This window comes from Pseudomonadota bacterium, assembly GCA_039028155.1.
Taxonomy (GTDB): Bacteria; Pseudomonadota; Alphaproteobacteria; order SP197; family SP197; genus JANQGO01.
Window position 1 is genome coordinate 1 of sequence record JBCCIS010000044.1, and the last position, 42,021, is coordinate 42,021.

At 63.2% G+C, this 42,021-nt stretch carries 40 protein-coding genes and 2 tRNA genes; 30 read left to right on the plus strand and 12 right to left on the minus strand.

What is annotated here, in order from left to right; translation table 11 throughout:
- A partial coding sequence (locus AAF563_19195; GenBank protein MEM7123412.1) for an S-(hydroxymethyl)glutathione dehydrogenase occupies positions 1-255 on the plus strand: 255 nt, incomplete at its 5' end.
- A gap of 55 nt (positions 256-310) precedes the next feature.
- Here AAF563_19195 and AAF563_19200 read toward each other — a convergent pair.
- Complete coding sequence (locus AAF563_19200; protein ID MEM7123413.1) at positions 311-1,687, minus strand: sodium:solute symporter family protein; 1,377 nt, start codon at positions 1,685-1,687, stop codon at positions 311-313.
- Positions 1,688-1,822: 135 nt separating this feature from the next.
- On the opposite strand from AAF563_19200, the gene fghA reads away from it, so the two are divergent.
- From fghA to AAF563_19240, 8 genes are all read left to right on the plus strand, one after another.
- Entirely contained in the window at positions 1,823-2,665 is an 843-nt protein-coding gene (gene fghA, locus AAF563_19205; GenBank protein MEM7123414.1) for an S-formylglutathione hydrolase, read from the plus strand.
- Positions 2,662-3,618, plus strand: coding sequence for a dienelactone hydrolase family protein (locus AAF563_19210; GenBank protein ID MEM7123415.1), 957 nt, complete (start codon positions 2,662-2,664; stop codon positions 3,616-3,618). Before fghA ends, AAF563_19210 begins: the two co-directional genes overlap by 4 nt.
- A gap of 156 nt (positions 3,619-3,774) precedes the next feature.
- Complete coding sequence (locus AAF563_19215; protein ID MEM7123416.1) at positions 3,775-4,236, plus strand: Hsp20 family protein; 462 nt, start codon at positions 3,775-3,777, stop codon at positions 4,234-4,236.
- Between the two features lie 41 nt (positions 4,237-4,277).
- Positions 4,278-4,508 (plus strand): DUF1150 family protein, encoded by a 231-nt coding sequence (locus AAF563_19220; GenBank protein MEM7123417.1) that lies wholly within the window; start codon positions 4,278-4,280, stop codon positions 4,506-4,508.
- A gap of 320 nt (positions 4,509-4,828) precedes the next feature.
- The gene (locus AAF563_19225; protein MEM7123418.1) at positions 4,829-5,746 is read left to right on the plus strand and encodes a DMT family transporter; all 918 of its coding nucleotides are present in this window, start codon (positions 4,829-4,831) and stop codon (positions 5,744-5,746) included.
- The gene (locus tag AAF563_19230; GenBank protein MEM7123419.1) at positions 5,746-6,639 is read left to right on the plus strand and encodes a DMT family transporter; all 894 of its coding nucleotides are present in this window, start codon (positions 5,746-5,748) and stop codon (positions 6,637-6,639) included. Before AAF563_19225 ends, AAF563_19230 begins: the two co-directional genes overlap by 1 nt.
- Positions 6,636-7,496, plus strand: a complete 861-nt coding sequence (locus tag AAF563_19235; protein ID MEM7123420.1) for a DMT family transporter — start codon at positions 6,636-6,638, stop codon at positions 7,494-7,496. Before AAF563_19230 ends, AAF563_19235 begins: the two co-directional genes overlap by 4 nt.
- An 80-nt stretch (positions 7,497-7,576) precedes the next feature.
- On the plus strand, positions 7,577-8,506 hold the full coding sequence (locus tag AAF563_19240; GenBank protein MEM7123421.1) for a DMT family transporter: 930 nt from the start codon (positions 7,577-7,579) through the stop codon (positions 8,504-8,506).
- A 7-nt stretch (positions 8,507-8,513) separates the two neighbouring features.
- Here AAF563_19240 and AAF563_19245 read toward each other — a convergent pair whose 3' ends face one another.
- From AAF563_19245 to AAF563_19255, 3 genes are read right to left on the minus strand one after another with little or no spacing between them, the layout of a single operon-like run.
- On the minus strand, positions 8,514-9,488 hold the full coding sequence (locus AAF563_19245) for a M23 family metallopeptidase (GenBank protein MEM7123422.1): 975 nt from the start codon (positions 9,486-9,488) through the stop codon (positions 8,514-8,516).
- Between the two features lie 3 nt (positions 9,489-9,491).
- Positions 9,492-11,240 (minus strand): stimulus-sensing domain-containing protein, encoded by a 1,749-nt coding sequence (locus AAF563_19250; protein ID MEM7123423.1) that lies wholly within the window; start codon positions 11,238-11,240, stop codon positions 9,492-9,494.
- Positions 11,209-11,961 carry a response regulator transcription factor gene (locus AAF563_19255; protein MEM7123424.1) on the minus strand — a complete coding sequence of 251 codons (753 nt, stop codon included), beginning with the start codon at positions 11,959-11,961 and terminating at the stop codon, positions 11,209-11,211. Before AAF563_19255 ends, AAF563_19250 begins: the two co-directional genes overlap by 32 nt.
- A gap of 82 nt (positions 11,962-12,043) precedes the next feature.
- Between AAF563_19255 and AAF563_19260 the strand changes: the two genes are divergently transcribed.
- Together AAF563_19260 and AAF563_19265 are read left to right on the plus strand one after the other, a co-directional pair.
- A complete protein-coding gene (locus AAF563_19260; GenBank protein MEM7123425.1) occupies positions 12,044-12,751 on the plus strand; it encodes a pyridoxamine 5'-phosphate oxidase family protein in 708 nt (235 codons plus the stop codon).
- A gap of 127 nt (positions 12,752-12,878) precedes the next feature.
- The gene (locus AAF563_19265; GenBank protein ID MEM7123426.1) at positions 12,879-14,489 is read left to right on the plus strand and encodes a phosphoenolpyruvate carboxykinase; all 1,611 of its coding nucleotides are present in this window, start codon (positions 12,879-12,881) and stop codon (positions 14,487-14,489) included.
- A gap of 131 nt (positions 14,490-14,620) precedes the next feature.
- Here the strand turns inward: AAF563_19265 and AAF563_19270 are convergent, their stop codons facing one another.
- The gene (locus AAF563_19270; GenBank protein ID MEM7123427.1) at positions 14,621-14,827 is read right to left on the minus strand and encodes a cold-shock protein; all 207 of its coding nucleotides are present in this window, start codon (positions 14,825-14,827) and stop codon (positions 14,621-14,623) included.
- Positions 14,828-15,130: 303 nt separating this feature from the next.
- A complete protein-coding gene (polA, locus tag AAF563_19275) occupies positions 15,131-17,869 on the minus strand; it encodes a DNA polymerase I (GenBank protein ID MEM7123428.1) in 2,739 nt (912 codons plus the stop codon).
- 114 nt (positions 17,870-17,983) lie between these two features.
- On the opposite strand from polA, the gene AAF563_19280 reads away from it, so the two are divergent.
- Complete coding sequence (locus tag AAF563_19280; GenBank protein ID MEM7123429.1) at positions 17,984-19,825, plus strand: potassium transporter Kup; 1,842 nt, start codon at positions 17,984-17,986, stop codon at positions 19,823-19,825.
- Between the two features lie 7 nt (positions 19,826-19,832).
- Here AAF563_19280 and AAF563_19285 read toward each other — a convergent pair whose 3' ends face one another.
- Both AAF563_19285 and AAF563_19290 read right to left on the minus strand, forming a co-directional pair.
- Positions 19,833-20,468, minus strand: a complete 636-nt coding sequence (locus AAF563_19285; GenBank protein ID MEM7123430.1) for a MarC family protein — start codon at positions 20,466-20,468, stop codon at positions 19,833-19,835.
- A gap of 21 nt (positions 20,469-20,489) precedes the next feature.
- A complete protein-coding gene (locus tag AAF563_19290; protein ID MEM7123431.1) occupies positions 20,490-20,684 on the minus strand; it encodes a zinc-finger domain-containing protein in 195 nt (64 codons plus the stop codon).
- A 109-nt stretch (positions 20,685-20,793) separates the two neighbouring features.
- On the opposite strand from AAF563_19290, the gene AAF563_19295 reads away from it, so the two are divergent.
- A complete protein-coding gene (locus AAF563_19295; GenBank protein ID MEM7123432.1) occupies positions 20,794-21,744 on the plus strand; it encodes an ABC transporter ATP-binding protein in 951 nt (316 codons plus the stop codon).
- A 3-nt stretch (positions 21,745-21,747) separates the two neighbouring features.
- On the opposite strand, the gene AAF563_19300 is transcribed toward AAF563_19295, so the two are convergent.
- Complete coding sequence (locus tag AAF563_19300) at positions 21,748-22,620, minus strand: LysR substrate-binding domain-containing protein (protein ID MEM7123433.1); 873 nt, start codon at positions 22,618-22,620, stop codon at positions 21,748-21,750.
- A gap of 138 nt (positions 22,621-22,758) precedes the next feature.
- On the opposite strand from AAF563_19300, the gene AAF563_19305 reads away from it, so the two are divergent.
- The 6 genes from AAF563_19305 to AAF563_19330 all read left to right on the plus strand — a co-directional run bounded on the left by AAF563_19305 (position 22,759) and on the right by AAF563_19330 (position 28,143).
- Positions 22,759-24,015 (plus strand): MFS transporter, encoded by a 1,257-nt coding sequence (locus tag AAF563_19305; protein ID MEM7123434.1) that lies wholly within the window; start codon positions 22,759-22,761, stop codon positions 24,013-24,015.
- Positions 24,016-24,046: 31 nt separating this feature from the next.
- Complete coding sequence (locus tag AAF563_19310) at positions 24,047-24,553, plus strand: methylated-DNA--[protein]-cysteine S-methyltransferase (GenBank protein MEM7123435.1); 507 nt, start codon at positions 24,047-24,049, stop codon at positions 24,551-24,553.
- 80 nt (positions 24,554-24,633) lie between these two features.
- Positions 24,634-24,710, plus strand: a tRNA-Arg gene (locus AAF563_19315).
- Positions 24,711-24,758: 48 nt separating this feature from the next.
- The gene (locus AAF563_19320) at positions 24,759-25,337 is read left to right on the plus strand and encodes a nuclear transport factor 2 family protein (GenBank protein ID MEM7123436.1); all 579 of its coding nucleotides are present in this window, start codon (positions 24,759-24,761) and stop codon (positions 25,335-25,337) included.
- Positions 25,338-25,739: 402 nt separating this feature from the next.
- Entirely contained in the window at positions 25,740-26,945 is a 1,206-nt protein-coding gene (locus tag AAF563_19325; protein MEM7123437.1) for an amidohydrolase family protein, read from the plus strand.
- A gap of 739 nt (positions 26,946-27,684) precedes the next feature.
- The gene (locus tag AAF563_19330; GenBank protein ID MEM7123438.1) at positions 27,685-28,143 is read left to right on the plus strand and encodes a hypothetical protein; all 459 of its coding nucleotides are present in this window, start codon (positions 27,685-27,687) and stop codon (positions 28,141-28,143) included.
- Between the two features lie 7 nt (positions 28,144-28,150).
- Here AAF563_19330 and AAF563_19335 read toward each other — a convergent pair whose 3' ends face one another.
- Positions 28,151-29,194 (minus strand): helix-turn-helix domain-containing protein, encoded by a 1,044-nt coding sequence (locus AAF563_19335; protein ID MEM7123439.1) that lies wholly within the window; start codon positions 29,192-29,194, stop codon positions 28,151-28,153.
- A gap of 148 nt (positions 29,195-29,342) precedes the next feature.
- Here AAF563_19335 and AAF563_19340 point away from each other — a divergent pair, with 148 nt between their 5' ends.
- From AAF563_19340 to AAF563_19350, 3 genes are read left to right on the plus strand one after another with little or no spacing between them, the layout of a single operon-like run.
- Positions 29,343-30,602 carry an MFS transporter gene (locus AAF563_19340; GenBank protein MEM7123440.1) on the plus strand — a complete coding sequence of 420 codons (1,260 nt, stop codon included), beginning with the start codon at positions 29,343-29,345 and terminating at the stop codon, positions 30,600-30,602.
- A 28-nt stretch (positions 30,603-30,630) separates the two neighbouring features.
- Positions 30,631-32,634 carry a TonB-dependent receptor gene (locus AAF563_19345; GenBank protein MEM7123441.1) on the plus strand — a complete coding sequence of 668 codons (2,004 nt, stop codon included), beginning with the start codon at positions 30,631-30,633 and terminating at the stop codon, positions 32,632-32,634.
- 25 nt (positions 32,635-32,659) lie between these two features.
- A complete protein-coding gene (locus AAF563_19350) occupies positions 32,660-33,841 on the plus strand; it encodes an FAD-dependent monooxygenase (protein MEM7123442.1) in 1,182 nt (393 codons plus the stop codon).
- Positions 33,842-33,953: 112 nt separating this feature from the next.
- On the opposite strand, the gene AAF563_19355 is transcribed toward AAF563_19350, so the two are convergent.
- Positions 33,954-34,029 (minus strand) — tRNA-Ala (locus AAF563_19355).
- A 96-nt stretch (positions 34,030-34,125) separates the two neighbouring features.
- Positions 34,126-34,491, minus strand: a complete 366-nt coding sequence (locus tag AAF563_19360; protein MEM7123443.1) for a TIGR02300 family protein — start codon at positions 34,489-34,491, stop codon at positions 34,126-34,128.
- Positions 34,492-34,627: 136 nt separating this feature from the next.
- Between AAF563_19360 and aroA the strand changes: the two genes are divergently transcribed.
- The 8 genes from aroA to pyrF form a co-directional block, all read left to right on the plus strand.
- Positions 34,628-35,980, plus strand: coding sequence for a 3-phosphoshikimate 1-carboxyvinyltransferase (gene aroA, locus AAF563_19365; GenBank protein ID MEM7123444.1), 1,353 nt, complete (start codon positions 34,628-34,630; stop codon positions 35,978-35,980).
- A complete protein-coding gene (cmk, locus tag AAF563_19370) occupies positions 35,977-36,615 on the plus strand; it encodes a (d)CMP kinase (protein ID MEM7123445.1) in 639 nt (212 codons plus the stop codon). The genes aroA and cmk overlap by 4 nt, the downstream gene beginning before the upstream one ends.
- Positions 36,616-36,763: 148 nt before the next feature.
- Entirely contained in the window at positions 36,764-38,644 is a 1,881-nt protein-coding gene (gene rpsA / locus AAF563_19375; GenBank protein ID MEM7123446.1) for a 30S ribosomal protein S1, read from the plus strand.
- A gap of 20 nt (positions 38,645-38,664) precedes the next feature.
- Complete coding sequence (gene sppA / locus AAF563_19380) at positions 38,665-39,579, plus strand: signal peptide peptidase SppA (protein MEM7123447.1); 915 nt, start codon at positions 38,665-38,667, stop codon at positions 39,577-39,579.
- Between the two features lie 77 nt (positions 39,580-39,656).
- Complete coding sequence (locus AAF563_19385) at positions 39,657-39,950, plus strand: integration host factor subunit beta (protein MEM7123448.1); 294 nt, start codon at positions 39,657-39,659, stop codon at positions 39,948-39,950.
- 7 nt (positions 39,951-39,957) lie between these two features.
- Entirely contained in the window at positions 39,958-40,329 is a 372-nt protein-coding gene (locus tag AAF563_19390; GenBank protein ID MEM7123449.1) for a lipopolysaccharide assembly protein LapA domain-containing protein, read from the plus strand.
- Positions 40,330-40,341: 12 nt separating this feature from the next.
- Positions 40,342-41,301 carry an ornithine cyclodeaminase family protein gene (locus AAF563_19395; GenBank protein ID MEM7123450.1) on the plus strand — a complete coding sequence of 320 codons (960 nt, stop codon included), beginning with the start codon at positions 40,342-40,344 and terminating at the stop codon, positions 41,299-41,301.
- Positions 41,302-41,412: 111 nt separating this feature from the next.
- On the plus strand, positions 41,413-42,021 hold a 609-nt coding region (pyrF, locus tag AAF563_19400), incomplete at its 3' end, for an orotidine-5'-phosphate decarboxylase (protein ID MEM7123451.1).

Below are 42,021 nucleotides of genomic sequence, written 5' to 3' on the forward strand. Positions count from 1 at the left end.
ATCCTCGGCGTCGCGCCGGCTGGCGCGGAGATGTCGACCCGCCCGTTCCCGCTCGTCACCGGCCGCGTGGGGCGCGGCACCGCCTTCGGCGGCGCCAAGGGCCGCACGGACGTGCCGAAGATCGTCGACTGGTACATGGACGGCAAGATCAACATCGACGACATGATCACCCACACCATGCCGCTCGATAAGATCAACGAGGCCTTCCACCTGATGCACGAAGGCGAGTCGATCCGCAGCGTCATTACGTACTGATCAGAGAGTATCTTTGAGGCAGACGGCGTCCGGGAAACCGGGCGCCGTTTTGTTATCAGCTTTCCGACCGTGGCCGTGCGGTGGGAATGGCGACGAACAGCGCGACGTTGACCAAGGCGCCGATGACGAAACCTTCTATCAACAAAGGCTTGCCCAGGAGTTGGTTCCACAGGAGCGCGGTGATGAAACCGCCGATGGCGCCGGCGACGAAACAGCGCGTGCTCTTGGGATAACCCAAGATCGTCGCAGCCAGCGGCACGACGATGACCGGCGCCCAATAGGTGTAAGCGAAGATCAGGATGTCCAGCAGGCTCTCGATCGTCAGCGCGAAGCCGACGGAGAGCAGGCCGACGATGAGGGTCACCGCCTTCGCCAAACGCAGGTAGCCGAGCTCGCCCAGCCGCGATCCCGCGACTGGCTTGACCAGATCGTTGACGAAGGCGATCGCCGCGGAGTTCAGGAACGAGTCGCCCGACGACATGACGATCGCGATGATGCCCGCAATCACCAAGCCCTTGAGCACCGGCGGCAGGACATTGACGACCACGTGCGGCAGGGCGAGGTTGGAGGCGATTGCCGGGTCCATGGCGAGCGCGACGAGCCCGATCAAGCCGGATATCGCGAAGAAGGGGATGGAGAAGAGGCCGGACATCAGGACGCCGCGCGCGGCCTTGTTGGCGTCCTTGCTGATCAAGAGGCGCTGCAGATAGGGCGGCACCAGGGTCTCGCCCAACAGAAAGGTCAGGAACAGCGCGCCGACCCCGATCCAGGTGTAGTGGATCCCGGGAACCTCGAACCGGTCCTTCGGCACCGCCGCGACCAGCGCGTCGAACCCGCCGACATAAATGATGCCGAAGACGAGCACCAGCGGGATGCCGATCGCCAGCATGACGAACTGAAAGAGGTCGGTCACCACCACGGCCCGCATGCCGCCGGCTGTCGTATAGGCGATCACGATGCCGCAGCCGATCAGGATGCCGACCTCGATCTGCATGCCAAGAAAGACGTTGAAGATCGCACCGATTGCGCCGACCTGCGCGCCGACGATGCCGGTGCACAGCAGAAGGGCGAAGACCCCGCTGACCATGCGCCCGGTGCGTCCGTAGCTGGTCGCCAGGATGTCACCGGCCGAGATGGCACCGGGAAAGTGCACCATGCGCGGCGCGATATAGCGGGCGACCAGGATCTCCTTTAGGCTGAAGCCCCACAGGCCGACCACGTTGACGATGCCGAACAGGAACACCTTCTCGGCGTTGCCGATGGAAAACCCGCCGCCGATGAACGACGCCGACATGGTGGCGAAGACCACAATCGATCCGTAGGAGCGCCCGGCGACGGCATATTCGTCGACCGACTTGATAGCGCGGCTGGTCCAGAGCCCTATCGCCAGAACGATGCACAGGTAACCGGCGACGACGATATAGTCGATCATGTCGTGGCGAGCCGCATGGACACGGAGATCCCGATGGATGATGGAGCGCTTTTGCGCAACGGCACACGATTCCATATCCGCGACATTGTCAACCTGTCGACGGGCTGTTAGAGCGAACCGACCACGGAGGAACTCATGACAGCCATCGAAACCATTTCCGAAAACCGCTGCTTCGGTGGCGTGCAGGGGATCTATCGCCACCAGTCCGACGAGATCGGGCTGCCCATGCGGTTCGCACTCTATCGCCCGCCGCAGGCCGAGAACGGGCCCGTGCCGGTGCTCTATTACCTTTCAGGCCTCACCTGTACCGAAGAGAATTTCACCATTAAGGCGGGCGCCCAGCGGCTGGCGGCCGAACACGGTTTTGTCGTTGTCGCGCCCGACACCAGCCCGCGCGAGACCGGCATTCCGGGCGAGGACGACGACTGGGCTTTCGGCACCGGCGCCGGCTTCTATCTGGATGCGACGGCCGAGCCATGGTCGCGCCACTACCGCATGGAAAGCTATATCGTCAAAGAGCTGCCGGGCGTGGTGGAAGGCAACTTCCCGGCTGACGGCGCGCGGCGCAGTGTCTTCGGCCATTCCATGGGCGGTCACGGCGCGCTGTCGCTGGCGTTGAAGAACCCCGGCATGTTTCAGTCCGTCTCGGCTTTCGCACCGATGGTGTCGCTGATGAACTGCGAGCCCGGTATCAACGCGCTCAAAGGTTATCTGGGCGACGACCAGGAGTCATGGCGGCGCTACGACGTCTGCGACCTCATTGCCTCGGGCCATACATGCCCGCCGATCCTGGCCGACCAGGGTACCGTCGACGAGTTCCTGCCCAACCTGCTGCCCGATCGTCTGGAAGCGGTCTGCGCGGAGAAGGGCCAGGCGCTGACGCTCAACATGCGCGACGGTTACGACCACAGCTATTGGTTCGTACAGTCCTTCATGGCCGACCACTTCGCCCACCACGCGGCCGCGCTTAACCCGTGAAGTCGCGCGCGGCGCTGCTGGCTGTTCTGTTGCTGGCAACAGGTTGTGCCACGGCGCCGTCATCAAGCGAACGGATTGATTTCGATAGCGCCAACTATGGTTTCCTGAACGAGGTCATGACGGGGGACGCCGGGCAGCCTCAAGGCGTTTGGGGCTACCTGATGACGCCCGACAGTCCGCCACCGTGGCCCGCCGTCATTCTGCTGCACAGCGCATCGGGACCGGGCAGCCAGGATTGGTTCTACGCCGAACTCTTGCGCGACGCCGGCTACGCCGCCTTTGTCGTCGACAGCTTTGGCGCACGTGGCGTCACACGCACGGTCGACGATCAGACGCTGGTGACAGAGGCCAGTATACTGGCCGACGCGTTCGCGGCACGTCGCGCGCTTGCGGCCGATCCGAGAATTGACGGCGACAGCATCGCCCTGGTCGGCTTTTCCAAAGGCGGCATCGCCGCGCTTTATGGTGCGCTTGAAACGATCCGCGCCGCCTATGGTGGTGACCGTTTCGCCGCCCACGCGGCGTTCTATCCATGGTGCGGCCTCAGGCCCCTGGACACGACAACGACCGGCGCGCCGGTGCTGATCCAGATGGGCGATAACGATAACGTCACGCCGGCTGTGTTGTGCCGCGATCTCGTGGCGTCGATGGCGGGTGAGCCGGTCGACCTCGTGATCTATCCGGGCGCCCGCCACGCCTTCGATCATCCGACTCTAGACGGTCTGGACTGGGTGCCCGTCACCGGCATGATTCCGTCCGACTGCCTGATCGAGGAGACCGGTCCTGGTGTCTTCGTCGAACGCACCACTGGCGACACGGTCGATGGTGCGTCGCTCGGCGACGTGCTCACCGCGTGCGGGCGGCGTGGCGCCGAGGCCGGCGGCAATGCCGAGGCGGCGGCCGCGGCGCAGCAAGCGCTGCTCGACTTCCTGGCGGCCGCCTTTTCGCCATAGTGCCGGGAACGGCGTTTTAGCTAAGCGCTTGAAATCGCTAGCTTCCGTTCCCACGTTAACCCTCGTGCCGCCGCCATTTCGGGGTGGCATATGCCGGTTTGCCATTGGATTCCGGCATTGAACGTCAGGCCCTCGCTCAGTGGAGGAGATGCCCCTATGGCCCGAATGACGGCCTTTGACAGCCCGCTTTTGCTGGGTTTTGACCATTTCGAGCGTGTGCTCGATCGGGTCGCCAAAACGTCCAGCGACGGCTATCCGCCCTACAACATTGAGCAGATCGGCGAGAACGGCCTCAGGATCACCCTGGCCGTGGCCGGCTTCACCATGGACGATTTGAGCGTCCTGGTGGAGGAAAACCAGCTGATCGTGCGCGGCAAACAGGTCGACGACGACAAGCGGATCTACCTGCATCGCGGCATCGCCGCGCGCCAGTTCGTGCGCAGCTTCGTGCTCGCCGAGGGTATCGAGGTTGTCGGCGCGTCGCTCGACAACGGCCTACTGCATGTCGACCTGGAACGGCCGATCCCGGAGGTCAAACAAAAGGTCATCGACATCAAGGCCGGCGACGGAACCGGTAGCCGCGCCAAGATCGTCGAGGGTCTGGAGCAGAAGTCCTGACCGCGTAACACGCCGCATGACGGGTGTAGAGGAGAGTAACCATGCCGAACACGGAGAACACATTCAAAGACGCGATCGCCGCCATGTCGCCGGAGGCGTTCGCCAAAATGGGCGCGCCGCATCTGGCCTATGTCGCGCCGGTCGAGACCGAGCAGGGCAAGGCCTATGGCATCCATGGCGCGGACGGCAGCCTGCTGGCCGTCGTCGAATCGCGTGAGCTGGCGTTTGTCGCCGCGCGCCAGAACGACCTGGAGCCGGTCAGCATCCAGTAACGCGGATCAACCATCTTTAAGCGCGCTAACGCGCGGACCCCTCACCCCGGCCCTCTCCCTAAAGCGGAGAGGGCGCCCAGCATTGTTTCCCTCTCCCCTGGAGGGAGATGGACGTGCAGGCTTGGCCGCGCTAGCGCCTCGGAGCCCGGTCGACCCACATCGAACGATGTGGGTCGTGAATCGGCCTCCCATTCTTAGATAAGAGCTAGTCCATGGATTAGCCTAGCTTGGGCCGAAGCTGGGTGAGGGTGCTCATGGCCGCTTGTCAGCACCCCATTCGGCACCGATAGTGCCCGCTCCAAACTCGGGGCGGGCCTGCCGTGTCATCCAATCCATCCCCCGACGGCGACTGGCGCGGCCGGCTTCACGGCATCGCCTTTATGTTGGTCGGCATCACGCTGTTTGCCTGGCATGACGCGCTGAACAAATGGCTGGTGACGGCCTATTTCGTCTACCAGCTGTTGCTGTTGCGGTCGCTGTTTTCCTTTGTGCCCGTGCTGGTACTGGTCCGCCGGGCAGGCTTCCGCAAGACGCTGACGACACGCAAGTTCGGCGCGTTGCTGCTGCGTGGCTTCTTGTTGTTCATGGCGTTCGCGACCTGGGTCGGCGCGCTCGACATGGTGCCGCTTGCCGACATGGTGGCGGTCGGGATGGCGATGCCGCTGGTGGTGACGGCGTTCGGTGCGCTGCTGCTGGGCGAAACCGTCGATGCCCGGCGCTGGGCCGCGATCTTCGCCGGGTTTTTCGGCGTTCTGCTGATCGTCGGGCCCAGCGGCGAGTTCCCGTTGGCCGCGACCATGCTGGCGATGTCCTCGGTGGTCTTTTTCGGCATGGCGTTCGTGCACACGCGCCGGTTGGGTGTGACCGAATCTGCCGAGACCATGGTGCTCTTCCAGATCATCTTCAACAGCATCGGCAGCGGTGTGGTGCTGCTGATCCTGCCTGGCGAATGGCTGACACCCAGCATCGTCGACTGGGGTCTTTTCGCCGCCGTTGGTCTGTGCGCGGGCCTCGCCCAATTCTGCATGACCAGCGCGTTCCGTGCCGCGCCGCTATCGGTGGTCGCGCCCTTTGAGTACCTCGCGCTCGTCTGGGCTGTTATCCTGGGTTATGTCGTTTGGGGCGACATTCCGGATCTATGGTCGGTGGCGGGGGCTCTGATTGTGGTCGCGAGCGGTCTTTACACGGTGTACAGGGAGGCGTCGCTGCGACGCGCGACTTCCGGCGGGCCGCCTTGATGGCCAGCCACGCCCACCGACCGCTGCTCGGCATCGTCTACATCAACGTCGCGTTAATGATCCTTGCCTGCAACGAGGCTTTGATCCGGCTCCTCACAGAGGACTATTCACCGATCCAGATCGCCTTCATTCGGTTCGTCGTCATGGCGATCCTGGTCGGTGCCGCCATCGTCGGCATGAAGCGTCGCGAGCTGTTCCAAGCCAACAGATGGTGGCTTTTGGTTCTGCGCGGTGTGCTGGGGGCCATCGCGAGCGGCAGCTTCTTCTTCAGCATCAAGTTTCTTGAGCTCGACGACGCGACCACGATCAGCCTATCGGCGCCGATCTTCGTCGCGGCGCTGTCGGGCTGGCTTTTGCGCGAACGCGTCCCGGCGGCCCGATGGGGCGCCGTTGTTCTGGGGTTTGTGGGGGTCGCCATCGTCATGCGCCCGGGCGCCGGGCTGTTCAATATCTGGGCCTTCGTCGCGTTCATCTCGGCCGGCGCTTACGCGCTCGCCATGATGGTCAACCGCGTCCTCACGCGCACGGAAGACAGTCTGACAATCATCTTTTACTTCCCTCTGTTCGGCAGCCTAACACTGTTGCCGTTCATGCCGTTTCTCTGGACGTCAACGCCGGCCTCGGAATTCCCGATGCTCTTCGCCGTCGGTCTTCTCGCGGGCATCACGCAGTACTTGATGATGCAGGCTTATCGCTTTGCCGCCGCAAACACGGTGATCACGTTCGATTACATGGGTGTGCTCTACATTGCGATCATCAGCTATCTGGTCTTTGCCGAGATCCCCAGTTGGAACCTGATTGCCGGCGCCGTGCTGCTGATCGCCAGCGGTATCTTCATCGTTTATGACGAAGCGCGACAGCTCAAACGCATGGCGGGCGAGAGCAAGGCGTGAGGGCTGGTGATCGATCGCTTCTGGGCATCGCCTATATCAATGTTGCCGTCATTTTTTATGCGCTACAGGACGGTCTGGTCCGTTACCTGACTGCGGACTATCCGGTGCTCCAAATTCAGTTCGTCCGCTCGGCGGTGATGATGTCGACCATGCTCGTGATCATCGTGTCGCTGCGACGTTTCGCCGATCTGAGACCACGTCGGCTGGGATTGCTGATGTTCCGCGGGTACACGAGCCTGATCGGTGTCGCCCTGATGTATCTGGTGTTGGCCAACATGGCGCTAGCCGACGCGTTCACCATCTTCATGACCGGTCCAATCTTCATTGCGCTGTTCGGTATTCCGATCTTGAAGGAGAAGGTTGGTTTAACGCGCGCGATTGCCATTGGCGTCGGATTCATCGGCGTGGTGGTCATCATGGAGCCGGGCAGTGGCGTCGCGACCCAATGGGCCATCGTTGCCTTGCTGGGCGCTGCGATCTATGGGCTTGCCATGGTCACGACACGTGACCTGACCAAATCGGAAAGCAGCCTGACCATCGTCCTGTTCACCAATCTGTTCGTCGTTGCGGTTCTGCTGCCGGTGCAGCCTTTCATATGGGTTGTTCCGCCGCTTACCGATCTTGTGTTGTTGCTGGCGGTTGGCGCCTTGGCGACGCTGGCGCAGTTTCTGCTGGCCCAGGCCTATCGTCACGCCAGCGCCGCGACCGTCGCGCCGTTCGACTATGTCGCCTTCATCTATGTTGTCATCGTCGGCTATCTGATGTTCGGCGAGGTGCCCACCTGGCAGGTTGGCCTGGGCGCCGCTATCCTGATCGCCAGCGGTTTGGTCATGGTACGCCACGAGCGCGGTCGCTAAGAATTACCATTCTAAGCGTTGCGCTGCGCCCGCCATGGCTCTATGCGAGTGTTTCCAACGTCCATTCGGACCACACCAACGTGTCAGATTCTGCAAAGTCCGCCGACCAGGGCTCGCCGGTCGTCGCGATCGTTTTGATCAGCCTGTCGATCGCCGCCTTCTCCGTGTCCGACGCCATCGTCAAATGGGTCGCAGGCGAGTATCACTTCACCCAGATCATTCTAATCCGCAGCCTGGTCGCGGTCCCGTTTGCATTGATACTGGTGGCGCGCAGCGGTGGCCTGCACCGTCTGGGTTTCGTCAGTCACCGCATTGTCCTGATGCGCGTCGTCTTTGGCACGACATCCTTCATCACCTTCATCGAGGCGCTCAAGGTGCTTCCGCTCGCCGAGACGGTCGCGGTGTCGTTCGCTGGACCGTTGTTCATTACAGCGCTGAGCGTTCCGTTGCTGAAAGAAAAGGTCGGGCCAAGGCGCTGGGCGGCGGTCGTCGTCGGATTCGCTGGCGTCCTTATCATCATGGAACCGGGCACGGCGGTGTTCCAGCCGGCCGCACTATGGGCGCTCGCCTCGGCCGCATTCTACGCGCTTGCAGCGATTGCCACGCGCAAGCTGGCGGTTGCGACATCGACCGCGGTCATCCTGGTCTGGGTCAACGGCTACATTCTCGTCATCATGGCGATTGGCGTCGTACTGCTGGATACCTGGGTTGCCATGGACTGGCTGGGTCTGGCCCTGCTGCTCGGTATCGCGTTTGCCAGCACGATCGGTCAGTACCTCGGCGTTGAAGCGTTTCGTCGCGCCGCGCCGTCGTTGCTGGCGCCGTTCGACTATGTGGCACTGATCTGGGCCGGATTCCTGGGCTTCATGATCTGGCATGAGATCCCGTCGTGGAGCCTGGTTGGCGGTTCCGCCGTTCTGGTCATGAGCGGTCTTTACATCCTGCAGCGCGAGCGCGCGCTGGCGCGCAATGCGGTCACCGGCTATCGGGGCCTGCGCCGCTGGCGGTAGCGAGCCGTCAGGGTATGTGCAGCGTCAACTCGGCATCGGTGATGATCTGCCAGCCGTCGGTGCCGGGCCGCATCAGCGTCACGCTGCCACGGTATTCGCCGACCGGCCAGCCGCTCTCGGGCCTGTGGTAGCCGGCCTGGGTCAACAGGCGCGCGGCCACCGTGTCGAGTTCCGTCGGCTCGGCCGCCAGGATACGGCCGTCTGGCGCCAGCAAACGCGCTTCTACGCGATCACCGGGCCTTAAGCCAAAGAGATCGGCCCAGAAGACAATGGTCGCGGCGTCGGGCATGGCTGGCGCCGGTGTCGCTCCGTCGCGGATCAGGTCACCGGCAAACCCGTGGCCCAGAAGGCCGGTGGGGCGATAGGCCAACACCTCGGCCGCCGCGCCGGACCACAGCGACGCCAACGAGACGCCGCAGATGATGCCGGGGCCGGTGCCGGAAAAGGGGTCGACCACCGCGCCATGATGCTGGACTTCGAAGTGCAGATGGTCGAACCGTGCTTCGCCGCTGTTGCCGATCGTGCCGATACGTTCGCCCGCGACGACGGTTGCGCCAGCGTCGACGATGACACTGCCGGGCGCCATGTGGGCATAAAGCGTTGTCCATCCCCCACCATGATCAATGACGACATGGTGTCCCGGTTGGGTCCAATGCAGCTGCGATGCCGTCTTGGGCGGTGAGCCAACGGTCTTCACCCGTCCGTCTGCCGCTGCAAGAACCGCGACCGGTTCGACATCTGGCGCACGGTCGACCAACGTAAAGTCGGTGCCGGTATGGCGGTCGAAACTGAGACTGCCGCAGGTATAGTCGCCGAAGCCGGGTCCGGCGTCATGATCGACATAATTCTGAACGAAACACTGCTCGCCGATGGCGCAGGCGACGGGCAGATCAAGCTTCGGCAGCTCGCCTGCATGCGCTGTAAAGACAGCAAGGAAAGTCGCCGCGAGTGCCGGTCCGGCGAGCCACGCGCGACGGGCCACGGCTTAGGTGCCGGTCAGCAGGCGCACGGTGAAACACGCACCGTCTGGCGACGCCGGATTGCTGCCCAGGTTCGATGCTGTGATGGTGCCGTGATGGGCTTCGATGATCTGGCGCGAGATGCTGAGGCCCAGACCCGAATGGGTGCCGAACTTCTCACCCGGCGGACGATCGCTGTAGAAACGATTGAAGATATCGTTTTCCTTGCCGGCGGGAATGCCGGGACCCTGGTCGCTGACCGTGATCTCGACCCAACGTCCGTCCTGGCGCGCGGCGATGCGCACGGTTCCGTCAGGCGGGCTGAACGAGCGCGCGTTGACCAAGAGGTTGCGGAACACCTGGACCAGGCGGTCTTCGACGCCGCGGACCACGAAACGGCCGGCGACATCGGCGCCGCTGAGTGCATCGTTCAGGTCGACACGCGGACCGTCGTCGCCCCAGGTGGTCTGCATGACCATGGCCAGTGCCTGCAGGGTCGCGCCGATATCGACCTTCTCCGTGTCGGCGCGATTCAACTCGGCATCGAGGCGTGAGGCATCGGAGATGTCGGTGATCAAGCGGTCGAGACGGTTCAAGTCGTCGGCGGCGATCGCCATGAGCTTGGCGCGCCGCTCCGGGTCCTCTATGCGCTGGATGGTTTCAAGCGCGCTCTTGAGCGACGACAGCGGGTTCTTGATTTCATGCGCGACATCGGCGGCGAACCGCTCCGTCGCCATCATGCGGTTTTCCAGGGTGCGCGTCATGTCGATCAGCGCGCGCGACAGCTCGCCGATCTCGTCGCCCCGACTGGCAAAATCGGGGATCGAGCCTGCCTTGCCGGTGCCGCGCCCGACCTTCTCGGCAGCCAGCGCCAGCTTTCGGACCGGCCGCGCGATCGTGCCGGCGAGGTAGAGCGACATCAAGACGGTCAGACCGAACGACAACAGCGCCAAGGCCAGGATGTCGCTGCGCACCGCACGCAATTCGCGCTCCACGTCGCCCAGATCCGATGACAACAGCAGCGCACCCTGAACCTGTTTGAAGTGGCTGACCGGAACCGCCACGGTCAGGATCAGACCGCCGCGCCCGGCATCGCGCAGAGCTTCGTCACCCATGCCGTTCAGCGCGTGGACGACTTCGGGATAGTCATAGGCCGTCTGATCGGCGCGCTCCGAGTATGGTTCGTTGGTCTGCCACACCGACGAGACGCCGAGTGCGATCCGGTCGAGCCGGCGCAAAAGGCGTTCGAAGGAATCGAGATCGCCGGGTGGCGGCAAGTACTCACGGTGCACGGCGCCGCCGGTGCCGACCAGTTGGCGGCTATCGGCAATCAGCGCGCCGTCGGCGCCGAACAGGCGGGCGCGAATGCCGGCCGACTGGACCAGGCGCCGGATCAGCGCGCGCGCATCCTCCTCCAGGATTTGCGTGACAGGCGGCGCGGAGACGTCGTCCAGGCCGAATGCAACAACGGTCTCGCCCAGCGCGCCGGCAATCAGCTCGCCATTGGTGGTCAGCGAGTTGACCTTCTCGGCGATCAAGCCTTCGCGATAGTTGTCGAGATAGAGAACGCCCGCAAGAAACAGCGCCAGCGGCACCAGGTTGATGGCCAGGATGCGCCGCGTCAGCGATGCCGATGGATGCCGGTCGATCTCCTCGCGCGGGTCCGCCGTGACCGATGGGCGTTCAGCCGGCCCAATGATCGTGTCGGCATTACGCTCGGTGTCGACCGCCGTCAGGCGGGGTTCACGTCTCCTTAAAGCGGTATCCGACGCCATACAGTGTCTCGATCTGCCCGAATTCCGGATCGATCATCCGGAACTTCTTGCGGATCCTTTTAATGTGGCTGTCGATCGTGCGGTCATCGACATAGATGTTGTCATCATAGGCCGCGTCCAACAGTTGGTCGCGGCTCTTCACGTGTCCCGGGCGCTGCGCGAGCGACTTCAGGATCAGGAACTCGGTGACCGTCAGGGTGACGCGCAAACCCTTCCAGGTGCACATGTGGCGCGCGGGATCGAGCGTCAGTTCGCCGCGCTCCATCTGCGGCTCGATCTCCTCGTCGTCTTCGGGCAGCTCGCCGCTGACCAGATCCGCGCGGCGCAGGACGGCGCGGATGCGCTCGGTGAGGAGGCGCAGCGAGAACGGCTTGGTGATGTAGTCATCGGCGCCCATCCTCAGACCCAGCGCCTCGTCGGTTTCGTCCGCCAGCGAGGTCAGAAAGATGACCGGCAGGTCCTTGTCGCGGCGCAGGCGGGTCAAAAGCTCCATACCGTCCAGGCGCGGCATCTTGATGTCCAAGACGGCGATGTCGGGCGGGCTGGCGGAAATGGCTTTCAGGGCCTCGACGCTGTCGGAGAAGCACTGAACTCGGTAACCCTCGGCCTCCAGGGCCATGGACACGGAGGTCAGAATATTCTGATCATCGTCGACAAGTGCGATGGTCTGGCTCAACGGAACGCAACTTTCGGCTAAGGTTTCAATGGCTGTGTTCATCATCAGTCTACCACCCTGGCGGCCAAAAATGATACGGCAGGACTGCCCTATCCATGGCAACTGACCCCAGAAGGAAGGCGGATTTGTGGCTGAAATCGAGGCTTTAGACCGGGCTCGGCGGCTGCTGCGCGGCGCGGGTTACGGCACGCTGGCGACCCTGGACGGCCGTGACGGCGGGCCTTTCGCCTCGCTTGTGGCCATGGCGACGACGCCTGACGGTGCTCCGGTGATGCTTCTGTCGGACCTTGCCGAACACACCAAAAATCTCGCCCAAGACACCCGGGCATCGATTCTGATCGATGGCACCGCGGGGTTGTCCGATCGGTTGACAGGCCCGCGGCTGACACTGGTAGGGCGCGTTGAGCCCACTACCGACGACGATGCAATCAAGCGCTACCTCCTGCGCCACCCTTCCGCGGCGCTGATCGGTGGGTTCGCCGATTTCCGCCACTACCGGCTCGTGATCGAGCGGGCGCATCAAGTCGCCGGATTCGGCCGGATCGACGACCTGGACGGCGGCGACCTTCGCGTCGCGCAATCGCTTGCAGCTGACATAGCCGCGCTGGAGGTTGACGCGTTGGCGCGGATGAACGCGCTTCACCGACAAACGCTGGACGTCTTCGGCCCTGATGCTGTCATCGCTGCCCTTGATGCCGACGGTGCGGAACTACGTTCACTTGACCGGGCGGCACGTGGCGACTTTGACCGACGCCTGGGTACAGTCAGCGAGCTCGACGACGCGGTTGGCGCGTTGATGTATCGCATGGGGCAGGACACCACACCAAAGGGCTGAGACAAACACGATTCCGGTCTTGTCATGGCCTGTTACTTGGCGTTGAATCCTCCCCTTCTTGCGGGGCGCCGGGGAAACGCTTCGTTCTTTTAACATGGGCGCGAAAGTACCGGGAGGGCCGCTACTTATGCAGGTGTATGGACCAGTCCACAGTTCATTTGGACTGGACAAGCTCGGCCTCGTCAATCTGGCGGGCCAATACTGGAACCTGGGCACTCCGGCGCTTTATGAGGAGACCATTCGCCGCGGCGAGAGCAGGATGGCGGCAGGCGGTCCTTTGGTCGTCCTGACCGGACAACACACCGGGCGCTCGGCGCGCGACAAATTCATCGTGCGCGACGACGTCACCGATGGCGAGGTTGACTGGGGCAAGGTCAATGTCGCTATGGACCCGGACAACTTTCAAACGCTGAAGCAGCGTTTCCTGGCCTACTACCAGGGCCGCGACGCGTTTGTGCAGGACCTCTATGGCGGTGCCGACCCGGATTTCCGGGTCAAGGTGCGTGTTGTCACCGAACAGGCCTGGCACAGTCTTTTCGCGTCCAATCTTCTGATCCGGCCGCCGCTCGATCAGCGGCGCGACTTCGAGCCCGAATTCACGATCCTGCAGGCGCCCGGCTTCGTCGCCGATCCGGCGATCGACGGCAGTCGTTCGGAAACCGTGATCGTCATGAATTTCACCGAGCGGCTGGTGCTGATCGGCGGGACATCCTATGCCGGCGAGATCAAGAAATCGGTCTTCTCGATCCTGAACTTCCTGTTGCCGCCGCGCGACGTCCTGCCCATGCACTGTTCCGTCAATGTTGGCGAGGACGGTGATTCGGCTGTCTTCTTCGGCCTTTCCGGCACCGGCAAGACGACGCTTTCGGCCGATCCCCGACGTACGCTTGTGGGCGATGACGAACACGGCTGGGGCGAGAACGGCGTTTTCAATTTTGAAGGCGGCTGTTACGCCAAGGTCATCCGCCTCTCGGCGGAGGCCGAGCCGGAAATCTATGCCACGACGAAACGCTACGGCACGGTGCTGGAAAACGTGGTCATGGATCCCGATAGCCGCGTCCTTGACCTAGACGATCCGCATTTCACCGAGAATACACGCGCGGCCTACCCGCTGGACTTCATTCCGAACGCTTCGCCGACCGGCCATGCCGGTCACCCCCACAATGTGGTCATGCTGACAGCCGATGCCTTCGGCGTTCTGCCGCCAATCGCCAAGCTAACGCCCGAACAGGCGATGTATCACTTCCTGTCCGGTTACACGGCCAAGGTCGCGGGCACCGAGAAGGGCCTGGGCAACGAGCCGCAAGCGACGTTCTCGACCTGCTTCGGCGCGCCTTTCATGCCGCGCCACCCTTCGGTCTATGCGCGCATGCTGGCCGACAAGATCCAGAAGAACGGCGCCGACTGCTGGCTGGTCAACACCGGCTGGTCTGGCGGTGCCTATGGCGTCGGCGAGCGTATGTCGATCCGCCACACCCGTGCGCTGTTGGGCGCCGCTCTCGACGGCTCGCTTTCCAAGGCGTCGTTCCGCGAGGACAGTAACTTCGGCGTGTTGGTGCCCGAATCCTGCCCCGACGTGCCGGGAGAGGTGCTCAATCCGCGCGAGACGTGGTCAGACAAGGGCGCTTACGACAGCCAGGCGCGCGACCTGTGCGACCGCTTCCACAAGAACTTCGAGGTCTTCGCACCCTATGTCGACGACCAGGTGAAGTCGGCGGGACCGAACATGGCGGCGTAGGGCTGACGCCGCTTCGCTCTAGCCGGCGCAGCAGACAACTCGTCCAAAACAAAGAGGCGGCGGGCCATCGGCCCACCGCCTCTTGTGTTTCAAGATCACGCCCTGTCCGAAGACCGGGCGAAACCCTTAGCTCAGACCACTTTTAGATTGTCGGCGGACGTGCGTCCGTCGCGGCCTGGAACGACCTCGAACTCAACCTTCTGGCCTTCGGCCAGGCTGTCCAGTCCGGCGCGCTCAACGGCGCTGATATGGACGAACACGTCGCGTTCACCACTGTCGGGGGCGATAAACCCATAACCCTTGGTGGAGTTAAACCACTTCACGGAACCACTCTGCATCGAAAAAAGTCTCCTTGTTGCGACGTCCGATTCGAACGCCGCGTCGTCAGTCATAATCGAATGGTTGGGAGGGGCCGCAGGGTATTAACCGTGACGCATCGACAAGCAGAACCCGGCGATGACCAGCCGGACCCACCGTCCGACCTGAATCATATGGGCGTTTGTCGAGAGAAACGCCAGCGAAATCTTCGTGACCTGGTTGTTGTGATGTCGTTTGCAGCCGGCCCGCCAAGGCGACACCAACTCGACCAATCGAGCCGGCGTCACGTTTTGATACAGACGCGTTGGCGCCTGCCCGGTAACTCAATGTGCGTCGTTCCAGGTAAGGCCTGTGCCGGTATCGACGGTCAGCGGGACCGACAGGTGGGCGGCGTCTTCCATCACCTGTTTGACCAGCTTGGCCGTCTTGTCGGCCTGTTTCTCCGGCACCTCGAACAGCAATTCGTCGTGGACCTGAAGCAGCATGCGTGCCTTCAGTTTCGCCGACGCCAGCTCCCCGGGCACGCGGATCATCGCGCGTTTGATGATGTCGGCGGCGGAGCCTTGCAAGGGCGCGTTGATCGCGGCGCGTTCATAGAACCCGCGCGTCGACGGATTGCGGTCATTAATGCCCGGCACATGACAGCGGCGCCCGAACAGGGTCTCCACATAGCCGGTTTCCTTGGCCTTCTTCTTGGTTCGGTCCATGTAGTCCTTGATGCCGGGATACCGTTCGAAGTAGGCCTTGATGTAGGCGGCCGCGTCGTCGCGACCGATGCCGAGTTGGCGTGCCAGACCGAATGCGCTGATGCCATAGATGATGCCAAAGTTGATGGCCTTGGCATTACGACGCGTGATCGGATCCATGTCCTTTAGCGGCACATCGAAAACCTGGCTTGCGGTCATCGCGTGGATGTCGAGACCGTCGCGGAAGGCTTCCTTCAAGGTCGGGATGTCGGCGACGTGGGCCAACAGGCGCAGCTCGATTTGCGAATAGTCGGCGCTCAACAGGATATTGCCCTTGTCGGCGACGAAGGCCTCGCGGATACGCCGGCCTTCCTCGGTCCGGACGGGAATGTTCTGCAGGTTGGGATCGGAACTCGCCAGGCGTCCGGTCGAGGCCGCCGCCATGGAGAACGATGTGTGGACGCGCCCGGTATCCGGGTTGATCTGCTCGACCAGCGTGTCGGTATAGGTGCTCTTCAGCTTGGAAAGCTGGCGCCATTCCAGCACCTTGGCCGGCAGTTCGTGACCCTGGGCGGCGAGCGACTCCAGAACGTCGGCGCTGGTCGTATAGGCGCCTGATTTGCCCTTCTTGCCGCCTTCCAGGCCCATCTCGTTGAACAGCACTTCGCCCAATTGCTTGGGTGAGCCGATGGTGAACTCGTGGCCGGCGAGTTTGTGGATCTCCTTCTCCAGCTTCTGGATGCGCTTGGCGAACTCGCCCGACATGCGTTCCAGCTCGACCCGGTCGACCTTGACGCCGGCCTTCTCCATCTCCGCGATGACGGAGATCAGCGGCCGCTCGATGGTCTCATAGATCCGCGTGACCTTTTCCAGCGGCAGGCGCGGCTTGAGATCAAGCCACAGGCGCAAGGTGACGTCGGCATCCTCGGCGGCATAGTCGAGGGCGCGGTCAAGCGGCACCTCGTCAAAGGTGATCTGCGACTTGCCGGAGCCCGCGACCTCCTTGAACGGAATCGGGGTGACGCCGAGATAGAGCTGCGCCAGCGAATCCATCTTGTGGTCGTGCTTGCCGCCCTCCAGCACATAGGACAGCAGCATGGTGTCGTCGATCGGCGTGACGTCGACGCCGTAACGCGACAAAACCACCATGTCGTACTTGATGTTGTGGCCGATCTTCAGCACCGCGGTGTCGGTCAAAAGCGGCCGAAGCTTCTCGAGCACGGCATCACGGTCAAGCTGTTTGGGTTTTTCGGAGAAAGCGTCGGACTGGCGGTGGCCGACCGGAATGTAGCAACCGTTGCCGCCCGCCGTGCTCATGGAAATGCCGACCAGTTCGGCCGTCATCTCGTCGATCGAGGTGGTTTCGGTATCGACCGCGACGACGCCCAAGCGCGCGGCCTCGGCGATCCATCGCTCAAGGTCGGCCATCTCCTGGATCAGCTCATAGCCGTCGGCGTGGCCTTCCTCGGCCTTCGCCTCGACCGGTTCGGCGGCGGCGACGGCCTTGTCGCCGAACCAGCTTTCGACGCGGGCGGTGATGGTGCGGAACTCCTGGGCGCGCAGGAAACCGAGCAGGGCGTCGGGTTCCGGCGGCCGGTTGATCAATTGCTCGAGCCCTTCCTCGACCGGAACGTGCTGGTCGAGCGTGACGAGCTTCTTGGAGACCCGCGCGTCGTCGGCATGGGCGATCAGGTTCTCGCGGCGCTTCGGCTGTTTGATTTCCTCGGCATGCGCCAGCAGGTTTTCCAGGTCACCGTATTCCCCGATCAGCTGGGCGGCGGTCTTGACGCCGATCCCGGGCACGCCGGGCACGTTGTCGACGGAATCGCCGGCCAGCGACTGCACCTCGATCACCTTGTCGGGCGGCACGCCGAACTTTTCGATCACCTGTTCGGTGCGGATTTCCTTGTTCTTCAGGCCGTCCATCATGACGACACCGTCGTCGATGAGCTGCATCAGGTCCTTGTCGGACGAGACGATGGTGACCTCCGCGCCGGCCTCGCGCGCCAAGCGGGTATAGGTCGCGATCAGGTCATCGGCCTCATACCCCTCCATCTCAATGACCGGCAGGTTGAAGGCTCTGGCGGCCTCGCGGATCATCGGGAACTGCGGCACCAGCTCTTCCGGCGGATCGGGCCGATGCGCCTTGTACTGGTCGTAGATCTCGTTGCGGAAGCTCTTGGAACTATAGTCCAGGATGCAGGCGATGTGATCGGCGTCGGTGTTGTCGATCAGCTTCAAGATCATATTGCAGAACCCCATGACCGCATTCACCGGCGTTCCGTCGGAACGGGTCATGGGGGGAAGCGCATGGAAGGCCCGGAAGATGAAACCGGAACCGTCGATCAGGTAGACGTGTTGGGGTGACTCAGCCATGGCGGCACTTTAGCCTTCCGCTACGCGCGATGCGAGGGGCAGGGGGTCAATTCAGGCGTGAGCGATCAAGCCGACAAGGGGACCGGCGCACAGGAAACCCGCACGCCGCTGGCGATGATGGGCCTGGCCGCGCTGGGCATCGTCTATGGCGATATCGGCACCAGCCCGCTCTATGCCTTCCGGCAGAGCTTCGCCCAGGGCAGCGGCATCGAACCGACCGCCGGCAACGTCATGGGCGTGGTGTCGCTGATCTTCTGGTCGCTGATCCTGGTCGTCTCGATCAAGTATCTGGTCTTCGTTCTGCGCGCCGACAACCGGGGCGAAGGCGGGGTCATGGCACTGATCGCGCTGTTGGGCGCGCGCGAAAAGAATCCCAGGGTCATGGCGGTCGCGGTCGTGCTGGGCATGTTCGGCGCGGCCCTGCTTTATGGCGACGGCACGATCACCCCGGCGATCAGCGTCTTGAGCGCGATCGAGGGTCTGAAGATCGCGACGCCGCTGTTCGACCCTTATGTCGTGCCGGTCACGGTTGTCGTGCTGATCGCTCTGTTTCTGGTTCAGCGTCGCGGGACCGCCGGGATCGGGTCGGCGTTCGGCCCGGTGATGCTGATCTGGTTCGCGGTTCTCGGCATCCTGGGTATCCGCGGCATCATCCTCCATCCCGGGGTGCTCGCGGCCGTCGATCCCAGCTACGCCGTCGCCTTCTTCGTGCATAACGGCTTTGCCGGCTTCGTCGTCTTGGGCACCGTGTTTCTGGCCGTCACGGGTGCTGAGGCGCTCTATGCGGATATGGGGCACTTCGGCCGCCGGCCGATTCGCCTCGCTTGGTTCCTTGTCGCGCTGCCGGGCCTGGTGCTGAACTATTTCGGTCAGGCCGGCATCGTGCTTGACCACCCGAAGCTGGACCATCACACCTTCTATAATCTCGCGCCGGACTGGGCGCTCTATCCGATGGTCATCCTGGCGACGGCCGCCACGGTGATCGCGTCCCAGGCGATCATCACCGGCACCTTTTCGCTGACGCGCCAGGCGATCCAACTGGGTTTCCTGCCGCGCATGCGCGTCATTCATACCGGTGGCGGCGAGGAAGGTCAGATCTACATGCCGGCGGTCAACTGGATGCTGATGATCGCGACCATAGGCCTGGTCTTCGGCTTCCAGACCTCCAGCCATCTGGCATCGGCCTATGGCTTGGCGGTCTCGCTGGACATGGTCTTCACGACGTTGCTGGGTGCGCTGGTCGCCATTCGCTGGGGCTGGCATCCCCTGTTGGTGATCGTGCTTGCGACCATCGCGTTGGTCATCGATCTCGCGTTCTTTGGCGCCAACACGCTGAAGTTCGCCGAGGGCGGCTGGTATCCCATCGCCGTCGCGGTGGTGCTGTTTATCGTGATGGCGACGTGGCGGCGCGGGCGCGCCCGGGTCCTGGATTCGTTTCGCAGCGATGGCATCGGCTGGAACGACCTGCTCGATCAGGCGGTCGCCCAGGATCTGCCGCGCGTGCCCGGCACCGCCGTCTTCCTGGCGCCCGACAGAGGCAGCGCCGAGCGGACCTGGCAGCATCACATCGCCAGCAATCGGGTGCTGCATGAGCACATCGTCTTCATGACCGTAACGACAACGCGTGAACCGCGCATCGGCACCGCCGACCGGCTGGCGATCGAACCGCTCAACCACGGGGCTTCACATGTCACCGTGCGATACGGCTTCATGCAAAGCCCTGACATTCCCGTCGCCGTGCGGCTTTGCGAACGCGCTGGTTTGACCATCGATGTCGATGACATCGTCTACTACGTCGGGCGGACCAGCATCGTCGCGCCGAGCAAACCCGGTGGCCTGATCAAATGGCGCCGCGCGCTCTTCTCGTTCCTGATCCGCAACGCCGTCCGCCCGTCGGACTATTTCCGGCTGCCGCCCGACCGGGTCATGGAACTGGGCCTGCAGGTCGAGCTTTAGAGCGACGTTAAGCCAGGCCCGGAAAGAGTTTCTTGAGGCCGGCGGCGAGCATGCCGACGGCGATGGCGGCCAGCATCATGCCCATGATGCGGGTGACGATGTTGACCCCGCCGATGCCCAGGCGATGGCTGAGCGGTGCGGCAAACCGGAAGGCAAGCAACAGCAAAAGGGCAACCAGCACACAGACAACGGTGACGACCAGGCGGTCCACCACGGTGCCGGTCTGATGGGTCTGGACGATAATGGTCGTCATGGCGCCCGGCCCGGCAACGATCGGGATGGCGATGGGCACGACGGCGATCTCGTCCTTTTCCACCGCCGCCTTCTTCTCCTCCAGCGTTTGATGCATGGCGCTCATTCTGCTGTGCAGCATCGAGAGACCGAGGAGCAGAATAATCAACCCACCGGTGGTCTGGAACGCGGCTATGGAAATGTCGAAAAGGCCCAGGATGTAGCTGCCGGACCAGGTCACAATCACCAGAATGACGACAATCGCGACCGTCGCCTTCAGCGCGATCTGTTTCTTTTCGGTATCGTCGCGGTCGCTGGTCAGGGAGGCGAAAATTGCCATGTTGCCGACCGGGTTGGCGATCGTGACAAGGGCAAGCGCAAAGGTAATCAGGACCGGGCCGGTAAGGGTCATGGCCGATTCCTATAAGACGTGTCAGGCCGCCGCGCCGCCGTCCCGGTTGGCGTTGAAGCCGGTCCAGATGAACCGCCGGTCGCAATAGCCGCAGTCGATCCAGCCGTGGGCGGTGAGGTCATAAAACACCCTGGGATGCCCCAGCGCGCCGCCGCCGCCGTCGCACATCACCTTGGGCGAGTCGGTTTCAATAACTTCCGGCGGTTCCACGGGCATGGGTATCTCCTGTTGATCAACCGCGATGATACTCATGGCCGCGATCAGCGCAACGGCTGCTATCGCGCCGGTTTCGCTTGGCCACGGGCCATGCTAAGAGCGCGCCGCCATGAGCAATGACGCCGCCATCGACATTCAAGCGCTGAAAAAGACCTATGGCCGGGGGCCGGGCGCCAAGCAGGCGTTGAAGGGGGTCGACCTCAAGGTGCCGCGCGGCGCGTTCTTCGGGCTTTTGGGCCCCAACGGCGCCGGCAAGTCGACCATGATCAACATCCTGGCCGGGCTGGTCACGAAATCGTCTGGCAAGGCGGCGATCTGGGGCCACGACATCGACACCCATCCGCGCGATGCCAAGCGCGCGATCGGCGTCGTGCCGCAGGAACTCAACATCGACCCGTTCTTTGCGCCGCGCGAGGCGTTGGAGCTTCAAGCCGGTCTCTATGGCGTGCCGAAGCGCCTGCGCAAGACCGATGAGATCCTGGAGGCGGTCGGCCTGACCGAACAGGCCGAGACCTATGCCCGCTCTCTCTCGGGCGGCATGCGCCGGCGGCTTCTGGTCGCCAAGGCCATGGTGCACAGCCCGCCGGTCATTGTGCTCGACGAACCGACCGCTGGTGTCGATGTGGAGCTGCGCCGCAGTTTCTGGGCCTATATCCGCGGGCTGAACGAGGAGGGCGTCACCATCCTGTTGACGACCCACTATCTGGAGGAGGCCGAGCGGTTCTGCGACGAGATCGCGATCATCAACCACGGCGAACTGATCGTGCGCGACACGACGGAAGGCCTGAAGCAGCGCCTGGACGCCAAGGTCCTGACCATCCGTCTCGCCGAGCCACTGGCGGGCATTCCGGCGGAACTGGAGCGGTTGGACAGCCGCGTCACACCCAACGGGCGTCTTGTCGTGCGCTATCGCCCGAGCCAGACCAGGATGGAGGACATCCTGGCCCAGGTGCGCCACGCCGGTCTTACCATCGATGACATGTCGACGACCGAAAGCGATCTGGAAGAGATCTTCGTCAACCTGACGTCAAGCGCGCCGGGCGCGCCGGCTGCCGACTAGCCGCTACTGCGGCGTCACGAGCCGCACGGTTTCGCGACGCAGGATCTCGCACAGATCCCGCGACCGGGACGACGCGTTGTCCGAGCGCAGAAGCCTCAACTCGATGGACGGCAGTGAGGGGAGGCCGGATGCCGCGTCCAGACAGACGATGTCGCGCGGCAGCGCGTGGTCCGTGCGCACCCCGATCCCCAGATTTGATCGTAGCGCCGACCAGACATAAAGCAGGCTGGGCGTCGTTACCGCCATGCGCCGGCGCCGAGCGGAGCGGTCCAAGACCGAGAGCGCCGCTTTGCGGAACAGGCAGGGATGATCGAACATCACGAGATCGACGCTCTCCCCCGCTTTGGTGCGGTCGTAGGTCTCATGCGCAAGCCAGCGCATGGGTAGGGCACACAGAAGCTCGCCTTCGTTGCTGGTGCCCTCTTCAAAGAAGGCGATGGCGCCGTCCAGACGGCCGGCCCTGACCTCCTCGTTCAGCTTGTGGTTTTCGCCAGCCCGGATGTCGACCTGCACGTTCGGATGGTCGTGCCCGAAGGCCTTGAGTGCCGCCGGCATGACATCGTCGAAGAAGTCCTGCGGCAGACCCAGACGAACAATCGCCGTGCTGACCGTCGCGCCCATCGCTGCAGCCGCTTCATCGTTAAGGGCGATGATCTGACGGGCATAAGCGATCAGGGCCTCGCCGGCTTCCGTCGGCGCGAGGGTCCGGCCTTGGCGGGCGAAGAGCTGCGTGCCCGTCTGCTGCTCCAGCTTCTTCAACTGCATGCTGATGGCCGATTGCGAGCGGCCCAGCTGCACGGCGGCGCGTGCGAAACTGCCGAGGTCGGCGCCTGTCACGATGGCCCGAAGTGACTCCGTATCAAAGCTCGTCATCATATTCGATTTCGTGAACTCAACTATCAGATATATTCGATTTTCTTGATTCTAAGAGCTTGCTATCTCTACCGTCAATCCGTATGGACCTCGTCCGACCGGTCCAGCACCCGGTCGGACCAACGCGAGAGAAAGCGCGGTATGGCGAACGTAGCGACGGCATCCAGGCACGATCATCGATCGATCTACGCCATCGTGGCCGCCGGCGGCATTATTCTGGCTCTGTCATTCGGCGTGCGTTCGATGTTCGGCGGTATTGTCGTGCCGCTTTCCGATAACCTCTTCGCCGGCCGGATTGAGATCTTCTCGCTGTCGATCGCGATCCAGAACCTGGTCTGGGGCCTGGCGCAGCCCGTTTTCGGCATGGTCGCGGACCGTTTCGGCGACCGCCGTGCGCTTTGGATCGGCCTTGCCTGTTATGTCGCCGGCATCGCCGTCTGCGTCGTCGGCACGACGCCTTTGGCCCAACACCTGGGCGCAGGCTTGCTGGTCGGCATGGGCATATCGGGAACCGCGTTCGGCGTCGTGCTCGCGGTGATTGGCCGTGCGGCACCGGTCGACAAACGCGGTCTTTATCTTGGCATCGCCTCAGCACTTGGATCCGTCGGACAGGTTGTCCTGCCGCTCGTCGCGTCTTTGCTGCTGGCATGGTTCGACTGGCGCCTAACGTTGATCATTATCGCCCTCATGCTGGTACCCATGGCGCTATGCATCCCGATGATGCGCGCCGGGGGTGAATCCTCGACCATCCCGAGTTCAGCCGACCGCAGTAGTGCCGTCTCGCTGCGCCAGGCGGTGGTCGATGCCTTCAGGTATCCCGGTTTCCTCTTCTTGACCGCCGGCTTCTTCGTCTGTGGTTTCCATCTGGCGTTCATCACCGCGCACCTGCCGAACTTCGTTCAGCACTTCTGCGTCGGCACCGGCATGTCGCCGCAGGAACTGCGGGCCTACGGGCTGCAAGCGCTTTCCTTGGTCGGCTTTGCCAACATCATCGGCACGTTGCTAGCGACACAGCTCGGTACGATTCTCCCCAAACCCTATGTGCTCTCGGCGATCTACGCGCTTAGAACCGTCGCGATCCTGGTCTTCCTGTCGCAACCCATCACGCCGGTCTCCGTCATGATCTTCGCGTTCGCCATGGGCATCCTGTGGCTCTCGACGGTGCCGCTGACCAGCGCCCTCGTGCTGACGATGTTTGGTCCGCGCACCATGGGCACCCTGTTCGGCTTCGTCTTCCTGAGCCATCAGCTTGGCGGTTTCGCTGGCGTGTGGCTGGGCGGCCTTTGGTTCGACATGTACGCCAACTATGACGTCATCTGGTACGCATCGATCGGCCTCGGCGCGCTCTCGGCCTTCCTGCATCTTCTGGTCAAGGAGCGCCCGGCACCGACCGATTGACCCGGCGCGCGTCGGAGCGCACAGTCGTCACATGAGCCTCGTGCAAGACCGTATCAAAACGCCGATCGGCGATGTCGTGTTGGTCGCCGAAGATGGTGCGTTGCGTCTCATGGACTTCGACGACGGGCCGCGCTTTGCCGCCTTCATGAAGCGCCACTTCGGCGATCAGCCGATTGCACGTGAGACCAACCCGAACGGCCTGTCTGATGCGGTACGCGCCTATATGGCTGGCGACCTCGACGCCATCGAGACGCTGCCCGCCAGGCCGCGCGGCACGGCGTTTCAGGAGCGTGTCTGGGCTGAACTCAGAAAGATCCCGGCGGGCGAGACCATTAGCTACCGCGAGCTTGCCAAGCGCGCCGGACGGCCCAAGGCAGTGCGCGCCGCCGGTGCGGCGAACGGTCAGAACCCGGTCTCCGTCGTCGTCCCCTGCCACCGGGTGATCGGCACCGACGGCACCTTGACCGGCTATGGCGGTGGCCTGGACCGCAAGAAGTGGCTTCTGGAGCACGAAGGCGCCTTGCCGCGCGCGGACTAGGGCGCCCGTCTTCTATCGCCGCCGTCTTGTTTCGCCCCATCTTGTTTCATAGGAGGGCCTGACATAAGGTCCGCCGCACCGGACCCGTAGCTCAGCTGGATAGAGCGCTGCCCTCCGAAGGCAGAGGTCGTGAGTTCGAATCTCGCCGGGTCCGCCAGCTTTTTCGCCATTGCATGATGCCCTGCCTGGATGGATTGTTGGCCGCTTGGTGGACGAAGCGGGTGGCAACCGGCCGTGGAACGTGCCGAGATCGTCGCCGTGGGCAACAGTTCCAATCGTCACAGCGCGCCTGATACGATTGCCGCTCGAGCTCGTCAGACATCGCCCGCGCAGCCCACGCCATCAAAGGGGACCCAAAATGTTCACCGAAGCGCGATACCAGCAGTACATCCGCGATTTCAACTCGACGTTCGTCGACGGGATGACGCTGGAGGATTTTTTTGACACGTACTACGAACCCGATGCGACATTCGAGTACGTGCCGCAGGCCCGCAAGAACGTCGGGCGCGAACAAGTGCTTGCCTTTTGGCGCGGTGTTGGTGGGAAAATGCTGGAGACCATCCTTGATCACACGCATTTCCTTGAAGACGACACGACGGTTGCCTCCGAAGCGCCGATCGATTTCTTGTGCAAGGAAGATCTCGAATGGAATGGCGTTCCCTACAAAGCCGGCACCAAGTTTCGCCTGATGATGTGTGCCTTCTATGACGTCAGTCCGAACAACAAGTTCACCTATGCGCGCGTGTATTCGATCTATAACCCGGCATACAAACCAGACAGCTAAAGCTCGCCGTCATGTCCCTGCGGTTTATCGTCCGGGTCGAGCGTCGATCGCTAGACGCCTGGTAGCGCCTGCATTGCGGACATCGGTTGCGTCCAGCGAGACTTCCCGATTTGACGCATGCTTTAGGGGCCGCAGGTCACATGCGCGCATGCCTAAACGTCATCCGACGATGCGCCAATCGAACCTGGGGTCGGTATCGCCATTTCCGCCGCCTTGCGGGCGATGGTCGTGGGTAGTGATGAGGTTTTTGAACCCCCACGTAGAGTATCGTCTCGTTACTCCGCCGCGCCGTTATCTGCTCGCGAACACTGAGAGCGAATTCCAAGGCGATGCCGCCGCTGGACGCCGGACGAAGTAGCGGTCCACACTGCGGGTGAGCTTTGCTTTAGGAAGGGCGAGCACATGGCACAATGGTTGCGCGGCGGATCGATCTACGACGTTGCGGCCGGCGCTTACCGGCGCGGCGACATCCGGATCGAGGCCGGGCGGATCGCGTCGATCGCCGACGGCGCAAAACCGGCCGGCGATGATATGGTCATCGATGTCGATGGGGCCTATCTGCTGCCCGGTCTGATCGACTGTCACGTTCATCTTTGCATGCCCACCGAAGCGGCCGATCCCGATAACCCGTGGCGCGGCCGGCTGCCGGGCGAGATTGCCATCTACGCCGCGGAGGCAGCCAAGCGGACGTTGATGGCCGGCGTCACGACGGCGCGCGATGTTGGCGGTTGGGACTATCACGAGATCGCGGTCAGAAACCTGATCAACAGCGGCAAGATCAAAGGTCCGCGATTGTTCTGCGCGGGTCGCCTGCTGTCCATCACGACGGCGACAACATCCTACTATCCCGGCATGTACGAGACCGCCGACGGGCCCGAACAGGTGCGTGCGGCGGCCAGGAAGCAGCTCGCCCACGGCGCCGATTTGATCAAGGTCATGGCGACCGGTGCGTTGACGTCGTCGGAATACGAGGACGCGCGCGCGATCCAGTTCACGCTAGAGGAACTCCAGGCCGCCGTCGCCATTGCCGAGGAAAACTACAAACACTGCGCCGCCCATGCTCACGCGGCGGCCGGCATCAAAAACGCGGCGCTGGCCGGGTGCCGCAGCGTGGAACACGGCAGCTTCGGCGACGAAAACGTCTACGGTGTGATGGCCGAGAAGGGCACCTATCTGGTGCCGACCACATGCGTCACCTCGGCCATGATGGCCGACAACGCGGTCGCCGCGAGCCTGACACCCCACATCAAGGAACGCTATATCGCGTTTGACGACATCCACCTGAAGAACATGGACCTCGCCAAGCGCCTCGGCGTTCCGGTCGCCATGGGCACCGATGCGGGAACGCCCGGCAACCACCATGGCGACAATGCCCAGGAACTGGTGCGGATGGTCGAGGGCGCGGGGTTCACGCCGCATGAGGCGATCCACTCGGCGACGCTAGGGGCGGCGACGATGTTACGCCGCGAGGCCGACCTGGGATCCATCGACGCGGGCAAGTATGCCGACATCATCGGCTTTGCCGACGATCCGCTCGCCGACGTCAACGTCACCCGCGACGTGCGCATGGTCATGAAGGGCGGCGATGTGGTGCGCTTCGATCGCTAACGCCTCTTCGGCTTTTGCGGGAGCGGGCTGGTGATGGCGTTTGAACGGAGAATGCGCTAGCGAGATTGTCGCGCGTTGGGCTTGTTACCGAACTGAAACCGGCAGCTCCACGCGGCGACAACAGGCCTGAAACAAGGCGACCCCAAGTTTCCTCCAGCCGGGCAGGTTGCCTGGAATGACCAGTTTCGGAGGAAGAAGTCATGGATCGCACGTTTACGCGCCAAACAGCCGACAAACCCCGCGCGGCGATGCCCGTCTCGGGACGCGTCGGAGTCGGCGGCCCAACGACAGTCAGCGCGTCCGAGCGCGATCGCGCCGGTTTGGACCGCGTGACGTCCGTCACGGATGTGATACGTCACCTCCTGCGCTGACCGCTCCCAGGACGCCCCATGACGGCACCAAGTGGAATTCACGTAACGCAGGGTTCACGCAACACGCAGCACAAATACCAAAGATGTAGTGGCGCACTGATTTGGCCGCGCATCATGTTGTGGGTGCGCAAACACTATGCCGTTAACACTATTGGATATGTATCCATAGGTGGGTGCTGAACTGCTTTTTCGTAGCAGTTGTATTCATTCTATCGATTGGTTGGGTTATTAAGGATGCGGAAGCAGATGTCGCGCGAGATCTTGCGACGTTTGTGGTGTGACATCGATCGGGTTTCCGCATGGTCAGGTCCAAGGGCGCGGATTTACGAGCGGGCATCAGACGCTCTGCGCGATGTCGTTTGCCGCCGATGGCGACTGCTTGTTTCGCCGCCATGGTGATCGCTCTGGCCGCCGCGCCTGGCGCTGGAGCCGATGGGTGGTCGGAAGTCGCGACTTTCGGCAACTGGACGGTCGTACGCAATCACGCGTCGACGTCGTCCCAGACACAGTGTCTTGCCGTTCACCAACGCTATGCCGCTATCAGGCTCTATGACGATCAGCTCCAGATCGCCGTTCCCGAAACGCCACGGGGTTATCAATACCAGATCGATTCCGGCGCCGCGTCCAAACTCCATCTTGCCTCGCAGGCCGAGCAGGAGAACGCGACGGTGAGCCTAGCCGGGACCTTGCTGACCAACCTCGCCTCAAGCGAGCGGGTGAAGGTTGAGATCCTGACCTATTCCAAGATCCTGGAGGTCGACCTGGACCTCGACGGCATCGACGACGCCCTAGCTTACCTGGATGGCGCGCCGTCTTGCCGCAGCTAGCGGCAGTTTAACGGCCTGTGCCCTGCATGGGTGATGGCCCCAGTGCGATGCCTGACTGGGCAGCCGGATCGACCAGAAGATCGGACGGCTTCACGCCATATTGCCGTCGGAACAGCTTGGCAAAGTGACTGGGATTGGCGTAACCGATCGCCATCGATACCTCGGTGACGCTATCGGCGCCGGTTTCCAGCATGTGCTTCGCATGCTCCAGCCGCGAACGCTGCAGGAAGCCATAGACGGGCTCGCCGAACTTGGCGCGGAAATCAACCTTCAGGCGCTTCTCCGACAAACCGACCTCGCGGGCCACGTCGCGCACCTTCCACGGCCGCGACAGATCCGACAGCATCACCGCCTTGGCTTCTTCCAGGCGCTGGGCGTTGCGGATCGATTTGGTGCCCTGACAGAACAGCGGCTCCGACACCGCGACCATGACCGTGTTCAAGATGTCCAGGCCGCGCGCTTCGACCAGAAGGTCGTCACTGCCGTCGACACTGACGTCCAAGAGATGAAGGGCGGCTTCGCGAAGCGGCGCCGACGTCGGGAACCCGCCGATCCAAGACGTCCGACTGGCGGATATGGTTAGCGAATGTGGTGTCTGTAAAACGCTTTGAAAGAGATCAAGGCCGCCGATCCGATCCAGACAATCCAGACCAACGCGCACCTCTGCACCGCGCATTCGACCATCGACGGCGGTCCGATACACGCCATGGACGGGGTCTGGACTGAAGAAGACATAGGTCATGCCCGACTCGTAGGGCATCAGCACATCGGTTTCGCCCTTGATCCGTGCGAACCGGCTTTCGCCATTGCCGTCAAGCATGACCACGGCGACCAGGCAGGGACCGCTCTGTACCTCGCTGATTGCGCCGGCGGAGATCTCCAAGTCGAACACGGAAATGACCAGATCCGGTCGGGCGGCATAACGACGCAACACGCCGCCAAAGTTCTGCATGCGGTCGATCTGCTCTTTTTCCGTCGACTCGCTTGCCTCTGACTGGGACAGCACGCGTTCTTCGTAGGTGATCGTGTCGTGCGGTTTCATCGTTTCCATCAACCAATCCGCGACATTAGTAGGCCAAATCGCACCACTTCGGAACCGCCAACAAAAAGGACCCGATCGCGTTGCCGGTGACCCGGATCGCGGTAGCCGGGTGTTTTCCGAACCGCCATCAAGAGCTCGCACAGTCTGGGGGGACGTGTTGGCTCATCGATCGCTGCGGGCGCCAGGCCAATGGACATGGCTCGCGATCCCGCTCTTCAGCGGGCTCTATGCCGCGCAGGGCATGACCGGTTCTCTGGTGCAGACGGCGCTGCCCACGGCGCTTCGCGACGCCGGTATGGCGCTCGACAAGCTGGGATTCCTCTATTTCCTCTACCTGCCCTGGGCGCTCAAGTTCCTGTGGGCGCCGGCGGTCGACCGTTTCTCGGTGATGCAACTCGGCCGACGTCGGTTTTGGCTGCTGCTGTGCCAGTCCGGCCTGATCATCAGTCTGATCGTTGTCGGTTTTCTGCCGCCTGATCCGCATCTCTACGCACTCTTGGCGGCATTGCTGATCGTGGCGTTGCTGGCCTCGACCCAGGATATTGCGACCGATGCCCTGGCCGTCGAGGCGACGGCCGAGAACCGACGCAGCCTGGTCAGCGGTGCGGGTGTCGGCGGCGCCTATCTGGGCTTCCTGATCGGTATCGGCCTGTGGCTGCCGATCTATGCGGCGGTGGGCTGGATGTGGGCGATGCTGGCCATGGCGGGGTGCCTGATCGTCTGTACCGTCCCGGCTTTGCTGGCGCGCCCGTTCGATCAAACATCGTCGGACGTTGAAATGGGCCAGCGTCCCAGCGTCTGGTCGGGCCTAAAAAACCCGACCCTGCGCAGGGGTTTGCTGTTTCTGGTCGTCTATCAAGCGGGCCTGCGTCTGGGGATCGCGCTGTTGGGTCCCTTTCTAGTGGATTCCGGCATGAGCCTGACGGAGATCGGCTGGCTGAAGGGAACCGGCGGCGCGATCATCGGTTTCGCTGCGGCGGTTCTCGGCTGCCTCGTCCTGCGCTGGATCGGACCGCGCGCCGCTCTTGTTTCCGCCGCCCTGGGTCAGGCCGTCCTCTATGGCTCGCTCGCAGCTGTCGCGCTTGGCGGCTATGGGGACCGCGAGTTTCTCGTCGTGTTGATCCTCGCCCTGTCGGCCGTCACCTCGTTCGCCTTCGTCTCTCTCTACACGGTGATGATGGGTTGGTGCCGGCGTACGCAGACCGGCACCGATTTCGCGCTTTTGCAAAGCGCCGATGCCGTCGTCGCCATCGCGCTTGCCGCTGTCGCGGGTCTGGTGAGCGAAGCGTTCGGCCATGCCACGAACTTTGCCGCCAGCGCCGTGCTGCTGACCTGTGGCGCCGCGGCGGCCCTTTGCCTGAGCGCGCTTATCCCGCGCTTGGCGAAGGCAGACCTCGAAACCGCCCAATCAACATAGCGTTTTCGGTAACCCGGAGATCAAGACCATGACACGTCGTCTGCTTCCTTTTGCTCTGCTGCCCGTCGTGGCCCTCGGCTTGTCGCACCAGGAGGTGTTCGCGGAGGACGAGGATACGGTGATCATCCTGAACCCGATCACGGTTGTCGGGACCAAGCGCGACGAAGACCCGTTCGAGGTCGATGGCATGATCGCGGTCGTCGAACCAGAGGAGCTCTACAGTCGCGACTTCCTCATGGTCGACCAGCTCGACCGCGTCTTCGCGGACGTCAATATCCGGCAGCGTTCAAGCCGGGCCTACACCAACGTCACGATCCGCGGTCAGTCCTCCGTCGACTTCTATAATCCGACGACGCAGATCTACATCGACGGCCTGCCTCAGGATCAGACCCTGTTCGGCCAGTTGCTGCCGCAAGCGCTTGAGCAGGTCGAACTGCTCTATGGCCCGCAGGGTACGTTGTATGGCCGCGGCGCGGTCGGTGGCGTGTTCAACATCGTCACCAGGAAACCCGACAACGTGCTGAGCGCCGATGCCACGGGCTCCTACGGCAACCTGCAACACGACGGCGCGCTTCTGGTCAACATTCCGCTCGTCGACGAAATGCTGTTCGCGGATTTCGCGCTGGCCGGCATGAAGGAACAGGGCGAATACCGGCAGGCGGTCACGAACAAGGCCATCGGCGACAGCAACATCTGGAACGGACGCGCGCGTCTGCGCTATGCGCCCTATGACAGCCCCTGGGATATCATGGTGACCGCCGCGCACGACGACGTCAGCTCCGACGAGGAGCAGTATGTGCAAGCCTTCAATATCGAGCGCAGAATCGCTCTTCCCGTTAGCTCGCAGTACACGCTCGACACCAACAGCTACAGCGCGACCGTGTCTTACGATCTCGGTTTTGCCGAGCTGACCTCCTTTACCGGCTATCAGGACCGCGACCTCGATCGCACGATCTTCGGTTCCTACACGCCGGAGACCCAATGGACGCTCAGCGAAGAAGTGCGTCTGGCGACGGTACCGGACGACGAGCGCGCAATTGACTACGTCGTCGGTCTTTATGCCCAGCGCTTGGACTTCGAGCGCAACGTACCCGCCGCCTTCCAGACATCGCAGCAAACGATCGACACCTACGCCGTCTTCGGTGAGGCGACCTGGCATGCGACCGATCGTCTGGATGTAACGCCCGGCCTGCGCTTCGACTACGAGCGGGCCGACGCCACGGCCGTCGGCGCGGTGACCTTGTCGAACAGCGACAGTTGGAGCGCCGTCTCACCGAAGTTCGCGTTGGGATATGCCCTGGAGGACGATTGGCGCGTCTACGGCCTCTATTCGACCGGCTTCAAGGCCGGCGGATTCACGCGCAACGTCTCGCCCGCGAACATCGCCTTTTCCTATGACCCGCAGTACACCCACAACTTCGAGGTCGGCACGAAACTCATGGCGCTGGACGGTCTTCTCGAGTTCTCCGCCGCCGCCTACTACAACATCACCAAGGACTACCAGCTCTTCGTCGGGTTGCAGCCGAATCAGTATCTGCAGAATGTCGGCGAGGTCGAGGGGCGGGGCATTGACTTCATGCTGACCGCCTATCCGACTGATCAGCTTGCGGTGACCGGCAACCTCGCTTTCAACAACACCGAGTTCACCGAGTACGCCAATCCGACAACGCCCGGTGTCGACCTTACCGGCAACACCGTGCCCTACGCGCCGCCGGTGACGGCGAACCTGAACGTCGTCTACGACCTCGATATCGCGCCCCGGAACGGCGACCTCGCCGTTCATGGCGGCATCACCTATGTCGGCGAGATCTATTTCGACGAGACCAACACGATCGGTCAGGGCGGCTACACGCTGCTTGATGCCGGCATCACCTGGACGTTCAACGAGAACGTCTCGGCAAGCGCCTATATCGACAACATCACCGACAAGACCTACGCGGTATACGGATTTAACGGCGGCCCGTTCCTCGGCAATCTCTTCCAGCTCGGCGAGGGCCGCAACTACGGCGCGCGCCTCACACTCAGCTTCTGATCGTCAGCGGGTCGACACACCAGCCATGGAACGACCCCTTGCGGTCATCTGCGGCGCGGGCGTGGCCGGTCTGGCGGCCGCCTATTGCCTGCATCGTGTCGGCTGGCGATCGGTCGTGGTGGAAAAGGCCGACAACCTACGCCAGGGCGGCTATTTCGTCGGTCTTTCCGGGGTCGGCTACATGGCCGCCCGCGACATGGGCATCCTGCCGCAGCTCGAGGCCGTGGCGCGCGATATCGACGAAAATGTCTACTTCGATCGGCGGGGCAGGGAAATCATGCGGCTCAGGTACCGCGACTTTCTTGCCCATGTGCCGTTCCTGGTGCTTCATCGGACCGATCTGATCGCGACCTTGGAAGGTCTCGTCAAACCGGTTGTAGATCTGCGTCTGGCGACCACGGTCGCCGATGTCGACGACACCGGCGGGGCCGTCCGGGTGTCGCTGTCGTCGGGCGAGACCTTGACCGCCGACCTGATGATCGGGGCGGATGGGTTCCGCTCGACGCTCAGGCGGCGCCATTTTGGTGACGATGACGCCTTTTTGCGGCCGCTTGGCTATCGGTTCGCCGCCTACGACCTCCCTGACAGCCTGGGCCTCGGGTTCGATTTCCTATCCTATTCGACACCCGGCCAGCTCGCCGAATACTACACCTTGGCACAAGGCCGATTGGCGGCGGTCCAGGTATGGCGTAGCCATGTGACCGGCGCCGTCCCGGAGAATGAACGCTGGGATCTCCTGACCGACGTTGCCAAGCTGAACCACCCCGACGTCCTGCAGATGATCGAAACCGCCCGCGTTGATGCCGTGCCCATCGTCGATGACATGTCGCTGGTCGACATGCCGGCCTGGTCAAAGGGCAGAGTCCTGCTGCTGGGCGATGCCGCCCACTGTCTGACCCTCGTCTCGGGCCAGGGCGCCGGACTGGCCCTGGCTTCGGCCGTGATCCTGGCCTCGAAGCTCGCTCAGCACGATGTCCACGGGGCCGTTGCGAAGCACGACGCGCAGCTGAGACCGGCGGTGAACCGGTTGCAGGAGAGGAGCCGCCGCATGGCCTCGTGGTTCATTCCAGCGTCCCGCCTGGGCTATGTGGCGCGCAACACGGTGCTCAAGAACATACCGACGTCATGGCTGGGACGTTACTTCAACAAAACGCTGATGTCGGAGATCGAGGCGGTCGGCACCTTGCCGGATATCGGTCGAGAGTGACGCGACGCCGCCAACGCAGGTTAATCCGCTCCAGGGTCAGGCCGCCGGACAGGGTGTGGTCGACCTATCCAACGCCCCGCGGCTTTTGGTCAGATGTTGCTTATCGGAGGAATGGTGGAGCCGAGGGGAGTCGAACCCCTGACCTCTTGAATGCCATTCAAGCGCTCTCCCAACTGAGCTACGGCCCCGTATTCTGATGGTTACATCGCCGCGGTGGGGCGCGGCTGCTGGAAACTAGGCCCGCATTGGCGCGGGTTCAAGGTACAACTGTCACACCTTTGTTCTCAGGTGTCGTCTTCTTCCTCGCTGGCGTTGCCGCCGCCAATGCCGACATCGTCGAGGTTATCGTCGTCATCGTCGTCGTCGCCCAGCAGATTGGCATCGTTGTCGTCGTCATCATCCTCGATGTCGTCGACCGCCTCGATCTCCAGACCCTCGACGTCCCCGGTCGCCTCCTCCTTCTTGGCCGCTTCCGGCGCGGCGGCGGCGACCGCCGCTGCTGCCTTGGGTGCCCGGGTCTTGCGCTGTTTGACCTCCGGCTCGAACACGGTCTCGCATTTCGGGCAGACGATCGGGTCGCGCAACATGTCGTAGAACTTTGCGCCACAACTCTGGCACACACGTTTGGTTCCCCATTCAGGTTTCGCCACTGCGGTACCTCCCGAACCTGCCATATCGAAAGATTGGAGCGGCCCAATATCCATTTGCGGGACGCCTGTCAAAATCAAAATCGCGCCAGCGATGAAGCGATTACACGATCAAGGCGGCCCGTGCTAGAAGGCCGCCATGAACCAGCCATCGCCACCGCCGAATACAGCCATCGCGGCGCACCCCGCAGACGGCCTCTCGGGCGTCGTCGCCGTGCCCGGTGACAAGTCGATTTCACACCGCGCACTGATGCTGGGCGGCCTCGCGGTCGGCGAGACCGTGGTGAGGGGTCTGCTGGAAGGTGAGGACGTGCTGGCCACCGCCGAGGCTATGCGCGCCTTTGGCGCCGAGATCGGCCGCGACGATGGTGGTGTCTGGCGCATCTGGGGGCGCGGCGTGGGTGGGCTCAAGCAGCCCGATGACGTCATCGACCTCGGCAACTCCGGCACCGGCGTGCGCCTGCTGATGGGGCTCGCCGCCGGTCATCCGTTTGCGTCGGTCTTCACCGGTGACGCTTCGCTGCGCAAGCGACCGATGGGGCGCATCGCCCGACCGCTTGAGGCCATGGGCGCGACCTTCGAGGGCCGCGAAGGTGATCGCCTGCCCATGACGGTAAAGGGCAGCGACTTCCTGATGCCCATCACCTACGAGACGCCGGTTGCGTCCGCGCAGATCAAATCGGCGGTCCTGTTGGCGGGCCTGCACGCGCCTGGCGAGACCCGCGTGATCGAAACCGCCGCGAGCCGCGACCATACCGAGCGCATGATCCGCGCGTTCGGCGGCGATGTGCGTGTCGAGCCGCGTGACGACGGGGCCTTTGTCATTACGGTCACCGGGCAGCCGGAGCTGACGCCGACAGCTATCGCGGTGCCGGGCGATCCCTCTTCGGCGGCGTTTCCGCTGGTGGCCGCGGCGCTCTTGCCCGGCGCTGAGGTGACGGTTACCGGTGTCGGCGTCAATCAGCTGCGTAAGGGGCTGATCGTGACACTCCAGGAAATGGGCGCCGATCTGATCTTGGAGAATCAGCGCGAGGAAGGCGGCGAACCGGTCGCCGATGTTCGGATCAAGGGCGGCGACCTTGCCGGCGTCGAGGTGCCTGCCGAACGCGCGCCGACCATGATCGACGAATACCCGATCCTGGCGGTTGCCGCGTCAGCCGCGCGGGGCCGAACCGTCATGCGCGGTCTTGAGGAGCTGCGGATCAAGGAAAGCGACCGTCTGGCCACCATGGCGACCGGATTGAAGGCCGCCGGTGTCGTCGTCGAGGAACTTGAGGACGGGTTGATCATCGATGGCTGCGCCGGCCGGGTGCCCGGCGGCAACAACAAGCCGATCGCGACCCATCTGGACCATCGCATCGCCATGAGTTTCCTGATCCTGGGGCTTGCCGCCGAGCGGCCGGTAACCATCGACGACCCGGCACCGATCGCGACCAGCTTCCCCGACTTTCTGGACCTAATGACCGGGTTGGGCGCGCGGTTCGAACAGTGACGGCGCCGCTCGTCATCGCGATTGACGGCCCGACGGCTGCCGGCAAGGGGACGTTGGCGCGCGGCCTTGCCGAACGCTTGGGCCTCAGGCACCTGGATAGCGGCATGCTCTACCGCGCGACGGCTGCGAGGCTCTTGGCGGCGGGCGGCGATCCCGGCGATGCCGCTGCTGCGGCGGCGTGCGCGCGCGATCTCGATGCCGGCGATCTCGACCGCGATAACCTCCGCCAGGAGGTAGTCGGCAAGGCGGCTTCTCAAGTCGCGGCCTATCCCGATGTCCGCCAGGCGCTGCTGGCGTTTCAGCGCGTTTTTGCCGCCGAGCTACCCGGGGCCGTCATCGACGGGCGCGATATCGGCACCGTCGTCTGCTCGGACGCGACGGTGAAGTTCTTTGTGACCGCCGACCAGCTGTCCCGCGTCGAACGGCGCTATCTTGAGCTCAAGCAGCGCGATGCGAGCGTCGACCGCGACCAGGTGGCCGCCGATCTCGCCGCTCGCGACCGCCAGGACACGGAGCGGGCGACGGCGCCTTTGCGCCAGGCCGAGGATGCGATCCTGCTCGATACCTCCCAAATGGACGCCGATCAGGCGCTGGAGGCCGCGTTAACCCTTGTCGATCAACAGTTGAACCCGTAGCCGCTCATCTATATATAAGCGCCGCAATCACGAGCTGGTGACAGCCCCGGCCGCAAAAGGCCGGTGAGGTGTCGGCCTCGCCCGAATGGGTGAAATCCAAAGCCGACGCCGGGAAGCCCGAGGGCTTCCAGAATCAACAGGAGACATCATGGCGAATACCGACGTCGTTGAGGGCGCTGACGTGCCCGCAACCGAAGAGAATTTTGAGGAGCTGTTCAACGAGTTCCTCGACCGGGTCGATATCATGGAAGGCTCGGTGGTCAGGGGTAAGGTGGTCGACATCACGAACGACGCCGCCCTGATCGATGTGGGATTGAAGGCCGAGGGCCGCATTCCCTTGCGCGAGTTCACGCCGCCCGGCGGCAAGCCGGATATCAATGTGGGCGACGAGGTCGAGGTTTTCATCGAGCGGATGGAAAACCGTAACGGTGAAGCCGTTCTGTCGCGCGAGAAAGCACGCCGCGAAGAATCGTGGAACCAGCTGGAAATCGCCTTCAACGAAAGCGACCGCGTCAAAGGCTATATTGTCAGCCGGGTCAAGGGCGGTTTCACCGTCGACCTGGGCGGCGCCCTGGCGTTCCTGCCGGGCAGCCAGGTCGATATCCGCCCGGTGCGCGATATCGCGCCCCTGATGGGCGACGAGCACGAGTTCAGGATTCTGAAGATGGACCGCCGGCGCGGCAACATCGTCGTCTCGCGGCGCTCGGTCCTGGAAGATCAGCGTGCCGGCCAGCGTGCCGAGCTGATCGCCGGCCTGACCGAAGGCCAGGTGCTGGAAGGCGTGGTCAAGAACATCACCGACTACGGTGCCTTCGTCGATCTGGGCGGTGTTGACGGCCTGCTGCACGTCACCGACATCTCGTGGCGGCGCATCAACCATCCGACCGAGGCGCTCAGCATCGGCCAGACCGTCAAGGTCCAGGTCATCCGCTTCAATCCTGAGACTCAGCGCATCAGCCTGGGCATGAAGCAGCTTGAGGCCGATCCGTGGGAAGGTGTCGCCGCCAAGTATCCGGTCGGCGCGCGCTACACGGGCCGGGTCACCAACATCACCGACTACGGCGCCTTCGTGGAGCTGGAGCCCGGGATCGAGGGCCTGGTTCACGTGTCGGAGATGAGCTGGACGAAGAAGAACGTCCATCCGGGCAAGATTATCTCGACCAGTCAGGAAGTCGAAGTCGAGATCCTGGACGTCGACGAGGACAAGCGGCGCATCAGCCTGGGCATCAAGCAGACCATGGAGAACCCGTGGGAGCACTTTGCCGAGAGCCATCCGGTCGAGAGCGAGGTCGAGGGCGAGGTCAAGAACATCACCGAGTTCGGCCTGTTCGTCGATCTGGGCGACGATCTGGACGGCATGGTCCACATGTCCGACATCTCCTGGGAGAAGTCGGGCGAGGAAGCCATCCAGGACTTCAAGAAGGGCGACCAGGTGCGCGCCAAGGTGCTCGACATCGACACCGAAAAGGAGCGCATCAGCCTGGGCATCAAGCAGCTCGGCTCCGACCCGATGTCGGAGGCCATGAGCGGCCTGAAGCGTGGTTCGATCGTCACCTGTAAGGTGACGCGGATCATGGAGAACGGCATCGAGGTTCTGGTCAACGACGCCGTTCAGGGCTTCATCCGCAAGGGCGATCTGTCGCGCGAGCGCAGCGAACAGCGGCCCGACCGCTTTGCTGCCGGCGACCGGGTCGATGCCAAGATCACCTCGGTCGATAAGGCGACGCGCAAGCTGGGCCTGACCATCAAGGGCCTTGAGATCGACGAGGAGAAGAAGGCGATGAAGGAGTATGGCTCCGCCGACAGCGGTGCCACACTGGGCGATATTCTTGGCGCGGCGTTGTCGGCCAAGGAAGCGTCGGGTGCCGGCGAGCCCGAGACCCCGTCCGAGCCGGAGCCGGAAGCCAGCGACGCCGAGCCTGAAGCCGAAGCGGAAGCGGCGACCGATGGTGACGCCGCCGAGGCCGATGCGGAACCCGCCGCCGAAGAAGCCGCGGAGGGTGACGACGAGGCCAAGAAGGACGCCTGAGCCAACGAGGTAGCACCGCCATGGTGATGGACACACAACGCCTGATCTCGCGCCAGCGGCTTAAACGCCGCGTCCGCTTCTGGCAGGCGCTGTTCGTGATTGCCGTTGCCGTGGCGGTTTACCTGGTCTTCGCCGAAAAACTGGTTAACGACGAGGCTGGCGACCGTATCGCGCGGCTGTCGGTGACCGGCGTGATCGCCAATGACGTCGATCGCGATAACGCGGTTCGCGACCTCGCGACCGACGGTGCGGTCAAGGCATTGGTCATCCGTATCGACAGCCCCGGCGGCACATTTGTCGGCGGCGAGGCGCTCTATCACGCAATCGCTGAAGTGGCCGAACAGAAGCCGGTGGTCGCGGTCATGGAAGGTCTTGCGACCAGCGCTGGCTACATGGTCGCCGTCGCCGGCGATCATATCGTCGCGCGCGAAGGCACATTGACCGGCTCGATCGGTGTCATCATGCAGTCGGCCAACGTGGTTGGCCTGCTGGAAAGCATCGGGATCGAGCCCGAGGCGATCAAGAGCGATCCGCTGAAGGGCCAACCGTCGCCGTTTGAGGAGACACTGCCGGCGGCCAGGGCCTGGTCCCAGGTCATCGTCGATGAAATGCAGACGATCTTTGTTGGCATGGTGCAGACGGGACGGCCTAATCTTGATGCCGAGGCGCTCTCGGTCCTCGCCGATGGCCGGGTCTTCACCGGCCGTCAGGCGGTCGACAACGGTTTGATCGACGCGATCGGCGGCGAGCCGGACGCGCTTGCCTGGCTCAGCGACGAACACGGTGTTAACGGCAACCTCCCGGTCGTCGACGTGACCTATGGCGAAGACGAGAGCTGGCTCGTCGCCATGTTCAAGGAAACTGGAAAAAGCCTGTTGCCAGAACCACTTACACTTGACGGTCTGGTTGCCGTCTGGCAACCTGACCTGCACTGACGAGGCGATTGCGGCGGTTTTTTAGGTAACCGGTCCCAGCGTCTCTCGCAGGGTTGGGTCAGAGACTAGGGTGCCGGATGACCAAATCAGAACTGATCGCGCGCTTGTCGGAACGCTATCCGCATCTATATCAGCGCGATGTCGAGCGTATCGTGAATACCGTTTTCGATGAGATCTCGGGCGCCCTGTCGCGCGGTGATAGGGTCGAATTGCGCGGTTTTGGCTCATTTTCCGTGCGCAAGCGCAATGCCCGCATCGGCCGCAATCCGCGCACCGGCGAGACCGTCAGTGTCGCTGAGAAGTTCCTGCCGTTCTTCAAGACGGGCAAGGAGTTGCGGGAGCGCCTGAACAAGGCGTCGTCGGACGCCTGAGGTCGCCGTGCAGCCGGCATCGAAACTTCTCTACTGGCTGATCGCACTCCCTATCGGGTTGATTCTTATCGTCTTTTCCATTTCGAACCGGGATGGCGTCCTCGTCTCTTTTTCGCCGCTGCCGTTCGAAATGTCGATCCCGCTGTTTCTGCTCGTCTTCGCCATCTTCGTGATTGGCGTTGGGGTCGGCGGCCTGCTGGGTTGGATGGCCGGCCACGGTACCAGGCGTCGCGCCCGCGAACGCCGCCGGCGGGTCAACGAGCTTGAAACGTCGCTCAAGGATGCCGAGGAGCGCTTGAAGAAAGCCGATGGGCCGGCGCTGCCCGCGCCGTCTTCCGGCCAGAAGAGCGCACCCGTCGACCAATTGCCCGCCGCCTGATACCGCGGTTCCATGAAACACATCGCCGCTGATGCGGTGCACGATCTGCTCGACTATCCCAGCGTCGTCGAGGGCCTGAAGGCCTTCCACCGCCAGGACATCGACGACATCCGCGACGTCTACATGACCCAGCCAAACCACGCCGCCGGCACCGACGGCTTCCTGTTGCTGCCGGCCTGGCAGCGCGGTCAGGCAATCGGCGTCAAGCTGGTGAGCGTGTTTCCGGAGAACGAGCGGACCGATACCGGCCTACCGACCGTTCAAGGCGTCTACGCGCTGTTCGATGGTGCCACGGGTGAACCGAGCGCCATCATCGACGGCACGGCGCTCACTTTGCGCAAGACCGCGGGCGATTCGGCGACCGGCGCCAGTTTCCTGGCGCGCGAGGACGCCCGGGTCATGCTGATGGCCGGCGCCGGCGCCATGGCGCCCCATTTGATCATGGCTCATACGGCGATCAGGCCGTCGATCCGCGAGGTCTGGGTGTGGAACCGGACGGGTCCGCGTGCGGAGAACGTCGCGGATACGCTCAGCCTTGACGGCATCACTGTCCGCGCGACCGCGGATCTGGAGGCGGCGGTGCGCGAGGCCGACGTCATCTCGTGCGCCACCATGGCCCAGCAGCCGTTGATCGAGGGCGCGTGGCTCAAGCACGGCGCCCATCTGGACCTGGTCGGCGGCTACCAGCCTGAGATGCGGGAATCCGACGACGAGTGCATACGGCGGGCGAAAGTCTATGTGGATTCCCGCTGGTTCACCGTGGGCAAGGTCGGCGACATCAAGACGCCTGTCGACAGCGGCGTCATGACCGAAGAGGACATTGTCGGCGACCTGTTCGAGCTCAGTCGGGGTACGGTTTCAGGGCGCGAAAGTGCCGATGAGATCACATTGTTCAAGAACGGCGGCGGCGGTCACCTGGATCTGGGCGTCGCGCGACTGTTGGTTGAGCGGTTCAGCCGGAACGCCGGATAGCCCAGCCTTCGCGATGGGGCTGCCGTCGGCCCCGCCAATCTGCTATAAGACCGGCCAAGACAGGCGCCCGCTGAGAAGCGCCGATGGTATGTGGATATGGGGGAAGATGTCATGGCGCAGCCCAACGCCGTGTCTCGCCTGCTGTGCGCGATCGACACGACCGATCTGGACCTGGCAATTGCGTTGTCGAAGAGCCTTTCCGGCAAGGTCGGCGGCGTGAAGCTGGGGCTGGAGTTCTTCAGTTCGCACGGACCCGAAGGTGTCCGCCAGGTCGTCGCGGACCGGCACCCGTTGTTTCTCGATCTCAAGCTTCATGACATCCCGAACACGGTCGCCGGTGCCGTCCGGGGCATGGCCGATATCCTGCCATTCATGACCACGATCCATGCAAGTGGCGGCTCGGCCATGATGCGCGGCGCCATGGCGGCGGCCGTCAGGTCAGGCGAGCAGCATGGTGGGCGCCGCCCCAAGGTGATCGCCGTGACCGTCCTGACCAGCTTCGACGACAGCGACCTGGCCACGATCGGGGTGCAAAGCCCGGTTGCCGACCAGGTGTTGAAACTGGCCGATCTGGCTCAGGAATGCGGTGTCGACGGCGTCGTGTGTTCGGCTCATGAGATCCGCGAGCTGCGTCGGCGCTGCGGTGACGATTTCCTGCTCGTGGTGCCGGGCATTCGCCCGGCCTGGTCGACGGCCCATGATCAGAAGCGGATCATCACG

What these genes read in the sequence shown, in the direction of transcription:
- AAF563_19325 (MEM7123437.1), top strand. Translation starts at nt 25,740, where the DNA reads ATGGCACAATGGTTGCGCGGCGGATCGATCTACGACGTTGCGGCCGGC.
- AAF563_19200 (MEM7123413.1), bottom strand. Translation starts at nt 1,687, where the DNA reads ATGATCGACTATATCGTCGTCGCCGGTTACCTGTGCATCGTTCTGGCG.
- AAF563_19250 (MEM7123423.1), bottom strand. Translation starts at nt 11,240, where the DNA reads ATGGCGTCGGATACCGCTTTAAGGAGACGTGAACCCCGCCTGACGGCG.
- AAF563_19300 (MEM7123433.1), bottom strand. Translation starts at nt 22,620, where the DNA reads ATGATGACGAGCTTTGATACGGAGTCACTTCGGGCCATCGTGACAGGC.
- AAF563_19305 (MEM7123434.1), top strand. Translation starts at nt 22,759, where the DNA reads ATGGCGAACGTAGCGACGGCATCCAGGCACGATCATCGATCGATCTAC.
- AAF563_19330 (MEM7123438.1), top strand. Translation starts at nt 27,685, where the DNA reads ATGGCGACTGCTTGTTTCGCCGCCATGGTGATCGCTCTGGCCGCCGCG.
- AAF563_19285 (MEM7123430.1), bottom strand. Translation starts at nt 20,468, where the DNA reads ATGACCCTTACCGGCCCGGTCCTGATTACCTTTGCGCTTGCCCTTGTC.
- rpsA (MEM7123446.1), top strand. Translation starts at nt 36,764, where the DNA reads ATGGCGAATACCGACGTCGTTGAGGGCGCTGACGTGCCCGCAACCGAA.
- AAF563_19280 (MEM7123429.1), top strand. Translation starts at nt 17,984, where the DNA reads ATGATGGGCCTGGCCGCGCTGGGCATCGTCTATGGCGATATCGGCACC.
- aroA (MEM7123444.1), top strand. Translation starts at nt 34,628, where the DNA reads ATGAACCAGCCATCGCCACCGCCGAATACAGCCATCGCGGCGCACCCC.
- polA (MEM7123428.1), bottom strand. Translation starts at nt 17,869, where the DNA reads ATGGCTGAGTCACCCCAACACGTCTACCTGATCGACGGTTCCGGTTTC.
- AAF563_19385 (MEM7123448.1), top strand. Translation starts at nt 39,657, where the DNA reads ATGACCAAATCAGAACTGATCGCGCGCTTGTCGGAACGCTATCCGCAT.
- AAF563_19350 (MEM7123442.1), top strand. Translation starts at nt 32,660, where the DNA reads ATGGAACGACCCCTTGCGGTCATCTGCGGCGCGGGCGTGGCCGGTCTG.
- sppA (MEM7123447.1), top strand. Translation starts at nt 38,665, where the DNA reads ATGGTGATGGACACACAACGCCTGATCTCGCGCCAGCGGCTTAAACGC.
- fghA (MEM7123414.1), top strand. Translation starts at nt 1,823, where the DNA reads ATGACAGCCATCGAAACCATTTCCGAAAACCGCTGCTTCGGTGGCGTG.
- AAF563_19335 (MEM7123439.1), bottom strand. Translation starts at nt 29,194, where the DNA reads ATGGAAACGATGAAACCGCACGACACGATCACCTACGAAGAACGCGTG.
- AAF563_19215 (MEM7123416.1), top strand. Translation starts at nt 3,775, where the DNA reads ATGGCCCGAATGACGGCCTTTGACAGCCCGCTTTTGCTGGGTTTTGAC.
- AAF563_19295 (MEM7123432.1), top strand. Translation starts at nt 20,794, where the DNA reads ATGAGCAATGACGCCGCCATCGACATTCAAGCGCTGAAAAAGACCTAT.
- AAF563_19395 (MEM7123450.1), top strand. Translation starts at nt 40,342, where the DNA reads ATGAAACACATCGCCGCTGATGCGGTGCACGATCTGCTCGACTATCCC.
- AAF563_19290 (MEM7123431.1), bottom strand. Translation starts at nt 20,684, where the DNA reads ATGCCCGTGGAACCGCCGGAAGTTATTGAAACCGACTCGCCCAAGGTG.
- AAF563_19310 (MEM7123435.1), top strand. Translation starts at nt 24,047, where the DNA reads ATGAGCCTCGTGCAAGACCGTATCAAAACGCCGATCGGCGATGTCGTG.
- AAF563_19270 (MEM7123427.1), bottom strand. Translation starts at nt 14,827, where the DNA reads ATGCAGAGTGGTTCCGTGAAGTGGTTTAACTCCACCAAGGGTTATGGG.
- AAF563_19220 (MEM7123417.1), top strand. Translation starts at nt 4,278, where the DNA reads ATGCCGAACACGGAGAACACATTCAAAGACGCGATCGCCGCCATGTCG.
- AAF563_19345 (MEM7123441.1), top strand. Translation starts at nt 30,631, where the DNA reads ATGACACGTCGTCTGCTTCCTTTTGCTCTGCTGCCCGTCGTGGCCCTC.
- AAF563_19230 (MEM7123419.1), top strand. Translation starts at nt 5,746, where the DNA reads ATGGCCAGCCACGCCCACCGACCGCTGCTCGGCATCGTCTACATCAAC.
- AAF563_19255 (MEM7123424.1), bottom strand. Translation starts at nt 11,961, where the DNA reads ATGATGAACACAGCCATTGAAACCTTAGCCGAAAGTTGCGTTCCGTTG.
- AAF563_19265 (MEM7123426.1), top strand. Translation starts at nt 12,879, where the DNA reads ATGCAGGTGTATGGACCAGTCCACAGTTCATTTGGACTGGACAAGCTC.